Here is a 56360-nt window from a genome sequence, read left to right as displayed (position 1 = left end):
CTATTCGGGCGGGCACGACAAGTCGGCTTTGGGCGTCGGCACCGGCGACTACGACGCCGCCCCGGTGGCCTCGGACGTGTTCTACCGGATGGTCGCCCGCGGCACGATCAAGGGCGACGATTACCGGGTGATCTACACGAGCGAGAAGTTCCCGACCTCGGGCTTCGCCTATGCCCACGATCTCAAGCCGGACCTCGCCGAGAAGCTGAAGCAGTGCTTCTACGATTTCCGCTTCCCACCCGACATGGTGAAGGATTTCGAGGGCGACGACCGGTTCGCGCCGATCACCTACCTCAAGGACTGGGCGATCGTCCGCAAGGTCGCGGAGGAATCGGGCACGCCGTACAACAAGGTCGCCTACGAGCGTGAGGCCGCCCGCGAGGCCGAGGCCGCCCGCAAGAAGGCCGCGGACGCGCCCAAGCCGTGATGCAGGCTGTGACGGCGGGAAGCGCGATGCGCGCGGTCAAGGACGGACCCGACGGCGATCCCCGGGCGGAGGATCCCCGAGCCCTGGTGATCCGCGGGCTGACCAAGGAATACCGGCCCGGCCAGCCGGTCCTGAAGGGCATCGACCTCGTGGTGCCCGGCACCGGGCTCACGGCGATCATCGGGCCGTCCGGCACCGGCAAGAGCACCCTGATCCGCTGCATCAACCGGCTGGTCCAGCCGACCGCGGGGCAGATCCTGTTCCGCGGCGAGGACCTCGCCCGGCTCTCCGGCCCCGCCCTGCGCCGGGCGCGTCGCCGGATCGGGATGGTGTTCCAGGAGTACAACCTGGTCGAGCGCCTCTCGGTGATGGAGAACCTGCTCTGCGGCCGCCTCGGCTACGTGCCGGCGTGGCGCGCGTGGCTGCGCCGCTTCCCCGAGGCGGACATCGCCCGCGCCTTCGACCTCCTCGACGCGGTCGGCCTGTCGGGCTTCGCCACGCGCCGGGCCGACGCCCTGTCGGGCGGCCAGCGCCAGCGCGTCGGCATCGCCCGGGCGATCATGCAGGAGCCCGAGATCGTGCTCGCCGACGAGCCGACTTCGTCCCTCGATCCGAAGAGCTCCGTGGAGATCATGGAGATCCTGTCCCGGCTCGCGGCCGAGCGCGGCGTGCCGGTGGTGGTCAACATCCACAACGTGGCGCTCGCCCAGCGCTTCGCGGCGCGGATCGTCGGCATGTCGGGCGGGCATGTGGTCTATGACGGGCCGCCCGACCGGCTGAGCGAGGCCGACCTACGCGGCATCTACGGCGGCGAGAACTGGCTCGAATGATTGCGACCGCCCGACCGGCCTCCTCCGACGCCGCCGGCCGCGTCGCGTTCCGGCCCAACTGGACCGCCCGCGCCGGCTGGGCGCTCCTCGCCCTCTACGCGGTCTACGCGGCGACCCAGCTCGGCTTCTCCCCCGAGCGCTTCGCCGGCGGCCTCGCCCACGGGCAGCAGTTCCTGGCCCGGATGTTCCCGCCGAACTTCTCCCGCTGGGAGCTGATCCAGTCGGGCATCCTCGAGAGCCTGCAGATCGCCGTGATCGCGACGGTGATCGGCATCGCGGTCGCCCTGCCGATCGGCTTCCTGGCGGCCCGCAACCTGATGCCGCCCTGGGTGACGTGGCCGACCCGCATCCTGATCGCGCTCTGCCGGTCGTTCCACCCGATCATCGTGGCGATCCTGTTCGTGAAGGCGATCGGCTTCGGGGCGCTCGCCGGCGTCATGGCGCTGATCGTCGCCTCGGTGGGCTTCATCGCCAAGCTGTTCGCCGAGGCGATCGAGGAGATCTCCCTGAAGCAGGTCGAGGCGGTGCGGGCGACCGGTGCCGGCTTCCTGTCGACCCTGATCATGGGCGTGCAGCCGCAGGTTCTGCCGCGCTTCATCGGCTTCGCCACCTACCAGCTCGATTCCAACCTGCGGAACTCCACCATGGTGGGCATCGTCGGCGGCGGCGGCATCGGCGCGACGCTGTTCACCGCCTACCAGCGCTTCGACTTCGACGTCGTGCTGGCGATCCTGATCGTCATCGTCGCCCTGATCATGGTGGCCGAGATCGTCTCCGGCTGGGCCCGCAAGGTGTTCCAGTGAGCGTCGCCCTCGCCCCCGCTACCGCCGGCCCGCGCCACTGGCAGCGCTTCCCCCTGTGGAAGCGGCTGGCGCGGCTCGCCTTCACGCTCTGCGCGGTGGCGGCCTTCGTGGCGAGCCTGCGCACCATCGAGGTGATCCCGGAATTCCTCTACGACGCCCCCGAGCAACTGGCCGACCTGTTCGGCCGGATGTGGCCGATGGATGCCGGCTATGTCGGGCCGACCCTGCGGGCGCTGGTGGAGACGCTCCACATCGCGACGCTCGGCACCCTGATCGCCATCGCGATCGCGGTGCCGATCGGGCTGATGGCGGCCCGCAACGTCACGCCCAACCGCGCGCTGAACCTGTTCGCGAAGTTCGTGTTCGTGACCTCGCGCTCGGTGAATTCCCTGGTCTGGGCGCTGCTGTTCGTGGCGGTGTTCGGCCCCGGCCCCCTGGCCGGGACCCTGGCGATCGCGCTCCGCTCCGTCGGCTTCACCGGCAAGCTGTTCGCCGAGGCGCTGGAGGAGGCCAATCGCGGCTCGATCGAGGCCCTGCAGGCCGCGGGCGCCGGCCGGCTCTCGACGCTGCTGCTCGGCTACTGGCCGCAGGTGAAGCCGGCCTTCTGGTCGATCGCGCTGTTCCGGTGGGACATCAACATCCGCGAATCCGCCGTGCTCGGGCTGGTCGGCGCGGGCGGCATCGGCGTCGCGCTCGATACCGCCCTGAACCTGCTCTACTGGGATCAGGTCGCCGTGGTGCTCGCCGCGATCTTCGGCGTCGTCATCCTGGCCGAGATCGTCGTGACGGCGCTCCGCGCCCGGACGCTCTGAGGGGGCCTCACCGCCCCAGCGACATGCCGAGCGGCGGCGCGACCTCCGGCGGCAGCGGCGAGACGTAGCCGGCGGCGCCGACCCGGCGGGCGAGGTCCGCCTTGGCGGCGTCGCGCAGAGCCGCGTCGGTCACCGCCCGGGCGCCGGTGGCGGCCATCGCCTTGGCGACCTGCACCATCGCCTTGTGGGCCGCCGGGGTCTTGCCCTGCGCCACCACCTGCCAGGTGTGGAACGGCGTGCCGATCGCCACCGTGGGTGCGTGGGCCTGGACGGTGGGCACCACCCAGCTCACGTCGCCGACATCCGTGGAGCCGACCGCCGGGTTGCGCGGCGCGTCGAGGGGCACGAGGAAATCGGCGAGCGGTGCCTCGTTGCGCGGCATGCCGATGGCGCGGAACACGGCGTCGATGTCGCCGTCGGTCAGCGTCGACCGGATCTTGCCCGCGAAGTCCCGGTCGGCCTCGTCGAAATGCGGCGGCCCGAGCTCCTCCATCACGCCGTGGAGCGCTTGCTCCAGCGGCGTGTTGCCCAGGAGGTTCGACACCGCGCTGACGATTCGCACCTCGAGGGCGGTCTCGGTCATCAGGGCGGCGCCCTCGGCGATCTTCTTCACCCGCTCGACCAGCGCCAGCATGCCCGGCAGGTCGCGCGCCCGGATCGAGTAGCGCACCGTGGCGCCGGCCTGGACGACGTTGGGGGCGATGCCGCCGGCGTCGAGATAGGCGTAGTGGACCCGCGCGTCGGACGGCATGTGCTCCCGCATGTAGTTCACGCCGACGCTCATCAGCTCGACGGCGTCGAGCGCCGAGCGCCCGAGATGCGGGGAAGCCGCCGCGTGGGCGGTGCGCCCGGTGAAGACGAAATCCGCCCGGGTGTTGGCGAGCGCCACCGGCGGCGCCACCTCCCAGAAGCTGCCCGGATGCCAGGAGATCGCGATGTCGGCATCCGCGAAGGCGCCGGCGCGGACCATGAACGCCTTGGCGGCGCCGCCCTCCTCGGCGGGACAGCCGTAGTAGCGCACGCGGCCGGGGGTGCCGGTCTCGGCGAGCCAGTCCTTCAGGGCGGTGGCGGCGAGCAAAGCCGCCGAGCCGAGGAGGTTGTGGCCGCAGCCGTGGCCGTGGCCGCCCGCCTCCACCGGCCGGTGCTCGGCGACGCCCGCCTCCTGCGACAGGCCCGGCAGGGCATCGTACTCGCCGAGGAAGGCGATGACAGGCCCGCCTTCACCGGCCTCGCCCATCACGGCGGTGGGGATGCCGGCGACCTGCTCGGTTACGCGGAAGCCCTGGTGGCGCAGCTCGGCGACGTGCTCGGCGCAGGACCGCGCTTCCGTGTAGCAGACCTCCGGCATGCCCCAGACCCGGTCGGACAGGGCGATCAGCCGCTCCGTCTGCGCGTCGACGTGGCGCCACACGGTGTTGCGGTTGTCCATCGTGTCGTCTCCCGGAAGGTCGCGCGTCGCGTTCGCGCCATCATAGCGGGCTCCGCGCCGTCATCGCGAGCGCAGCGAAGCGACCCAGGGCTGCGCACGGTCAGGGGACGTGGCGCTGCTGGATTGCTTCGCTGCGCTCGCAGAGACGGCGGCGTCGCGCTGCTCGGCTCGGTGCGGCAGGAGAGGGACTGGCATGCAGGGCCGGGGCCATGCTGCGCACGAAGCGAACCTTCCTCAACACGTTTCGGTTGAACCGTCACTGGCCCGCCCCTTGCCAAGGCCGCCACCGGAATGTTGCTGTGCCGCGCGGCGGTCAACGGGAATGCGTACATGGACGAGCGGGATCTGCGCGGCCTCATCGGGCAGGTGAAGGGCGGCCGCCTGTCGCGGCGCGCCTTCGTGCAGCGGATGGTGGCTTTCGGCCTCACCGCGCCCATGGCCGGGCTGATGCTGGCCGGGAACGGGGTCGCGATGGCGGCCGATATCCGGGCCGGCTATAAGCCGACCAAGGCCGGCGGCGGCGGCGCCCTGAAGCTGCTCTGGTGGCAGGCGCCGACCCTGATCAACCCGCATTTCGCCATCGGGACCAAGGACCAGGACGCCTCGCGGATCTTCTACGAGCCGCTCGCCGCCTGGGACGCGGACGGCAACCTCGTGCCGGTGCTGGCCGCCTCGATCCCGTCGAAGGAGAACGGGGCGCTCGCCGCCGACGGCCGCTCGGTGGTGTGGACGCTGAAGCCCGGCGTGACGTGGCACGACGGCAAGCCGCTCACCGCCGACGACCTCGTCTTCACCTGGGACTACGCCCGCGACCCCGCCACCGCGGCGGTGACGGCCGGCTCCTACAAGGATTGCAAGGTCGAGAAGGTCGACGACCTCAGCGTCCGGGTGCTGTTCGACAAGCCGACGCCCTACTGGTGCGACGCCTTCGTGGGCATCGTCGGGATGGTGCTGCCGAAGCACCTGTTCGGGCCCTATAGCGGCGCCAAGTCCCGGGACGCGCCGCAGAACCTCGCCCCCGTGGGCACCGGCCCGTACCGGTTCGTGGAGTTCCGGCCCGGCGACATCGTCCGCGGCGAGCGCAATCCCGACTACCACCTGCCGAACCGGCCGTACTTCGACACGATCGAGATGAAGGGCGGCGGCGACGCGGTCTCGGCGGCCCGCGCGGTGCTCCAGACCGGCGAGTACGACTACGCCTGGAACATGCTGATCGAGGACGAGGTGCTCAAGCGCCTGGAGACCGGCGGCAAGGGCCGGGTCGACGTGGTCTACGGCGGCAAGCTCGAGTTCCTGCTCCTCAACGCCACCGACCCGAACGTCGAGGTCGACGGCGAGCGCGCCTCGGTCACCACCAAGCACCCCGCCTTCTCCGACCCCAAGGTGTGTCAGGCGATGAACCTGCTGGTCGACCGCAAGTCGATCCAGACCTACATCTACGGCCGCACCGGCAAGCCCACCGCCAACACGGTCAACGGGCCGGAGCGCTTCGTCTCCAAGAACACGAGCTTCGCCTTCGACCCGGCCAAGGCCAACGCGCTCCTCGACGAGGCCGGCTGGAAGAAGGGCTCCGACGGCATCCGCGCCAAGGACGGCAAGAAGCTCAAGCTACTCTTCCAGACCTCGATCAACGCGCCGCGTCAGAAGACCCAGGCGATCATCAAGCAGGCGGCCGCCAAGGCCGGGATCGAGATCGAGCTGAAATCGGTGACCGGCTCGGTGTTCTTCTCCTCCGACCCGGCCAACCCCGACACCTGCACGCATTTCTACGCCGACATGGAGATGTACGCCTACAGCATGACCCAGGCCGATCCGGCGATCTGGCTGCTCATGTACGCCTCCTGGGAGGTGGCCCAGAAGGCCAACAAGTGGCAGGGCCGCAACGTCGTGCGCTGGCGCAACGCCGCCTACGACAAGGCCTACAACGCCGCCCAGAGCGAGCTCGACCCGGTCAAGCGCGCGGCGCTGCTGATCACCTGCAACGACCTCGCGGTCTCCGAGAACGTGCTGCCGCTGATCCACCGCGCCGAGGTCTCGGCGGTGGGCGCCACGCTCACGGCGCCCCGCAGCGGCTGGGACAACGACCTGTCGTTCCTGCCCGACTGGTACAGGGAGGCCTGAGCGGGAGCACGGGCCATGGGCGCCTACATCCTGCGACGGCTCCTGATCGCGATCCCGAGCCTGCTCGGCATCAGCCTGATCCTGTTCACCGTCCTGGCGCTCGCGCCGGGCGACCCGTTCGGCGAACTCGCCAGCAACCCGAACGTGCCCCCGGAGGTGCGGGCGGCCCTGCGGGTGAAATTCGGCCTCGATGACCCGATCCTCACCCGCTACCTGCACTGGCTCACCGCCATGCTGCAGGGGGATTGGGGCTTCTCCTTCGCCAGCCGGGTGAATGTCGACACCCTGATCCTGCAGCGGCTGCCGACGACCCTGTTCATCGTCGGCTCCTCGCAGGTTCTGGCGCTGCTGATCGCGGTCCCGGTGGGCCTCTACGCGGCGCGCCGGCCCTACTCGCTCGCCGACCAGATCGCCAACACGCTGGCCTTCGTGGGCTTCTCGCTGCCGACCTTCTTCACCGGCCTGCTGTTCATCCTGCTGTTCTCGATCAAGCTCGGCTGGCTGCCCTTCGTCTACCAGGCCGACCTGCCGGGCTCCGGCCTGCCCTGGGTCTGGGCGAATGTCCGGCAGGCGATCATGCCGGTGGCGGTGCTGGGCTTCTTTCAGGCCGCCTCCTACACCCGCTACGTGCGCGCCTCGGCGCTGGACGTCGCCCGCCTCGACTACGTCACCACGGCCCGCGCCAAGGGCCTGTCGGAGGGCACGGTGACCCGCCGGCACATCGCCCGCAACGCCCTGATCCCGGTGGTGACGCTCGTCGCCCTCCAGATCCCGGCGGTGTTCGGCGGCGCCATCGTCACCGAGCAGATCTTCCGGATACCCGGCATCGGCTCGCTGCTGATCGACGCGATGCTGGCTAACGACACGCCGGTGGTGATGGCGGTGACCTTCGTGTTCGCCGGCCTCGTCATCCTGTTCAACCTCGTCGCGGACCTGCTCTATGGCTGGCTCGACCCTCGCATCGCCCTCCGATGAGGCGGTGCCCGTCGCCCGCGCGCCGGCCTCGCCGGCGCGGGAGACGTGGCGGCGCTTCCGGCGGCACCGGCTGGCGCTCGCCAGCGTCGGCGTGCTGTCGCTCCTCGTCGCCGGCGTGGTGTTCGGCGGCCTGCTCTGGCCGGTCGCCATCGACGATATCGACTTCGCGGCCCAGCTCCAGGGACCGTCCTGGGACCACCCGTTCGGCACCGACGATCTCGGCCAGGATCTCCTCGCCCGGATGATCTACGGCGGCCGGATCTCGCTCGCCGTGGGCTTCGCCGCCATGGCGGTGGCGAGCCTGATCGGCGTGCTGGTGGGCGCGCTCGCCGGCATGTCGCGCCGCCTCCTCGACCCGGTGCTGATGTGGCTGACCGACCTGTTCCTGTCGCTGCCGCAGCTGCCGCTGCTGCTCCTGGTGATCTACCTGTTCCGCGACAGCCTGAAGGCCGTGTTCGGCAGCCAGGGCGGCGTGTTCCTGATGATCGTCGCGGTGATCGGGGGCCTGCGCTGGATGCCGGTCGCCCGGCTGGTGCGGGCGCAGTTCCTGAGCTTGCGCGAGAAGGAGTTCGTGGAGGCGGCCCGCTCACAGGGGGCGACCACCGGGCACCTCGTGCGCCGCCACATCCTGCCGAACGCCCTGGGGCCGGTGATCGTGGCGGCCTCCATCGAGGTCTCGTCGGCGATCATCGCGGAATCGACGCTCTCCTTCCTGGGGCTCGGCTTCCCGCCCGACATCCCGACCTGGGGGCGGCTGCTGTTCGACGCCAAGGACCATCTCGACGTCGCCCCGCACTGGGCGCTGTTCCCGGGGGGCGCGATCTTCCTGACGGTGCTGTCGATCAACTTCATCGGCGACGGTTTGCGCGACGCCCTCGACCCGCGCCGGGTGCTCTAGGGCATGCGGCGGGGCTTCGAGGGCTGCCGGCTTGCCGTGACCGCGCCTGCCCCCGCAGAGGGGCGGACAGACCGGAAGGCCCTTTCCGGCACTGGGGCTTCAGGATCGGGCGCGGGTCCCCTCTCCCGGGCGGGAGAGGGACAGGGTGAGAGATCAGGTCTTTCAGGATGGGGCGCGCCCTGTCGGAGCGTCGACGGTGTGCTCGGTCCTGAACCTTCTCATCCCTCACCCCAACCCTCTCCCGCACGGGAGAGGGGGCCCGTCGCGCTCCGTCATCAGCGTCGGTGCGCATCGGAGAGGCGGGAACATCGTCGCGTCGGAGGACGCGGGGACGGTGTGGAGTCGCCCCGTCGAACCCCGCTGGATCAGGAGTGAAGCCCGTGACGGATCCGATCCTCTCGGTCTCCGACCTCACCGTGTCCTTCCGCTCGGAGGGCCGCTGGCACGCGGTGGTGCACGGCGTCTCCTTCGATGTCGGGCCCCGCGAGACCGTGGCGCTGGTGGGCGAGTCCGGCTCCGGCAAGAGCGTCAGCGCCCTGTCGATCCTGCGCCTCCTGCCGCGGGACGCGAGCCGCATCGGCGGCAGCGTGCGCTTCGCGGGGCGCGAGCTGCTCACGGCCCCCGAGGTCGAGATGCGGCGGGTGCGCGGCGATTCCATCGCCATGATCTTCCAGGAGCCGATGACCTCCCTGAACCCGGTGCTCACCATCGGCTTCCAGATCGCCGAGGCGCTGATCCGGCACCGGGGCCTGTCGCGCTCCGCCGCCGAGGCGGAGGCGCTCCGGCTCCTCGACAAGGTCCGGATCCCGGCCGCCCGGTCGCGCCTGCACGAGTACCCGCACCGCTTCTCCGGCGGCATGCGCCAGCGGGTGATGATCGCCATGGCGCTCGCATGCCGGCCGAAGCTCCTCATCGCCGACGAGCCGACCACGGCGCTGGACGTCACGATCCAGGCCCAGATCCTCGACCTCATCAAGAGCCTGCAGGACGAGGAGGGCATGTCGGTCCTGTTCATCACCCACGACATGGGCGTGGTCGCCGAGATCGCCGACCGCACCGTGGTGATGTACCGGGGCCGCGCCGTGGAGGCCGGTCCGACCGCACGGATCTTCGACGCCCCCGCCGAGCCCTACACGCGGGCGCTGCTGGCCGCGGTCCCGCGGCTGGGGACCATGGCGGGCCGCGCCCGCCCGATGCGCTTCCCGGTGGTCGACCGGGCGACCGGCCTGGCGGCGCCGACGCCCGAGACCCCCGACACCGTCAGGGCCGCCGAGCGCCCGGTGCTGGAGGTGCGCGACCTGACCGCCCGGTTCGACATCCGCTCCGGCCTCCTCGGCCGCGTGACCGGCCGCGTCCACGCGGTGGAGCGGGTCTCGTTCAGCCTCGCGGCCGGGGAGACCCTGGCGCTGGTCGGCGAATCCGGCTGCGGCAAGTCCACCACCGGCCGCGCGATCCTGCGCCTCGTCGAGCCGCTGTCGGGCTCGGTCCTGCTCGACGGCGAGGACATCACGGGCCTCGACCCGAAGACCCTGCGCACCCGCCGCCAGCGCATGCAGATGATCTTCCAGGACCCGTTCGCGAGCCTCGACCCGCGCCTGAGCGTCGGCGCGGCGGTGGCCGAGCCGCTGCTGATCAACCGCCTCGCCACGCCCCGCGAGGCAAGGCTTCGGGCCGAGGACCTGCTGGCCCGGGTCGGACTCGCCCCCGAGACCGCCGGACGCTTCCCGCACGAATTCTCCGGCGGCCAGCGCCAGCGCATCTGCATCGCCCGGGCCCTCGCCCTGAACCCCCGGCTGATCGTCGCCGACGAGGCGGTCTCGGCGCTCGACGTCTCGGTGAAGGCGCAGGTCGTGAACCTGATGCTCGATCTCCAGGCCGAGTTCGGCCTCGCCTACCTGTTCATCTCGCACGACATGGCGGTGGTGGAGCGGGTGAGCCACCGGGTCGCCGTGATGTATCTCGGCGAGATCGTGGAGATCGGACCGCGCGCCGCGATCTTCGGCGACCCGCAGCACCCCTACACGAAGAAGCTGCTCGCCGCCGTGCCGGTCCCGGATCCGGCCCGGCGGGGCGCGCGGCACGCCCTGCCGGACGACGAGATCCGCAGTCCGATCCGCGCGCCCGACTACGTGGCGCCGGAGCGGCTCTACCGGGAGGTCGCGCCTGGCCACAGCGTCCAGGATTGGGGGGGCGACTGGGACGCGGGCCCGCGTCAGGGCGCGGCGGCCTGACGCCGCTCAGCTCCGCCGCTCCGCCGATCGGACGCAGCGCCTCGCCCGCCTCGCCGCCGCGGCAATCGCGCGGCCGGACTGGGCGCGCAGCGTGGCGGCCCATGCCGGCCCGCTCTGGGCGCGGGCCCCGATGGCATCCGGTCGTCGCAGTCGACAGCGCTCCGGCCGATATCGCTCGGGTCGAGGGTCTCGACGGAGCCGAACCGGTCCAGCGCCGCATTGGCGGATCCGAAAATCGGGATCGCCCGGTTTCTACAGGAGATTTTTGAAGTATTACGACACCACCGCAGCGGGGTGGCGCCCGCAATCGATTGCCGCTAAGCTGTTCCTCTATCCAAGTAAGTCTTTCATTTGAAGATTTACAAACAACAGCTCTGGAGCGATCGGTCCATGTTGCGTGCCGAAGGAGAGGGGCAGCGCGGCTTTCCGGCTGGGACCCGCGCGGGACCCGGCGTGACGCAGCCTGTTCCGCTGCCGGAGCCGGCGGCCGAGATCGCCTCCGCGCGTCTCCTGCAGGGGCGCCGGGAGATCGTCATCCGCCACGGCGGCCACACCTATCGCCTGCGCGTGACCGCGAGCGACAAGCTGATCCTGACCAAATGAACGGCCCCGCCCCGATATCGCGCCGCACCCTCCTGGCCGCCGCCGCGGCCGGTGCGCTCGCACCGCGCGCCGCCGCCGCGCAGGCGGCCACCCGCATCGCCGCACTGGGCGGTGCCGTCACCGAGATCCTCTACCGCCTCGGCGCCGGCGGCCGGATCGTCGCGGTCGACACGACCAGCCTCTACCCGCCCGAGGCGCTGCGCGAGAAGCCGAATGTCGGCTACCTGCGGGCGCTCTCGGCCGAGGGCCTGCTGGCGCAGCAGCCCGACCTGATCATCGCCGCCGAGGGGGCGGGCCCGCCCGCGGTCCTGGCGCAGCTGCGCGAGGCCGGGCTGCGTGTGGAGACCGTGACGGAGCCGCCGAGCCCCGAGGGCGTGCTGGACAAGATCGAGACGGTCGGGCGCCTCGCCGGGCTAGAGCGCGCGGCCGAGGCCCTCGAGGCCGAGGTCCGCGCCCGTTTCGCCGACCTCGCGGCCCGGCGCGCCCGGATCGCCCGGCCGGCCCGGGCCCTCGTCGTCCTCTCGGTCCAGGGCGGCCGGACCGTCGTCGGCGGTGCCGGCTCCTCGGCGGACGGCATCCTGACCCTGGCGGGCATCGCCAACGCGGCCACGGGCCTGGAGGGCTTCAAGCCGATGACCGACGAGGCCATCGTGGCCGCCGCTCCCGACGCGGTGGTGATGATGCAGAACGGCCCGGAGCCGCCGAAGCCCGAGGGTATCTTCGCCCCCGGCACGGCCCTCGCCCAGACCCCCGCGGGCGCCCAAGGCCGGCTGGTGGCCATGGACGGGCTCTACCTCCTCGGCTTCGGTCCGCGCACGCCGCAGGCCGCCACGGACCTGATGCGGGCGCTCTACCCGGACCTGCCGCGTGACTGAGCCGCACGGCGGCGGGCGGCGCGCGTGAGCCGGCGGTCCACGGCGCCCTGGGTGCTGGGGATCCTGGCGGCCCTGGTGGTGTCCGCCGCCCTGCTCTCCGTGAGCCTCGGGGCGATCCGCATCCCGGTGGAGCGGGTCCTGGCGGTCCTGCTGGGGGACGGCAGCGATCCGGCCCGCGCCCGGGACGCCCTCGTGATCCTCTCCATCCGCCTGCCCCGCACTCTGCTGGGGCTGATGGTCGGGGCGGGGCTGGCGGTCTCCGGCGCGCTGATGCAGGGGCTGTTCCGCAATCCCCTGGCCGACCCGGCGCTGGTCGGGGTCTCGTCGGGGGCGGGGCTCGCCGCCGCGCTCATCATCGTCCTCGGCGACCGCATCCTCGCCCATCTCGGGCTGCCCGGGCCGCTGCCCTACGCGGTCCTGCCGGCCGGGGCCTTCCTCGGGGGCCTGGGCGCGACCCTCATCCTGTACGTCCTCGCCACGCGGTCCGGGCGCACCGCCGTGGCGACGATGCTGCTCGCCGGGATCGCCCTCGGCGCGCTGACCGGCGCGCTGACCGGCCTGCTGACCTTCGTCAGCGACGACCGGCAATTGCGCGATCTCGCCTTCTGGTCCCTCGGCAGCCTCGGGGGCGCCACCTGGGCCAAGGTCGTGGCCTCGGCGCCGCTGATCCTGCCGGTGCTGGCCGCGGTCCCGTTCCTCGGCCGCGGCCTGAACGCCCTGGTCCTCGGCGAGGCCGAGGCGTTCCATCTCGGCGTCCCGGTGGAGCGGCTGAAGCGCGCCTGCATCGTGCTGGTGGCGGTCGCGGTCGGCGCCAGCGTGGCGGCGGCCGGGGTGATCGGCTTCGTCGGCCTCGTGGTGCCGCACGCCCTGCGGCTGCTGATCGGCCCGGGGCACCGGCTGCTGCTCCCGGCCTCGGCGCTCCTCGGCGGCGCCTTCCTGATCCTCGCCGACGTGGTGGCGCGCCTCGTCGCCGCGCCCGCCGAACTGCCCATCGGGATCGTCACGGCGCTGGTCGGGGCGCCGGTCTTCCTGTGGCTGCTCCTCGACCGGGTGCAGCCGGACGATGTCTGATCCGGCCCTGCTCACGGCGCGCGACCTGACCGTCACGGTGGCGGGGCGCGACCTCGTGCGCGACGTCTCCCTGGAGGTGGAAGGCGGCACCCTCCAGGTGATCGTCGGCCCGAACGGGGCCGGCAAGTCCACCCTCCTCCGCCTGCTCAGCGGCGCCCTGCGCCCGACCCGGGGCACCGTCGCCTATGCCGGCGCGGCAATTGAGACGATCCCGCCCTGCCGGCTCGCAGCGATGCGGGCCGTGCTGCCGCAGGCGGCGCGCCTCGCCTTCCCGTTCGCGGCGGCCGAGGTGGTCCGGATCGGCCTCGACGGCATCGGCCGGGGCCTCGGCGCCCGCGACCGCGCCGCGATCCTGGCCCGGGCCCTCGAACAGGCCGACGCGGTCCATCTCGCCGGGCGCGCCTATCCGACCCTGTCGGGCGGGGAGCAGGCGCGGGTGCAATTCGCCCGCGTGCTCTGCCAGCTGGAGGCCGGCCGCACGGTCGCGGAGCGGCAGGTGCTGTTCCTCGACGAGCCGACCGCGAGTCTCGACCTCCGCCACCAGGGCGCGCTTCTCGACGCCGCGGCCGGGCTGGCAGCGGCCGGCATCGCCGTGGTGGCGATCCTGCACGACCTCAACCTCGCCGCGGCCTATGCCGACCGGCTTCTGGTTCTGGACGGGGGCCGGCTGGTCGCGCGCGGGCGACCGGCCGAGGTCCTGACGGACGAGCTGATCGCGCGGGTCTTCGGCGTCCGCTGGCCGGTCGGCCGGGTGCCCGAGGGCGACCAGCCCTTCCTCCTGCCGCATCGGGATGTGGCCGGCCGGACACCGACCTGACCGGATTTCGTGGATCCTCGACGTCGTCCGGCCGGCGCCAGGACGGCCTTCTCGGCATGCCGGCCCGACATCCCAGAAAAATCTGTTGCGCATCGCCATCGCGATCGGCAAGAAAAGCTTCAGCAAGCCAGCCATCCGCCAGCCAGCTCTTGGAAACGACTGTGCGGGGGCGATCGTCATCATGGCTTATGCTTTCCACCGGGCGCTCGTCGCCCTCGGCGTTGCGCTGGCGACTCTGCCGGGCGCCCGGGCGGAGGAGTCCGGCCCGGCCGCGCGCCTCGAGCCCGAGATCGGCCTCGATACGCTGTCGGTCACCGCGACGAAGACCGCCGTTCCGGCCGTCGACGCCCTGGCGGGCACGAGCGTCGTCCCGCGCGCGGCCCTCGACCGGCTCCAGCCCGGACGCCTGTCCGAGGTGCTGCGCGACGTGCCCGGCGTGACCACCCAGGAGAACCGGACCGATCCCGCGCAGGCGATCAACATCCGCGGCCTGCAGGATTTCGGCCGGGTCAACGTCCTGGTCGACGGCGCGCGGCAGGACTTCCAGGTCTCGGGCCACGGCGCCAACGGCGTGTTCTACCTGGATCCCGAACTCGTCGGCGGCGTCGACATCACCCGCGGGCCCACGGCGACGATCTACGGCTCGGGCGCCATCGGGGGCGTCGCGGCGTTCCGCACCCGGTCGATCGACGACATCCTGGCCCCCGACGAGACCGCCGGCTTCGTGCAGAAGCAGGGCTTCGGCACGAACGGCCAGCGCTTCGTGAACAGCTCGGCGCTCGGCGCCCGCATCGGCACCGCCGCGGACCTGTTCGGGCAGTTCGTCTTCCGCGACACCGCGCCCTATCGCGACGGCGCCGGCCTGCCGGTGCCCGATACCGGCAGCGACCTGAATGCGGGCCTCGCCAAGCTCACCCTGCGGCCCGCGGACGGACACGCGATCCACGCCACCGCGCTCCTCCAGCGCTTCGACTTCGTCAATGGCGGCGACACCGGCGGCGGGGCCCGCTTCGCCAACGCCGTGCAGGCCGACACCTACACCGTCGGCTACCGCTTCGCCCGGCCGGACGTGCCGCTCGTCGATCTCAGCCTCGACGGCTACGCGACCACGACGCACGACGCCCTGACTTTCCTGCAGGACTCGCCGCGGGGCGTTTACGGCCGGCTCGGCACCCGGGCCGGCGACCGTCTGACCTACGACATCGCGACGTTGGGCTTCGACGCCCACAACACCGCCCGGTTCGAGACCGGTCCGGTCGCGCACGCGCTCACGCTCGGCGGCGACGGCGTGGCGAATCGCGTCCGGACCACCGACCGGGCCGGCGGCTTCGGGGCGGCCTTCACACCGTCGGGGCGGCGGGACCTGGCCGGCGCCTTCCTGCAGGACGAGATCCAAGCCGCGCCGTGGCTGCGGATCGTCGGCGCGCTCCGGCGCGACAGCTACCGGCTCGACGGCGGGGCCTATCGCGCCGGCGGCGCGCGGGTCTCGCCGAAGATCACGATCGGCGTTGCGCCGCTGGGCGGCCTCGAACTCTACGGCACCTATGCCGAGGGCTATCGCGCCCCCACCGTCACCGAGACGCTTGTGCAGGGCCTCCACCCGTTCCCGGCCTTCACGATCCTGCCGAATCCGGCCCTGCGGCCGGAGGTGGCCCGCACCGTCGAGGGCGGCGTCAACCTGCGCGCCGACGCCGCGATGGGGCCGGAGGATTCCCTGCGCGCCAAGCTCGCCGTGTTCGACACCGCGGTCGACGCCTTCATCGACATGCAGGCGGTCGGGCCGACCTACTTCGTCCCGGCGATTCCCGGCATCCCGGCCTCGGCCTGCTCCGGCCGGCCCGGGCGCTTCCCCTGCGTGATCCCGGTGCGCTCCTACCAGTACCGCAACATCGCCCGGGCCGACCTGTCGGGCGTGGAACTGGAGGGCATCTACGATTGGGGCCGGGGCTTCGTGTCGCTCGCCGCCACCCATATCGACGGTCGCGACCGAGCCACCCGCGAGAGCCTGCTCACGGTGCCGCCGGACCGGATCGGCACGACGTTGGGCCTGCGCTTCCTCGCCGACCGGCTCACCGTCGGGACGCGCCTGACCCTGGTGGATGCGCGCACCGACCTCCCGGCGGGTTCCCGGAACCGGGCCACCAAGGCCTACGGGCTGGTGGACCTCTTCGCCACCTATGCGGTCACCGACCGGGTCACGGCGGATGTCGTCGTCCAGAACGCCCTCGACCGGCGCTACCGCCAGTACCGCGACGCCCTGGCAAGCCCGGGCCTCGTGGCCAAGGCGGCGCTCAGCATCGCGTTCGCGACCCGCTAGGAGACGCTAGAAGACGCTACCGGTAGCGCGACGGGTGATATTCCCGGTAGCTCAGGCCGATGACCGCCGCGAGCAGGCCGGCCCCCCGGCACAGCGTGTAGCCGCCGCCGATCAGGGTCTCCGGCCTGAGGGACAGGCCGGCGATCCCGAGCCGCAGCAGGCCACCGCCGAGGCGCGCGAGGCCGCGGCCCGCATTGGCGAGGCGGCCGGTCACCGTCTCCGGGCGGAGCCGGCCGAGATAGGCCTCGACGTTGCCGCTGCGGTACCAGCGGGCCAGCAGCCAGCGCACCCGCATCCGGTGCGTCGGGATGCTGTCGTAGACCAAAGCCGTCTCGGCCCAGGCGATCCGGTGCCCGGCCTGCAGCAGGGACCGGAAGAAGAAGGTGTCCTCGCCGCCCAGGGTGTTGAAGCGCATGTCGAAGGACAGGCCCAGCGCCCGGATCACCCGCAGGTCCAGGAGCGCGTTGGCGGTGTAGCCGTCCTGCACGAAGCCGTCGCGGACCGGCAGGCGCTTGGCGAAGAAGCCCCCCGCCGCCGCCCAGGTGGGCGGCACCCGGTCGAAGAACGGCACGACCGGCCCGATGCAGGCCGCGGCCCCCGTTCCGAGGGCGGTCTCGAGCAGGTTGTGGAGCCAGTCCCGGTCGGGGAACTCGTCGTCGTCGATCAGCGCGACCCAATCCGCGCCGGCCGCGGAGGCCTCCGCGAGGCTCCGGTTGCGGACCGCGGCGAGGCCGCGGGTCTCCTCCCGGGCATAGGTGACCGGGAAACGGCCGGTCGCCCGGTAGGCCTCCACGACCGGCACGGCGGCGCGGCTGCGCCCGTTGTCGATGATCAGGATGCGCAGGGCGGTCTCGGCGAGGTTGCCGAGCCGCTGCTGGTCCAGCGCCTTGAGAAGGCGCGCGAGCCCGACGGGCCGCTCGCAGGTGCAGATACAGATGCACAGGCGCATCGTCTCACCTCTGTCCGATCGGGAGGGCGTGTAGCCTCGGCCGCAGGCGCTTGCCCGCCGCTTCCAGCAGCGTCGCGGCCAGGGATTGCCACATCCGGGGATGCCGGAGCGCCAGGGCGGCGCCCTGGATCCACCGGCCGGCCTGGGCGGCCTCGATGACCTGGGCCATCATGCGCATCATCGCGAGGCCGTCGCGGTAGGCGCGGCTGCCGTGGCGGATCTCAGCGGACCGCGCCCGGGCCTCCGCGAGGCGGCCGTGCTCCGCCCGGGCCGCGAAGGCCGCCTCCAAGCGCGCAATGTCGGCTTGGCGCAGCCGGTGGGACAGGGAGGTCGGGCCGCGCCGATAGCCGTAGCCCGCGTCGCTGGTGACCACGAACCGCGCGCCCGCCGCGAGGGCCTCGAGGCACAGCAGGAAGTCCTCGCCGATCCGGACGCCTTCGTCGTACCGGATCTTGTGCCGGTTGAGGGTCTCGGCCCGGATCATGGGCTTGAGGTAGCCGAGCTTGGTCCCTGGCCTGAGAAGTTGATTGCAGGCGATGTACTTGGCGAGATCGATCTCGAACAGGTACGGCTCCCGGCCGCCCTCCATCATGCCCGGTCCCCGGGGATCGAACACGTCCGTGAACGGGATCGGGTTGTCGGCGACGATGTCGGCATCCGCCGCCAGGGCAAGGTCGAGCAGCGACCGGGAGCGATTTGGCAGGATCAGGTCGTCGGCGTCGAGGATCGCGATCCAGCGGCCCCGGGCGGCGTCCAGGGCCGCGTTCCGGGCGCTCGACGGGCCCCGGGGCGATCCCGGCCCGGCCCCGGCGAGGGAGATCACGCGGACGCGCCGATCGGCCTCCGCCAAGCGCGCCAGCACGGTCCCGGTCCCGTCCCGCGAGCCGTCATCGACCGCCACGACCTCCACGGCGGCGCCGGTCTGGGCGAGGGCGGAGCGAACGGCCATCTCGATCCAGGGCGCCGCATCGTGCGCGGCCATGATGAACGAGACGTCCACGGACGTGCCCCGGGCATCGGACAAGAATTGATCCGCCATCGCGTTTCCTGGCCCGACGGGCGCGGCCTCCCAGGCCGCCCTCGACATGAGCCCGAAGTGATCGGCGCGCACGACGCTCAAAGGGCGTAGGGCCGCCGGCAGCCCTTCCTCTTGCGGCGGATGGCCCCGGTGGCGGGGGGCGCTCAGCGTGACCCGGGCTTCGATTCGCCGCCGGGACGCGGCTCCTGCGGGGTGAGGCCCTGTGTCAGGATCGACCGGACATGGGCACGCAATTTCTGCTTCCGCTCCGCCGAGGCGGGAGAATCCTTCTTGAGGCTCGAATCGCCGGAGGCTGTCATGTCGAACGCCGCTGAGGCCCGTCACCGCGCGTCGCCATGGCCGACGCGGCCGGAAGGGTGATCGGCGATACCTATAATGGATTATTTGGATGGAATCTCGACATTATTGCAACGCGACTGGCGAAAACAGTTTTGGTGTTTGTTAAGGTTTATGTCTCCTACTGAGCATTGTCGGGCACGGGCGAACTACGTAGGTAGTATCCGAGGGGGCCCTCCCGAGGGCAGCATTCAGGGAGGAGATGGGTGCCCAGTCGCTTCTATTTCGATATCGAGAACGGCAAGGAAACGATCCGCGACGCGCAGGGCGTGGAAGCCGAAGACCTGGCCGAGGCGCTGGCGGAGGCCCGCAGCGTGATCGACGAAGTGGCAGGCGATCTGGGTGCCGCAGGCTCGGACGGCAGGTGGACGCTCGTCGTGCGCGACGCCACCGGTGCCGAGGTCGGCCGGTTGCCGATCAAGAGCTAGACAGGGCCCGCCCGCGGGCATCCGCAAACCGGCCCGGCCGCTGCCGCCGCGGGACGCGGCTACGGGCCGATCAGCGCAGACGAGCCGACCCGCCGGGGTGGCGCCCGCAGGAGCCGGCGGGCCGGCGCCTCGAGGAGCCGCCACGACAATTCCGCCAGCAACAGCGTGAGGATCAGGTCCAGCGCCATCGAGACCGGGCGCGGGCCGGCGACGTCGAGGCCGATTGGCGCGAGCACCCGTTCCGCGTGGAGCGGAACGTGGAACAGGTAGGCGGCGTAGCTGATCACGCCGATCCGGCGCAGCCACGGGATCTCCAGCAGGGCGACCGCGCGGCCGTCCCGCACCTGAACCACCTGCAGCAGGAGCAGCGCCGCCAGGACGCCGCTGAGGCGGCCGAGGATCAGCCACCAGCCGGTCGGCGCGACCACGAGCGGCAGGGTCAGGAACAGGATCGCCACGCCGGCCAGGGCGGCGTCGTGGGCGAGCCAGGCCGGAAGCGGCTTGGTGCGCAGACCGGCGAGGCCGCCCAGCGCGATCAGCCCGAGATTGGCCAGCGTATCGACATCGAAGCGCGTCGGCCCGGCGCCCGACAGCCACAGGGCGCCGTGCGTCACGACGCTGACCCCGATCAGGATCCCGCACAGCGTGCCGAGGTGCCGCCGCGGCAGGAACAGCGCCGCCGGCGCGAACAGCAGGTAGAATTGCTGCTCGACGGCGAGGCTCCAGAGGTGGCCGAGTTCGGTCCCCCAGCCGTTCTGCGCGATGTAGACGTTCGTGACGTAGAACCACGTCGCGCCCTTGAACGCGGCGGTGCCGAGACTGGACGGGTCGCCGGGCCGGACCGTGTAGAGCACGAACAGGAAGACGTAGTAGACCGGCACGATGCGGGCGATCCGGTTCCGGTAGAACAGTCCGAGGCTGCCGAGCGGCGTCGCCGTGCCGGCCTCCACCGCCGCGCGGGCGGCGTCGAGGATGCGGACGATCAGGAAGCCGCTCAGGACGAAGAACAGCCACACCCCGGCTGTGCCGACGGCTTCGGTCCTCGGGCTCGACGCCTTGTGGCTGATGAAGACCATCAGGAACGCCACGGCCCGGAGGCCGTCGAACCCGATGATGCGGCGCTCTGGAGGGGCCACGGCGCGCCTCGTCCGGTGATCGTCCGCGCCGCGCCGGGGCAGACCTGAGTGCCGATCTCGCCCGTGCGGCTTCGTTCGCGTCCGGGAGGGCCGGACACGCCGCCATAGACCGGGCTGAGAGCCGGAGGTCCCTACCTCGATCGGGGGAGCGGGGCTCCCCGAAAGCGGTCTTGCCGCTCAGCGGCGCCGGGCGAGGAGGGCGACGAGGCCGACGGAAACGGCCGCCGCAGCCTGGGCGGCCAGCAGCGCGACCAGGATCCCCTTCGGCAGGACCAGTGTGAAGCCGATCGCTCCTCCTATCAGCGCAGCGAAGACCAGCACGACCAGCAACGATTTACCTCCATTGATGGATCGGCGGCCGTCTTGTTGCCGAACCTCTCGCCGGCCCAGAGTCGGCGCAAGGGTTCCGCCTGCGATCGACGCCCCTTCGGACCGGCTGACAGCCGTCGAAGCCGGCTGCGGCGACGCGGGCCGGACCGGACGGGCGCGCACGCCGCTCCGCAGGTTCGGACCCCGTCTCGCTTCGAGTCAAGGAGCCGACATGTTGCGCCCGGCCGGGACCCCGACGCCGATCGAGTCGTCGACGCCGCAGGATGTGGTCGAGACGATCAACGAGGCCTTGGTCAAGACGTTGCCGGCGACGGTGCAGGCCGGCCCGGGCCTCAGGGCGAGCTGGGTGACGAAGCGCATCCTCGACGCCACCATCGCCCTGACGGCCCTGCTCCTGCTGCTGCCGCTCCTGCTGTTCATCGCCCTGCTGATCTGGGGGAGCGACGGCCGGTCGCCGATCTTCCGCCACAAGCGCCTCGGCCGGTACGGGCGCCCCTTCGGCTGCCTGAAGTTCCGGTCCATGGTGCCGGACAGCGACACGGTTCTGACGCGGCACTTCGCCGAGCATCCCGAGGCCCGGGCCGAGTGGGAGGCGTCCTACAAGCTCACGCACGACCCCCGCGTGACGGCGCTGGGCCAGGTCCTGCGCAAGACCTCCCTCGACGAGCTGCCGCAGCTCTGGAACGTGCTGTGCGGAGAGATGAGCCTCGTCGGTCCGCGGCCGATCGTGCAGGCGGAGGTCGTCCGCTACGGCGCCGACTTCATCACCTGCTTCTCGGTTCCGCCGGGGCTGACCGGCCTGTGGCAGGTCTCCGGGCGCAGCGACACGGGCTACGCCGAGCGCGTCGCCCTGGATTGCGCCTATGCCAGCCAGTGGAGCCTCGCCCGCGACCTCGGCATCCTGCTCAAGACGGTGCCGGCCGTGTTGAGCCAGCGCGGCAGCCGCTAGGGCCATGGCCTGGCGGCCGCGTCCCAATCGCCGCGCACACCGTGGAATGCGCCGATGAAGGGCATGATGCTCAACGCCCTGCTGGGCGTGATGCTCGGACGCTTCGGTTCGGTCTGGCGGCTGCTGGTCTTCGTTCCGATCGTGGCGGCGGAGGTCGGCTACGGCCTCTGCGTCTACAACCTGAGCGCAGGTGCGTGTCTGCGCCGCGGTACGGCACTGCTGATCTGCGGCCAGCTGGCCTTTCTGCTCGGCGCGCTGCTGCGGCCCATCGCCAATCAGCGGTGACGCCCCCGGGGCCGGCCCGGGCCGCCGCGGCGACGCGGGCACGTCAGGCCGCATCGTCCTCGGCGGTGGGTGCCTCGATGCAGAGTCGCCAGAACTCCACGAATCCGGCGGCGTAGGCGGCGATGACGAGGCTCGACCAATGCATCGCGCAGCTCCGGGCACATTCGCGGGCTGAGCCTGATGCGGAGACGTTAAGATTCCGCCCCGTCCGGTGTCCGGGGCGCGGCCGACCGACGGGGGCCGCTACCGGCAGACGATCGATTCCTTGAAGCCGCACGGATCGCCCATCCGGGTGAACGCCACCCGCTCGAACAGCGCGGTGACCGGCCGTCCCGGATAGACCGTCGGCCCAAGCCAGGACGCGAAATCCTGGCCCTGTCCCGACCAGACGCTGAGCATGATCTTGCCCGGATGCGACGGGAGCGGCCGGTCGGGCGCGGCGCGCACCTCGCGCAGCAGGCGTCCGTTGACGTACCAGCGCAGGCGGTCGGGCAGCCACTCGAGGGCGTAGTCGGCGGTGGCGGTCGCGGCGTCGAATCCGAGCGGGTCGAAGCTGTCGTGGCCGCCGACGCCGCCGACGAAGTAGTTGAGCTGGACCTTGCCGGTGTCCTTGCCGAGGAACTCGAAGTCGATCTCGTCGTTCGTGCGCCGGTCGCCGTTCTCGGGGCCGTTGTAGGTGAAGAACGCCGAGACCATGCCGGACCCGGCGCCGGGCCGCATCCGGACCTCGTAGGTGCCGTAGCCGTAGCGCTCGTGGGTCTGGATCTCGGCGCAGCTGAACGGGCGCTCCTTGTAGGCGATGTTCGCCAGGGCCAGCGTCAGCTCGCCGGGCTTGGCGATCCGGACGCGCTGCTTCGACCACATGCAGCCCTGCCAGTCGCCGTTGGCCCAGCCGTCCGAGATGTACCAGCGGCGGTCGCTCAAGGTGTTGAAGGTCTCGACGAAGGATCCGCCGCCCTGTTCGGCCGGGGCACCGGCCGCTGGAGCGGCGGTCTCGCCGGCGCTGCCGGGATGGGCCTGCAGGAGGAGCGTCGCCGCCACGCAGAGGCGGCGGACCGGGCCGGACCAGATCGTCATGCGCGCGTCCTTATCTTCGCCGCCCGATCGCGGCGGTGCGGATCGTAGCGACGGGGGCGCCGCGGACCGGTGATCATTCGGACGATCCGGGCCGGGGCGCTCCCTCTCCTTTCGGACGATCTCGCGCCCCGCGGCGGAGCCGTCCTACCGTGCGGCGGACCGGCCGCGGCGCGGACCGGCCCGTGAGTCGCGGAGTCGTCCGGTGCGCAGATTACAGGCCCCGTCCCCCGTCCCGGAGGTCTGCGTCATCATCGCGGCCCGGGACGCCGCGGACACGATCGCGACCGCCATCGCCTCGGCGCTCCGGCAGCCGGAGGTCGCGGAGGTCATCGTGGTGGACGATGCCTCCGCGGACCGGACCGGCGCGGCCGCCGCGGCGGCCGACGACGGTTCGGGCCGCCTGAAGCTGATCCGGCTGTCCGTCAATGTCGGACCCGCGGCCGCCCGCAACCGGGCCATCGCGGCCGCGACCGCCCCGCTGCTCTGCATCCTCGACGCCGACGACCACTTCGTCGACGGCCGGCTCGGCCGGCTCCTGTCCGCGCCCCGGACCTGGGACCTGATCGCCGACGACATCATCATGGTCCGCGGCCGCGAGGCGGGCTCCGCCGCCGGCCTCGTGACCGGGCCCGGGCGGCCGCAGCGGCTCACCCTCGCGACCTTCGTGGCCGGCAACATCCCCCGTCCCGGCGCGTACCGGCGCGAACTCGGCTTCCTGAAGCCGGTCATGCGGCGGGGATTCCTGGAGCGGCAGGGGCTGCGCTACGACGTGCGCCTGCGCCTCGGGGAGGATTACGCCCTCTACGTGGAGGCGCTGGCGGCCGGGGCGGTGTTCGCCGTGACGGCGCCCTGCGGCTATGTGGCGGTCGAACGGGCGAACTCGCTGAGCGCCCAGCACCGGACGGACGATCTCGCGGCGATCCTGGCCTTCGACGACGCCATGCTGGACCGGCCGGGTCTCACCCCGGATGCCCGGGCGGCGCTCCGGGCTCACCGGACCGCGACGGCCAAGCGCTGGCAACACCGGCGCGTTCTCGACCGGCGACGCGCCCAGGGCTACGCGGCGGCCGTGAGGGAACTGCTCGGCACGCCCATGGCGTGGCGGCACATCCTGTCGGTGACTCTGGCGGCCAAGCTCGCGCGCCTGGTGCCCGCGGCTGCGCCGGACCGGGAGATCCGGCCGCGCCTGCTCCTCGGGCCCGAGCGCCGCCTCGAGCCCGTGCGCTGATCCCAGGCTCCGGCCGAGCCTGCCTGGCGGATCAGCGGTCGCGCTCCGCCTTGCGGGTGCGGACGGCCGCCACGTCGGAGCAGACGTCGTCCAGCGCGCAGCGGACCCGTTCGAGGGCGGTCGAGAACGCCGCGTCCAGATTCGGATCGACGGCGTCCCGCTTCGTGCCCTGGTGGAAGCTGTCCAGCAGGTAGGGCATCATCTTGCCATGGAGCGCCACGTAGGCACCGGGGCTGGACAGCTCGTAGACCACCGCAAGAGCGTGATAGGCCCGGATCAGGACCTCGAGCGCGACATCCGCACTGCGCGCGCCTCGATCACAATCATCGCTGCATATCATCGTGATTGATATTCTATTGCTGCCCTTTCCTCCGGGTAACATGCTCAATTATATCTGTCGATATTGAGGCCAATTGCACTTTTCGACAAGGCGTGCCGCACGGCGATTTAGCGGAGGCCCATGGCTCGACTGCAACAGTCTCGGAACGGACAAGCTCAGCGCAAGCCTATCTCAAGACGATACCTAGCTGCGCATAGGTCGCGTCGGCCGGATCATCGTGGCAATCTTGTTTTCAACCTCAACGAGGACGCTGTTCACAAGTTGAACGGCGTCGTCGACTGTCCCGGTCGTCAGGCTTCCGTTGCGGCTTGTTTCTTGAATGATGCGGAAATTATCTTCGACGAACGTGCGGATCTTCTGCTGAACATCGCCGAACTCGCCAGGATGAGCCGTCTCATAGAGCAGGGCGAGGGCCAAATAGGCGCGCCCGACCATGTCCAGCGCCAGGGTTGTGCTGATATCCGAATTTTCCGCTTCTGGCGCCGGCACGACGACTGAATTTCCTGTCGCAAGCTGAGCTGCTACTCTATCACACTCTCAATTCGACGCCAGCCATGTCGAATTTTTTCAATGGGATGGCGCCTTTCACGCATCCCGTTCGGACCGCGACCGTCCCGAACCCGCTTTCCGGCAGAGCTGGCCCGCGGGGAACTGCCCAGGACACGGCGTGCCGCTTCGGCCGGATCGGGCGCGAGGCGGGCGACCGCACGTGGAGAGCCCGCATCTGCTGGCGCCGACAGGCAAGGCCGCCGCATGGCTCGATCGGCGGATCGGCCGCCCCGGGGGCATCGGTCAGGGTCGGGCCCGTCGCAAGACGGGGCAGGCGCCGGCCGTTAAGGCGCGGCGAGCAATCGGCGCCGGTGCGGGCGTGGGGGCCTGTGCCCGGGACGCCCTGTCTCGAGGGGAGCGGAACCGGGCGTGCCGCGTCGCTCCGGGCGGAACCGTCAGCGGGTCGCGCTGTCCTGACGCCGGGCGCGGTCGCGGCTCGGGAGCGGCGCGAGACCGTGCTCGACCCGCAGCTTGAGTCCGAGGATCCGGTTGTGCCGCGCCATGGCGCGAAGCGATTCGGCCGTCTCGATATCGCCGCGCAACTGCAGGGCGTCGGCGGCCAGCGCCATCTGGGCGGCCATGGCATCAGCCTGCAGGGCGGCGCGCGGGTCGGTCGAGGAGTGGGGCATTCCGGCCATGGCTGCCACGGTGCGAGGGCTGGCCCGATCCTCAAGACAATCCGTTAACGATATCTTAACAGGCGCGCCTCGGAGGCGGCGGGTGCGGCCAGTGCCGTCACTTCCGGATGGGCAACCGGCCGACCAGCCAGCCGGCCTCGTTGCGCACGAGCAGGGTCCAGAGCGGTTCTCGGCCGCCTCCGGTGATCTCCTCGGCCATCTCGGCGATCACGCTGCGGGCCTCGATCAGGGCTTCCTCGAGGCCCGCGGCCTCGACGCCGACCAGGTCGCGGATCGTCTCCTCGGCATTTGCGATCTCGAAGTAGAAACGCGCCGCCAACAGGATTCTCCTCGGTCGGAACTCTTTCGGGAGTTCTCTGCTATAGCCCGATGCACGCATCTTAGCCGCGTGCGCCCTGAGATGAAGCGGTCAGAAAAGAGCAGCCGTCTTTGGCAATTCGGGTGATGCCTGTGCGCAATCTTCGCCGGATCGCCGAAGGATGGCTCGATCTAGGCCGAAGGGCGTAGCCGTCTGACACCCGCGATGTCCGGACGGTGATGTCGGGGCAGCACGGCGCGGACCGAAGGACGGGGGATGTCGAGCCCTGCGCGGACGTGCCGGCGCCTCCCAGGCTCCCAGGCTGGGGCGGGGTGACGCGACCGGCGCCGCGCTTGCGGGGGCGCCGCCAAGCGCGAGGCGGGCATGGCCCTGAATGCGGGTGGCGGCGGTCGGCGGCCGGGTGCGCGATGCCTGGACGGGCGGCGGCCCGCCAGCGGCCGAAGCGGCCAGTTCCGGTGCGGTCCTGCGCCCGCATGCCCGACGGGGCGGGCGACACGCTGCGCGAACTGCCCGCGACGGAGCGGGGCGGCCGGCAGGGAAGCGATCTCGACTTCGCCCGCGATGGGGCCCGTCGCCGCGCGAGCCGGGATCTGCGCCGATGATCGCGCCCGCCGGGGCGGCGCGGGCGATCCGTCCGCTTCAGGAGCCCGATGCCTCGAGCGGCGGCGAGGCTGACGAGGCCCCTCCCGGGCCGATCAAGCCGTCGACCGGAGAGGAGTCCGTGAAGCCCCGCTTGGCGCCGCCGGATCGCGGTCTCGCCGGGGTCACCCTGCGACCGCGGGAGGGGCCGCCGGGGGCGATCAGGCCGCGGGGGCCTTCACGCTCGCCAGGCTCGAATCCTCACGGAGGAAGTACTTGTTCGTCAGATAGGCGACTTCCGTCCGGTTCTTGGCCTTAAGCTTCTTCATGATATTCCGGACATGAACCTTCACGGTGCTCTCGCACATGTTCAGTTCATACGCAATGATCTTGTTCGGCGTGCCCTTCCGCAGCGCCCGCGCCACGCAGAGCTGCCGCGGCGAGAAGATCTCATCGTCGCCGGCCTCGACCGGCTCGTCCACCTTGATGTTGGCCAGCAGGGGCAGGAGGCACTCGGCCGGGATGTAGACGCCGCCGGCCTGCACGAGCTGGAGGGCCTGCAGGGCGATGTCGACGGAGGTCGTCGTCGGAATGTAGCCTTTGACCCCGAGCTTGATGATCCGCACGATCTGCTCGAGGTGCTCGCCGTCCGAGATGACCGCCACCGGCGGCGTGCCGGCCTCGCCCTGCAGGAAGGTCAGCTCCCGGGTGATCTCGGCCCACTCGGTCTCGGACAGATTGCCGTCCGGCCGGCAGAGGACGACCACGCTCGCCGGAACGAAGGGCGTCTGACGCTTCCACGATTCGATGTCCGCGAAGACTTCAAACGAAGTCTCCCGGTCGGCCTCGCTGAGCGAGGCGGCGAGGCATCGGCCGACGAGTTGGCGTCGATCGATGATCACGATGCGGCTGGAGCGGCCCCGGGACTGGTCCCGTTGCTCGACGACGGCCGGGTTGTCACCGGCATGTGCACCCGAAAAGCCGCCGCGGCTCTCGGCCGTGTCCCGCTCAACGATGATGAGCGCGTCTCGAGTACCAAGACTGGCCATGAGAAATTACCTCCTTTCGAAGGAAGTCCATTGTCAGCGATGACGTGAGTACCCAATGAGCCCGCCGACGGCGTGACACTGAGATACGCGGTCGCTCCGGTCGTCTGGGGCGATGGCCGATGACCACGGATACAATGCTAACTTTCGTAAAATCGCCTGTAAATACCCTGTATGAAATTAACTGCCTAAATTTCTTCTCTAAATACAATCATCGCTCACTACGTACGTACAGGGTGATTTGTTTGATAGCCGGTTCTTGAACTGATCGAGATGTGCATTCGCAAGGTCGTTTGTCGTCGGGCGGCGATCGGTCTCAAGATCTTTGCGAATGTAGTCCATCGTTCATCGATTTTCTGAATGATCAAACTTTGATTTGCTTGCCTCCGCTTATTGCTAAGGCGTTTGGCTTGGCTTTCGAACCGATTTCGATGATCCGAATGCGCTTCAGGTATTCGATTGCAAGTATTCGCCCCAATGCGATCCGGTGTCAAATGATGAGGCTAAAATGCAACATATGTGGGTGTTTGTTGGGGCTGTTTTGAGTCGAGTACTGATTTCATGGGTACGCTGCGGTACCGAATGGCAGGGCATCCGGATCCGCGGCGCGGCTGGGCGTGCCGCCCGGCGCGGCGGGCGAATCAGCCCGCGCCTGCGCGCCGGAATTGCGATGCCCGGACTGCTCTGAAGAGGCCTGTTCAGTCCACCCGGACCAGGAGATCGCGCATGCCGCCGACATCGACGAACGTGGCGAGGTCGCAGGCGAGCAGGCGGGCGTGTCGCTGCGCGTAGACGGCGGGCGTCAGCGTCCGCAGGAACGCCGTCACGGAATCCGCGAGCGGCTCGGGGAAGGCCCAGCCGAGCCCTTCGGCGACCGCGTAGCGCCCGGTGGCGGTCGAGGCGCGCGCGAGCGTCAGCGCCCCGCACAGGCCGCCCTCGTAGAGCCGGTTCGGCAGCAGCCAGTCCGAATTCAGTCCATCGTCGAGGTAATCGACGGCCCAGCTGAAGTGGACGCCGCTGTAGATCTCGGGGAGATCGCGGGGATTGGCGTAAGGACCGCGGAACGCCATGTTCGCACGGCCGTCCAGGGTTTCGGCCAGCACGCGCGGGGCTATGTCCTCCTCGGAGAGACGCCCGGCCAGGACGATCCGCACCGAGTCGCCGAGGGCGTCGGCAATGGCGGCGAGAAGCGTCAGGCTCCTGCGGCAGCGCAGCGTCCCGAACCAGCCGATCACCCAGGGCGGCTCAGCCGCGCGGGTGCGATCGAGCCGGTCCGCCACCTCGCCGAGGCGATGGCCCATGACCTTGTTCTCCAGCAGATGCCACGCGCCGGTGAAGCCTTGGACGGGCCGGAAGTACCGGTCGATGAAGTCCGGTGCGCTCACGACGAGGAGGGCGCTGCGGCGGAGGAGCCAGCGCTCGACCGTGCGGGCGATCCGCCCCGGGGCGTCCGGCCGGACCATCAGCCGCTGGATATCGAGCACCTCATAGACGAGGCGCGCGCGGCTTCCGGCGAGGCGTGAAGAGGTCCAGGCCACGAGGGCCATGTCGAGGTTGCGCACGTAGATCACGTCCGCCGCGCGCAGGTCGGGCCCGCGGCGCAGGGCGCGGAGGATGCCGAGGGCGAGGCGCGGCAGCCGGCTTGCGTAGTTCCGGTCGACGGTCCGGCCGAGCGGGACGGCGTCGTCCGCCTCCCGGGGCGTGGCTGCGCCGCCGGGTCGGGCCCGCTCGAAGGCGTAGACGATTACGGACCAGCCGGCTTCCCGGATGGCATCGACCCGCTTTCGGACCGTCGGCTCGGCCAGATCGTGGCCGAAGAAGGCGACCCGACGGCCGGGCACGGTCTTCGGGTTCGCGACCGCCGGGGGCGCGGTGGCCGCGCCCGGCCCGAAGGCCGAGGTCCGGCCGATGCCCCGGCTGAGCGGGCCGATCACAGAGCCGCCTGGGTTGCGTCGTGGGGCCGCCGCGGGGCCGTGGCCCAGCGCCGGAGCGCGCTCCTGAGGCCGCCGCGCCGGACCGCCGTCCCGTCGCTCGTCTTGTTGAGCACGATGCCCAGGACGGTGCTGCCGCTCGACTCGAGATCGTGGACGGCGGCGGCGACCTCGTCGATGCTCGTCCGCCCCGCCTCCACCACGATGATCAGACCGTCGAGGCTGTCGAGGAGCGGCTGGAGAGTGGGCAATTCGTCCACCGGCGGCAGATCGACGACGACGCGGTCGAGGGTGGTGCGTTCGTCCCCGACGACCGACGCGACGCCCTCCGGGGTCATCAGGTCGCTGAAATGGGGGTCGTTCGGGTGGCGGTTCCCGCAGGCGAGCAGGCGGACTTCCCCGGGCTGGGGCCGGACCGCCTCCGTGGCGCAGCAGCGGCCGGCGAGCACATCGAGCAGGCCGCGCTGGTCCGTGGCCCGGTTGATCTGCGAGAGCGTCGCACGCCTGACGTCCGCGTCGATCACCAGCACCCGCCCGGCGCTCGACCGGACGCGGGCGAGGAGCTGGCCGAAATTGCTCGCGAACAGGGTCTTGCCCGCGCCGGACCCCACCGAGGTGACGCCGATCGCGAAGACCGCACCGCGGCGATCGCTGCCCAGCACATGGGCCTTCAGGCTGTGCAGGCGCTCGACGAAGACCGATTGGGGCATGAACCGCACCGCGCTCGCCTTGAACGCTTCGACATTGGCCGGGCGCTGCGCCTCGCTGGCATGGGCCTGAGCCAGCGCCAGGGCGGCCCGGAAGCCCGGCTCGCGCCGCAGCTCGGGGAGAGCGGCGAGGCAGGTCAGGCCGTGGCCGGTGAGCTGCCGGGGCGAGCGGATCGTCCGGTCGAACCAGTGCCGCGCGAAGGCGCCGCTCACCCCGAACCCGGTGCCGACGAAGAGGCCGAGGAGCAGGATCAGGCTGCCGCGGGGCGCGCTCGGAGCCTCCGGCACGGTCGCCGGCGTGATCACGTGGGCAGAGGGCTGCGGATAGGATTGCTGGTTGACGGCGTCGATGTAGCGCTGGAGCAGGTTCGTGTAGATCTGGTCGTAGGTCTCGGCGGTGCGGTCGAGTTCTTTCGCCTTGACCCGGGCATTGCTCATGATCAGCGTCTTCGAGATCAGGGCGTCGAAGGCCGCCGTCATGCTGTCCTCACGTGCCTTGGCGACCTCGTAATCGTGGTCCAGGGACATGGCGAGGCGCTCGAGTTCGGTGCGCAGCGACTGCTTGGCCGCCTGAATGTCCCGCTGGATCGCCTGGACCGCCTCGTGGTCGGGGCCGAGCCGGCGCTTCAGGTCGTCGGCGCGCTGCACGAGGTCGACATATTGCCGGCGCAGCTGGATGATCACGCTATCCTTGAAGGCCTCGGTGATCCCGGGATCGGCGATGTCCGAATCGAGGAGCCCGCGGATCTGGTCGCGCACCGCCCGGGCATCCATGGTCTTGGCGCGGGCCGCGGCCACGGCGGTGTTGAGCTCTTCCACCTGCTGCTCGCCCACGAGGCCGCGCTTGCCCAGGTCGATGATGGTGTGCTCGGCCTTGTAGGTCTGGGCCTCGCGCGAGGCCTGGCTGGCGCGCTGCTGGAGTTCCTTCAGCCGCGGCAGCATCCACTCGCCGGCGACCTTCCAGATCTGGGCCCGGTTTTCCAGCTCGGTGCTGACATAGGCCTCGGCCACCGCGTTCGCGACGGCGGCGGCGGTGGTCGGGTTGTCGGCGCTGTACCCGACCTCGATGACGTAGGCCGCGCCGATGCGGTTGGCCTCCACGTTCTCCCGGAGGGTCCGTGCCTGGCTCAGTTCCGGGCTCACGGGGGCAGTCTCCCGGACCGGCGGTTCGGTGCCGATCAATCGATGGGGGAGCGCCTTGAGGGCCTTCACGACCTCACGGATCTTCGCCACCAGCGGGTGCGAGGGCACCGCGAGGTCCTGCAGGGGGGGGAGGCCGAGCCGGCGCACGGCGGCCAGCGCGATCTTCTCCGAGCGTATGTACTCGACCTGGCTCTCCACCTCGGCGATCTCGAGCGGGGCCCCGGCATTGGGCGTGTCGCGGGCCGTCACCGGGCTGGTGCGGCTCTCGATGTAGATGCGCGTCCGGGCCGTGAAGATCGCGGGCGCGGTCGCGACGTAGAATCCGGCGCAGACCAGGCCGATGGTGGCGAAGACCAGGATCGACCGCCAGTTCTGCCGGGCAATCGTCAGGATGGAGACCTGCGCCTCCGTCTCGGACGAGAACGGCAGGCTGCGCCAGGGGCCCGTCCCACCGGCGCGGGCCGCACCGATCGGCAGGAAGGACGCGCTGGTCGAGTGTCGGTTCATGGCTCTCTCCTCACCGCGGCGGACACCGCCTCGGAGCGCTCTCTGTCAAAGGGGGTGTCGGCTCGGCCCATGGGGTGCCGAACCGGGGGGCGTCAGTTCTGGCCGGCTCCGTCACCGATGCCCCGCAGGGTGGGATCCGGCTTGAGCGCGACCTCCAGGACGTCGCCCGGCTGAAGCTCCATGTCCTCGGCGGCGTCGAGCTGGGTCCGGGACGTGCTGCCCTGGCGGAAGACCGAGATCGCGGCCTGCGCCCGGCTTCCGGATAGGAGCTGGGCCCGCAGGGCGCCGGTGTAGACGAGCTTGTCGTTGATGCTGTTCAGCTTCGAGCGAAGTGCCGACAGGTTGCTCTCCGCGGCCTGGAGCTTCTCCAGGGCGTCCATGGCCTGCAGGTCCTCGACCCGCTCGAGCTTGCGGGCGACGTCGCTCTTGTCACGGTCGAGCTGGGTGAGCTGGACCGTCGTCTGCAGGGCGCGGGTCGAGGAGAGCAGCACCGCCCGCCGGGCGTCGGTCAGCCGCGTGGTGACCACCGCGCCGCGCTGGAACAGGGCACGCACCGTGTCGTACTCCTCGGCATCGGCGTTGACGCCCTCCTTCTCCTTGACCTGCTGCTCGCTGAGATTGGCGTACTGCGTCTGGGCCCGGGCGAGGGAGCGCTGCAGATGCTCCTTCTCCTTCGCGATGTCGGTCAGCTGGATCCGGAGCTGCTGCTCGGCGAGCTTCTGCGCCGGTGTCGGGCGGCCGCCCGAGGCGGCCTGCGGGTCCGCGGCCGGGGCGCTCCTGTCCCGCGGCGCGGCGATGATCGCCTTCAGGCGCCAGATCGTCGCATTCTCCCGCGCGATGCTCGCCCAGGTCGCGTCGTAGTCGGCGCGCAGGTTCGCGGATTCGATGATCGGGTTCTCCATCCGGAACCGCAGGAGATTGTAGCCGCCCGCGAGGGCGACCGCCTGCCGGACGGTCATGCCCGGATGGAACGGGTGCTCGCCCTGCTTGGTCACGTCGCCGCTCAGGTAGATCGGCTGGTACTTCGCGACCCGCACGCCGATCTCGTCCGGCTCGATCACGGCGATCGTTTCCCTGCCGTCCGGCCCGCGCTGCCGCACCGCCTTGGCGGCCAGGGTCTTCTGCAGGTTCCGGCGCAGCTCCGCGAGGGTCAGGCCGGCGGCCGGCACGTCCCCGAGCAGCGGGACCATGAGGGCGCCATCGGTCGAGACCGTGGATTCCTGCTTGAAGTTCGGGAGGCTCAGGGCCGACACCTCGATCGTGTCCCCGGGGGCGATCCGGTACTCCGCCGCCGCGGGGACCGTGAACAGGGCGAGCAGGCAGGCCATGATGCCGGCTCGGGAGGCGCGCCGGGTGACGGCGGACCGATATCCGGCAGGCATAGGCTCAGTCTTCGCCAGAATCCTCGACACGCGTCGTCCCCTCGAATGCGCTGCCATGTCCGGGCGTGGCCATCGAGCGGCGAACCGCGCGTCGGCCTCACGGGCTTATGGGTGGCTGAGGCGGCATGATGCGTAACGGCAAAGTCCGCCGGGACTCCTCCAAAAGGTGGGCCGGCGCCGTCCCGTCGGGGCAGGATCCCCGCCTTTCGGCGTAGGCGCGGCGACCGGAGCGCCGCCGGATCGCGACGGCCGGCAGCATCGGGCAGACGCTATTCGCCTTTCGACGGACGAACGCCATCGAAAGCCTGGGTTCCCGGCCACCTGCAGCTCTGTGCAGCTTTACCGCACGGAAATTCGGCGGGTGGAGCGACCGGTATGCCGATTAATGATGTCAATATTGGTTCTGATGTGGGCATATTGTACCCAGATCTGGTCAATATTTATGGATGTCGAATCGAAGACGGCTCGCGCATCGGCCCGTTCGTGGAGATCCAGCGCGGCAGCCATATCGGCCCGCGCTGCAAGATCTCCTCGCACAGCTTCATCTGCGCGGGCGTCTCGATCGGGGCCGAAGTGTTCATCGGCCACGGCGTGGTCTTCACCAACGAGCTCTATCCGGAAGCCACCAACGCGGACGGGAGCCTGAAGCGGGACGGCGAGTGGGAGCTCGTCGAGACCGTGGTCGAGGCCCGCGCCTCCATCGGCTCCAACGCCACCATCGTGGCGGGGATCACCATTGGCGAGGGCGCCCTGGTCGGCGCCGGTGCCGTCGTCACCCGGGACGTCCCGGCCTTCGCCATCGTCGCCGGATGCCCCGCGCGGGTCGTCGGGGACACGCGCACCAAGCGCGCCGAAAGCGCCGCGCGCGCCCGTTCCGTCCAGTCGCCGCGGCCCGAGCCGGCCGAGCCTCTGCAGATTGCTTGAGGGGAATGCACTCATGATCTCGATCGGTATCGTCGGATACGGCTACTGGGGGCCGAACCTCGCCCGGTGCACGTCGGAGAGCGAGCGCTGCCAGCTGGTGGCCATCGCCGACCAGTCGCCCGCCGCGCTCGCCCGGGCCGGCAAGCGCTACCCCGCCGTCCAGCTCCATCAGGACTGGCGCGACCTCGTGGCCGATCCCGCGATCGACGCCGTCATGGTGGCGACGCCGGTGAGCTCGCATTTCGAGATCGCCATCAACGCGCTGCGGGCCGGCAAGCACGTCTTCATCGAGAAGCCGATCACGCCCTCGGCCTTCGAGGCCCGGCTGCTGATCGAGGAGGCGGCCAAGCGCAACCTGAGGCTGATGGTCGATCACACCTTCGTCTACACGGGCGCGGTCGAGAAGATCCACGAGCTCGTCACGACCGACGCCATCGGTGACGTGTTCTACTACGACTCGACCCGGGTGAACCTCGGCCTGTTCCAGCGCGACGTGAACGTGATCTGGGACCTGGCGGTCCACGACCTCGCGATCCTCGACCACATCCTGGACCTCGCCCCGGTGGCGATCTCGGCGAGCGGCACCGGCCATTTCAGCGGCCGTCCCGAGAACATGGCCCACCTGACCGTCTTCTACCCGCGCGGGGTGGTCGCGCAGATCAACGTCAACTGGCTCGCGCCCGTGAAGGTGCGGCAGACGCTGATCGGCGGCAGCAAGAAGATGATCGTCTACAATGACCTCGACCCGATCGAGAAGGTCAAGGTCTACGACCGCGGCGTCACGGTCGGCGGCGGCTCGGACGACATCACCGAGCTGATGGTTTCCTACCGGACCGGCGACATGTGGTCGCCGCACCTGTCCTTCCGCGAGGCGCTGATCGTCGAGATCGAGCACTTCGCCGATTCCATCGAGAACGGCACCGCGCCCATGACCGACGGCCACAGCGGCCTGCGCGTCGTCGAGATGCTCGAAGCCGCCATGCGCTCCCTGCGCCAGAACGGCGCCCCCATCGACCTCATGCCACTTGCGAGGGCCTCGTGATCCCCTTCCTCGACCTCAAGGCGCAGTACGCGGCGATCGGCGGCGACGTCGAGACCGCAATCCTCAACGTCCTGCGCAGCGGCGACTTCGTCCTCGGCCCGGCGGTCAGCGCCTTCGAGACGGCCTTCGCCGAGGCCTGCGGCGCCCGCCACGCGGTCGCCGTCAGCAGCGGCACCGCGGCCCTGCACCTCGCCCTCCTCGCCCTCGACATCGGCCCGGGCGACGAGGTGATCACGGTCTCGTCGACCTTCGTGGCGACGGTCGCGGCGGTCCTGTATGCCGGGGCCACCCCGGTCCTCGTCGACATCGACCCGGTCACCTGGACCATGGACCCAGCCCTGGTCGAGGCGGCGATCACGCCCCGCACCAAGGCGATCCTGCCGGTGCACCTCCACGGCCGGATGGCCGATCTCGACGCGCTCGGCGCCATCGCCCGGCGCCACGGGCTCGCCCTCGTCGAGGACGCCGCCCAGGCGCATCTCGCCGAGCGCGGCGGCCGCAAGGCCGGCACGATCGGGGATATCGGCTGCTTCAGCTTCTATCCCGGCAAGAATCTCGGGGCCTACGGCGAGGGCGGCGCCATCGTCACGGACCGCGACGACCTCGCCGCGGCGGCCCGCTGCCTGCGCGACTGGGGCCAGCAGGGCAAGTACAACCACGTCCGCCACGGCTTCAACCTGCGCATGGACGGCGTCCAGGGCGCGGTGCTGGGGGTCAAGCTCCCGCACCTGGAGGGCTGGACCCGCGCCCGCCAGGCGGTGGCGGCGGAGTACGGCGCCCGGCTCGCGGGCCTCGGCCTGGAGCTGCCGGCGCCCGCCGGGCTCGACCACGTGTTCCACGTCTACGCCGTGTCGACGGCGGACCGCGAGGGGCTGCGCCAGTACCTCAACGCGGCCGGCATCGCCACCGGCATCCACTATCCCGTCCCGGTCCACCGGCAGCCCGCCTACAGCCACCTCGACGACGGCGCCGGCCGCCTGCCGGTCACCGAGCGGCTGGCCGCCCGGACCCTGTCCCTCCCGATGTTCCCCGAGATGACGTCCGCGCAGATCGACACCGTCTGCCGGGCCGTCGCGAGCTACTGCGAGGTCGCCGATGCCCAAGCTGCGTGAGGTCACCAAGGGAAGCCGCTTCAGCGGCGACCTGCGCGGGACCCGGATCCTGGTCACCGGCGGATCGGGCTTCATCGGCTCGCACATCATCGACCTGCTGGTCGAGGCCGGCTGCGAGGAGATCGTGGCCATCGACAACATGATCCGCGGCCGCCCCGAGAATCTCGGGGACGCCCTCGGCTCCGGCCGCGTCCGCCTCGTCCAGGGCGACATCCGCGACCGCGCCCTGATGGATACGCTGGTCAAGGGCACCGACGTGGTGTTCCACCAGGCGGCCCTGCGGATCACGCAATGCGCCGCGGAGCCGCGCCACGCCTTCGAGGTGATGGCCGCCGCGACCTTCAACCTGCTTGAGAGCTGCGTCGAGGCCGGCGTCGCCAAGGTGGTGATGGCCTCCTCGGCCTCGGTCTACGGGATGGCGGAGGTCTTCCCGACGACCGAGAAGCACCACCCCTACGACAACCGGACCCTGTACGGCGCCGCCAAGTCCTTCGGCGAAGGTCTGCTGCGCTCGTTCAACGACATGTACGGGCTGGACTACGTCGCGCTCCGGTACTTCAACGCCTACGGCCCGCGGATGGACCTGACCGGCCGCTACACCGAGGTCATGGTCCGCTGGATGCAGCGCCTGGCCGAGGGCCAGTCGCCGATCGTCTTCGGCGACGGCCTGCAGACCATGGACCTCGTCCATGTCCGCGACATCGCCCGGGCCAACATCCTGTCGGCGATCTCGCCGGCCACCGACGTGGTGCTCAACGTCGGCACCGGCGTCGAGACCTCGCTGGTCGACCTCGCCGGCCACCTCACCCGGATCATGGGCCGGGACGGCACGCCGCTGATCCACGAGGCCGAGCGGGCCGTGAACCCGGTGCCCCGGCGCCTCTGCGACACGAGCCTCGCCAAGGCGCTGATCGGCTTCGAGGCGAAGATCGGGGCGGCCGAGGGCCTCGCCGACCTCGTCGCCTGGTGGCAGGACGAGTCCCGCTCGGAACACCTGCGGCGGGCGCTGGCATGATCCCGATCGCCAAGCCCGAAGTCGGCGACCCCGAGGCCGAGGCCGCCGCCGCCGTCGTCCGCTCCGGATGGCTGACCCAGGGGCCGCAGGTCGCGGCCTTCGAGACGGAGTTCGCCGCGATCGTCGGCGCGCCCCACGCCTGCGCGGTCTCGAACTGCACGACCGCGCTGCATCTCGCCCTGCTCGCCGTCGGGGTCGGCCCCGGCGACGAGGTGGTGACGGTGAGCCACAGCTTCATCGCCACCGCCAACGCCATCGCCCAGTGCGGGGCGACGCCGATCTTCGTCGACATCGACCCGGCGACCTACAACATGGCCCCGGACGCCGCCGCGGCGGCGATCACCGGGAAGACGAAGGCCATCGTCTGCGTCCACCAGATGGGCATGCCCTGCGACCTGGAGGCGATCGTGGCGATCGGGCGCCGGTCCGGCATCCCGGTGATCGAGGACGCGGCCTGCGCCATCGGCTCCGAGCGGCTCCAGGGCGACGTCTGGCGGCCGATCGGCAGCCCGGCGGGGGACATCGCCTGCTTCTCGTTCCACCCGCGCAAGGTGCTGACCACCGGCGACGGCGGCATGATCACCACCGCCAACGCCGCGTGGGACCGGACCTTCCGGCTGCTGCGCCAGCACGGGATGAGCGTCTCCGACATCGCCCGCCACGGCAGCGCCCGGGTGGTGGTCGAGGAATACGCCATCGCGGGCTTCAACTACCGGATGACCGACGTGCAGGCGGCCATCGGCCGGGAGCAGCTGAAGCGGCTGCCCGACCTGATCGCCCGGCGCCGCGACCTCGCCGACGGCTACCGCGTGCGGCTGGCCGACCTCCCCGGGGTGACGCCGCCGCCCGAGCCGATGGGGCTGCGCAGCAACTGGCAGAGCTACTGCGTCCGCCTCCCGGACGATGCGGACCAGCAGGCGGTCATGCAGGCGATGCTCGACCGGGGCATCGCCACCCGCCGGGGCATCATGTGCGCGCATCTGGAGCCGCCCTACGCCGAGGCGCCGCGGCGATTCGCGCTGCCGGAATCCGAGCGGGCCCGCGACCACGCGATCCTGCTGCCGCTCTACGCGGCGATGACGGAGGCGGCGCAGGATCAGGTCGTCGACGGCCTGCGCGCCGCCCTGCGATGATCCCCGCACCGGTCAAGAGCCTCGCCCGGACGGTCGGCCTGACCCGCCCGCGCGTCGCCGCCGCCCGGATGGCCTGCGAGCGCACGACGCTCGCCCTCGCCCGACGGCGTCGGGCCCTGCCGGGCGGGCGCATCCTCTGCTACCACTCGGTGGGCCAGCCGGAATGCGGCGTCAACGACGTCGCCCCCGGGCGCTTCCGGCATCAGATCGAGCGGGCGCTCCGTCTGGGCTACCGCTTCGTGCCGGCGGCCGCCATCGCCGAGGGACGCGGCGGCGCCCGCGACCTCGCCATCACCTTCGACGATGGCTGGCACAGCGTGCTGAGCGCGGCGGCCCCGATCCTGCGTGATTACGGGATCCCGTGGACCCTGTTCATCGTGGCGGGTTGGCTGGACCGGCCCGAGACCGGGCCGCGCGGCATCCTGGACTGGCGCGCCATCGAGGCGCTCGCCGCGGCCGGGGTCGAGATCGGCAGCCACTCGGTGACGCACCCGGATTTCGGGCGCCTCGACACGGATCGGACCGTCGAGGAACTCGTCGTCTCCCGGGCCATCATCGCGCGGCGCCTGGGCGTCGCTCCGGCGAGCTTCGCGATCCCGCTCGGTCAATCGATGAACTGGACGCCCTTCGCCCAACAGGCGGCCCGCGAGGCCGGCTACCGGACCCTCTATGCGCAGGCGGAGGAGACCAAACCTGAGGGCACCGTGGGGCGGACCTTCGTCACCTGCTTCGACCATGATCTGATCTTCCAGGCCCTGCTGCGCGGCGCCTTCGATGCGTGGGAAGAATGGGTCTGATCTCCGGCGTCTCGGGGTGTTCCGACAGTCCGAGGCCGTACTGCCCTGTCATGTCGCAGCAGATCCATCGGCCTGGGAGGCGCCCCGATGCAAGACGGTCCGAGGCTGGTTTCGGTCATCGTGCCGACATTCCGGCGGCCCCATCTTCTGCGCGGTGCGCTCGCAAGCATCCGGCGCCTCGAAGATCGCGATCTCGCGTTTGAAATCCTCGTCGCGGACAATGGGGGCGCGTGCGAGAACCGGGCGATCGCCGAGGCGTTCGGGGCCACCTACGTGGCGGTGGAGCGCCGCGGGCCGAGCGCGGCACGGAATGCGGGCCTGCGTTTGGCGACCGGCGACTTCATCGCTTTCCTCGACGATGACGACGCGTGGCTTCCGGGGAATGTGCGTGCGCAGATTGCGGTCCTCGATGCGGATCCCGCCTTGGACGGCGTTCTCGGGCAGGCCGTCGGAACGGACCCGGACCTGAAGAATCCCTCCGCCCCTTGGCCGGAACGGCATCCGGGCGTCGGCGACGCGCTTCTTCGGACCATGCTGAGCGGCTACTTTCCTCAACTGGGCACGCTCGTGGTCCGCAGACGCGTCCGCGATTTGGTGGGTCTGTTCGACGAGACGCTCATCGGTGGAGAAGACCTGGATTGGCAGCTCCGTATCGCCCGCCGGCGGACCCTGGGCTATGTCGAGACACCCTGCATGCTCTTCCGCGGCCGCGCCCACGGCACCTACGACGCGATTCAGTACGACCGTCTTGCCTACGACCGGCTGGTCTTCTTCAGGCATAGTGTGCCGGAATGGCGTATCTGGCCCTCGCCCCTCGCGTTCCTCAGGGCGTATCAAGGCACGCTGCAGCATTTTTACTGGTATTTCGTCACGATCATGATCGCCGCGGCCTCGCGCGGCCAGAAGCGCCGGGCCTTCAGGGCCATCGTCGGAGCGCTGAGGGTCTTCCCGGTCCGCGCGACCTATCATCTGGTCGCGCGCCGGGATTGCCGAAGGGCGCTGGTTCAGATGGCCTCGATGCATCGGCCGATCTGATCGGACGCCAGCCGGGCCGTCACGGGGATCGGCGGGATCGCCCCCGCGGCCGCCCTCACGCCGTCAAGCGCATCGACCGCATCGACGCGGAACGGGCCGAAGCCGATGCCCGCCCGGTCGCGCGCAGGCCCGAACCGCCGCGGGACCGAACGAACCGATCTATGGCAGAGGCGACTCCGTCGACGGCCGCATCCAGCCGGGTGTCGCGGCTCATCTGCGGCTCCGCATGCGACAGCTGCTGCAGACGCTTCGCGGCGATCCAGGTCAGCATCTGATTGACGGGCTTGAGAGTCGGCATCGTGCTCGAACGCGCCGCGCGCCAGACTTCGGCGTTGGGCCAAACGGCGTGATACATCTCGCGGATGTTGCTCGGCAGCAAGGCATGCGGGCGCAGGTCGATCTCGAGGGACTCGGACCAGTCCCGCCACTTCATGCGATGCGAGTGATGGAGCGGCTTGGCGGCGATCCAGGGCGTGCGGAGGGCATCGGCGACGATGGCGCCGTGCATCGCCTCGGTGATGAGGAGCCTGGCGCCCCTGATCTGGGACAGGATCCGCCCGACATCGTCCCGGGGATCGATCAGCGTGACGCCCGCCATCCGGCAGGCCACCTGCCAGAAGCCACGCTCCAGGCTTTCGTAATGCGGCATGAAGGCGACCGTGATGCCCGACGCGGCCTCCGGCAGCGGCAGCAGGCGCAGCAGGACGGCTGGATCGCAGATCGCCCGCTCCGCCGGGAGGCCGAGGCGCCGCGCGGTCCCGGGGCCACGGACGAACAGGACGTCCCAGGATCCGTCATGCACGTCCGGCATCGCCGAATAGCCGCCGTAGCCGGACCCGATAACGTATTTTCTTGCCGATCTCGGGTAGATGTCTTGGATGATCGAGCCGATCCCGAGGAACAGCGCCTCCTCGCGATCATCCAGAAAGCCGTCCGGAAGCATCGCGCTCCAGACCAGCGGGTTGAGTTCATCCCCGAAATTCGGCGGATCGCCGGCAAAGTAGGTCAGCTTCATGTCGGGCGCCGTGGCGTGTCGGGGTTCGACCGGGGCCGCGTCGGCGCGTTCGGCGCCGGCACGCTTCCGAGAAACTCAGGAGAAGGCCGGCTTCGCTATTGGAGGCCGAGGTTCCATCTGCAGAAGCATCTGAAATTCCACAGCAGCCAGCGCAGACGCCATTTGAGCCGGGTCTTGAAGCCGATGCCCGCATTCCGCAGGAGGCTCAGGCCGAACTCGGCACCGCGCAGCTCCTTCAGGTAAAGCCACGCCAGAGGATGCCATTCGTCGCGGCGCCAGGGTTTGGTCGCGTCGGTGAAGTGGATGATCTTCGGCCGCGGGGCGCTCCGGGTCAGAGCGGTCCACGTTGCGAACTTCTCGTAGAGAAAATTGCGCTGGAAGTTCCAGTCCGGTGGAATGCTGGTCCAGCGGTTCCAGAAGCTGATGTTCAACGCATCCTGATCGTCGTAATCGTAGACGTTGCTTGCAAGGAGCGCGATCGTGTGATCGAAGCTCTGGTCCGCTCTGAGTTTCTGGACATCCAGCAGGAGCACGCCCGCGTTGAAGTATCGGCCCTGGGCCGGCAGGCCGTACCGCGCGGCGAAGTCGCGCGGGTTGAGGCCGGCATCGACCACGGCTCCGAGCGCATGGGCGCCGAGGTCGAAGTCCCAGAGTTCGGCGATGTCGCTTTGAAGGATGAGATCGGAATCGAGATAGATCGCACGACTGACGTCAGGCGGCATAAATCGCGGGATCATCAACCGGAAATACGTCGCCCGACTCATGCTCGGGCGATGGGCGTCGAACCCGAGCAGGACCGGATCGCAGATCTGAATCCACTCGATCGTGGCGCGCCGGGTCGAAACCTGGGCTCGGCTGGCCGCGTCGATGCCGTCATGGAAGACGAAAAACCGCAGCGGGTTGCGTTCGTTTCGTGTCTCGATCGAGCGCATGACCACACGAAGTTGTGGGATGTACGACTGATCGATGCCGAATGCGACGTTTATGACGGGCCTCTGCACGTCGTCCTCCGCTCGATTGCACCTGTGCTGACATGCGGCGCCGAGAAGGCACCGTCCGCGACAGGATGTTCAGGCGGGCCACCAGCCGGTGACCTCGCCATGGTTCGTCCAGTCGAGACGACACTCCCGGATCGACCTTCCGTTCGATCGGTGCAGCTGCCTGCGGAAGGTATGGAGCGCCGGACGACCGATCACCCGCTTCAGGGCGAGCTTCCACCAGTCGCGCCGCAGGAGCAGGTGCGGATCGAACTCCGCTGCAGCTGCGAGGATCTCCTTCCAGTCGTCGTCGTGATGCAGGGTGAAGGAGTTGCTCGCCGTGATCAGGAGTTCGCGTCCGATCCGCCGCTGCATCGCGGCCACCCATCCCTGAAGCTCGGGGATCCTGTCTCCCTGCTCCTGCAGGATGACGCGGCAGGTTTCCATCTGCTCACGGCGATCGCTGATCGCCTGTGCATAGTAATGAGAACTCATGTTCTGATTATGCCAGCGGTAATAGGCCTGCTTTGCATTCAGGATGACCACGGGCCCATGGCACGCGAAGCGCATCCACATCTCCATGTCGGAGGTGTGCCGCATCTTCGGATTGTAGCCGCCGAGACGGTGCTGGACGGATGTGCGGACGATCACGACCGGGGATGCGAACTGGTTTCCGAAGTCGCAGAAGCGCTTGATGAACGTGCGCCCCGGGACGAGCCGGCATTCCGGGTCCGACGCGTCGGCGACGGCCACCGGCTCCACGTCGCCGGCCTGGGACACCGCCATCCCGCAGACGAGCCCCGCTTCGGGATGCCGGTTCAGCGCCTGCGCCGCGCGGGCGAGCGCCCCGGGCGTCAGCATGTCGTCGGCCGAAAGCAGCAGCGTGTAGTCGGCCGTGGCCCAGTCGATGATTCCTTCGTTGAAGGTCTTGATGTGTCCCTGGTTGACCGTGTGGCGCCGATAGGTGACGCGGGCATCCTCCCGGGCCAGGGCCCGTCCCACCTCTTCGGATGAGTCGTTCGACATGTCGTCGATGATGAGAATCCGGACGTCCACATCGCGCTGCGTCAGGATACTGTCGACGCATGCGCGGAGGTAGCGGCCGTAATTGTAGCAGGGGACGACGACATCGACCGTGCTCATGGTTCTTTGCCTTCCCGATAAGTCTACCTGCCGAAGGTCCAGTGACCTTCTTCGTGGAAGATGCCGAAGATGTACGGATCGAGATCCGGGTGCTGAACGTGGAACCGGGCGCCGATCTTGGCGTCGGCGATCGTGTCGAAGCCCTTGCGGCGCACGGAGATCGACACCCGGTAATCGTCCGCGGTGAGCCGGAGCGGCGGTGTCAGCAGCTCGATCGTCCCCGTACCGGCGATCACCGGCACCGGTGCCGCGTCGAGCAGCGTGCTGAACGTGCAGCAATGGGTCTCGTCGGCGCGGGTGAAGGAGCAGGAGACGTTCGCGTCGTGGATCGGCAGATCGGCCGCATACCGCATGCGGATCCGCATCCGCTCGCCGTGGGAGAAGACCGTCTTGCCCTCTCCGGCCGCGTCGAAGATCTCGACGCCGGTGATCCGGAAGTCCTGGCTCGACTGTTCGGGTCTGTACCACGAGGGATGGGACAGGTAGCTGTCCTGCTCGTAGATTTTGAGGCCCGCATCCACGGGCCCGTCATAGGCCACCGTCCCGTTCTTGATGTAGATCACGCGCTTGCACATCGTCTTCACGCTGAACATGTTGTGCGACACGATCAGGATGGTGGCGCCGCTCGCTTGCAGGCGATGGGCGAAGTCCATGCATTTTCTCTGGAAGGCGTAGTCTCCGACGGCCAGGACTTCATCCAAGAGCAGGATGTCGGGCTCGAGATGGGCCGCGACCGAGAAGGCCAGCCGGACATACATGCCGCTCGAGTAGCGTTTGACCGGCGTGTCGATGAAGTCTCCGATCTCCGAGAACGCGACGATCGCGTCGAACTTGTCGGCGATCTCCTGCCGGCCCATGCCCAGGATCGAGCCGTACAGGAAGATGTTCTCCCGGCCGGTCAGCTCTCTGTGGAAGCCGGTGCCGACCTCGAGCAGGGCACCGACCCGACCCTCGAGGCGGATGCGGCCGGTGGTGGGGGCGGCGATCCGTGAGAGCAGCTTGAGGAGCGTGCTCTTGCCGGCGCCGTTCAGGCCGATGATGCCGACATTCTCACCGTGCTTGATGCCGAAGCTGACGTCCCTGAGCGCCCAGAAGGATTCCCGTGCCGGGCGCGCCTCGGAGCGGCGGGACAAGAGGCCCCGGACGCCCTCGCTGAGGGCGTCGCGCAGGGAGTTCTGGTGCGCGGCCCGCGGCGCGCGCCAGTACTGCTTGCCGATATCTTGTACGCTGATTGCCATCGACATCAGATTACATCCGCGAAGGAGCGCTCCATGCGCTGGAAGAAGATCAGTCCGCTGACGAGCAGGACGAACGCTGCCGTGACCGAGACCGTGATCGCGAAGGCGTCGGGCGGCGTCCCGCCGAGGACGGCGAACCGGAACGCCTCGATCAGGCCGACCATGGGATTGAGTGCGTAGAGCCAGCGCACCGAGGCGGGCACGATGCTCGACGCGTAGACGATCGGCGAGGCGTACATCCAGATCTGGATCAGGAACGGCAGCGTGTGCTTGACGTCCCGGAAGCGGACATTGATCGGGCCGAGCCAGAGACTCACCCCGAGGGCGAGCATCGCCGTGACGATCAGGGTCGGGACGGCCAGCACGAGGTGCCAGTCCGGCACCACGCCGTACCAGACCATCAGGGCCAGCATGACGGCCAGCGCGATGGCGAAGTCGACCATCGGCGAGATCACCGTGGCGAGCGGGATGACCAGCCGCGGGAAGTAGATCTTGCGGATGAGTTCGGCCTCCGCCACGAGGCCGTTGGCGCTGCGCCGGACTGCTTCGGCGAAGTAGGTCCACAGGACGACCGCGCTGCCCGCGAACAGCGCGTAGGGCGCGCCGTCGGTGGGGATCTTGGCGAAGTGGCCGAAGATCACGGTGAAGATCAGGACGGTGAAGAGCGGCTGTGCGATCGCCCAGCAGGCGCCGAGCGCGGTCTGACGATAGAGGACCTTCAGGTCCCGCAGGATCAGGACGCGCAAGAGACCGCGATACCGCCAGAGCCCCACGGCGTCGAAGGCGATGATCCGGTCGTCGGGCGCAATCTCGGTGACCCGCAGCGTCGACGGATCGCCTCGCTGTTCGGTCAGCCCGCATTCCGACGGGCCGAGGGCAAGCGCATCCAGAGATTTCATCATTCGAGGGGGTCCCGCATGACGCTTCGAGCCCGTGATCGAGCTCGCGGGATCCGGTTCGAATCGACTGTCGAGCCGTCCGGTTGTCCCGCCGGAACGGGCTATCATTGCGGTGGGGCGGTCAGAATTACACCTTTCGTCGTATCGGTGCGGCCAACCGAAGTGGTGGTTGTGATCAATGACCGTAATCGCGGCCAATCACGGCAGATGAGCCCTCGGATGCGGGACCGTCGGCGTCCGCTTCCCTCCGGAACGGCCGGCCCGGATCCGCCGACCACCGGGGCCCGGTGTCGGGAGAGCCCCCATGAGATCACCAACGAGAACCCCCGCGCGCGCCGCCGGTGCTCCGCTCGTGACGATCGCCATGCCGGCCCTCGACGAGGCCGGCCACATCGCCGAGGCCATCGCGTCCGTTCTGCCCGACCGGGATGCGGTCGCCTGCGAATTGCTGGTGTTGGACGGCGGCAGCCGCGATGGCACCTGCGCGATCGTCTCCGCCCTGAGCGCCGGGGATCCGCGGATCCGGCTCGTCCACAACGAGCGCCGGATCCAGGCGGCGGCCCTCAACCTCGCGGCACGGCTGGCGCATCCCGCCTCCGCCTACCTGGTCCGCGCCGATTGCCACGCCGTCTATCCGGAGGGGTTCGTGCAGAACCTCGTCCGCACGATGCAGCTGCGGGAAGCCGTCTCGGTGGTCGTGCCGCTCCGGACCGTCGGGGTGACGCCGCTGCAGCGGGCCATCGCGGCGGCGCAGAACAGCCGCCTCGGCAACGGCGGCTCGGCCCACCGTCAGGGCGGCATCTCGGGCTACGTCGCCCACGGCCACCACGCGGCCTTCGACCGGCGGGCGTTCCTGCGGGTGGGCGGCTACGACGAGACCTTCACCCACAACGAGGATGCCGAGCTCGACCGGCGGCTCTGCGCGGCGGGCGGGCGGATCTACCTCGCCGCCGACCTCGCGATCACGTATTTTCCCCGCGCGCGCTTCGGCAGCCTCGCGCGGCAATACCGTCAGTACGGTCGCGGCTGCGCGCGGACCCTCGAGAAGCACGCCAGCCTGCCGCGCGCCCGCCAGATGCTGCCGGCCCTGGTTCTGCTCTACGCCGTCGCGGCCCTGCCCCTGGCGGCCCTGATGCCCGCCCTGCTGATCCCGCTGCTGCTCTACGCCGGAGCCTGCGGCCTGTGCGGCCTCGCCCTGGCCCTCAAGGCGCGGGACCCCGTCCTGCTCCTGAGCGGACCGGCGGCGGTGGCCATGCATCTGTCCTGGGCGGCGGGGTTCCTGTCCCATCCGGGCTACTGGCGGACCGTCCTCCGGGCCGCCCTGCGCCGCAAGCGGCCCGGGCTCGGCGTCCCGCCGGGATCCGACGCGGCGCGCGTCAACTGACCGGTTGACGCCGGGCCGGCGCCGCGCCTGGCGATGGGCTGGGCGCGGCCCTGCCATGTCAGAAGCCCGACGCTCTCTCGCATCCGTCGCCCATTCGCCCATTGGGGCGGTGGCCTCACGGGGCCAAGGCGATTATCGACACGCGCAACGATCCGGCCGCGCAGGGCCCGGAGACCGGCCGCGCCCCGCGTGCGGCAGCGCAGGAGAGTTGTGACCGTGCCCGACAGTACGCCGCGTCCCGTGATGCTCGTGATCCTCGACGGCTGGGGTCTGCGGGACGCGGTGGCCGACAACGCCGTCCACCAAGCCAAGACCCCGGTCTTCGACGCGCTGATGCAGGCGCATCCCCGGGCGCAGCTGAAAACCTTCGGCGCCGATGTCGGCCTCCCCGCGGGGCAGATGGGCAATTCCGAGGTTGGGCATCTCAATATCGGGGCGGGCCGCGTGGTCCTGCAGGACCTGCCGCGGATCGACTCCGCCGTCGCCGACGGTTCGCTCGCCCGGAATCCGGCGCTGATCCGGTTCATCGAGACCCTCCGCGCATCGGGGGGCACCTGCCACCTCGTCGGCCTGCTCTCGCCCGGCGGCGTCCACGCCCATCAGGACCACGCCGTGGCGCTGGCGCGGTTGCTGGTCGCGGCGGGGATCCCGGTCCGTCTCCATGGCTTCACCGACGGGCGCGACATGCCGCCCCGCTCCGCGGCCACCTGCATCGCCGATGTGGCGGCCACCCTGCCCAAGGGCGCGCGCATCGCCACCCTCTGCGGCCGCTATTTCGGGATGGACCGCGACCGGCGCTGGGAGCGGGTCCAGACGGCCTACGACGCCCTCACGGAGGCGCGCGGGACCCGGTTCGAGCGGGCCGGGCAGGCGGTCGCCGCGTCCTACGCGCAGGACGTGTCGGACGAGTTCATGCGGCCCGCGATCATCGGCGACTATGCCGGCATGCAGGACGGCGACGGCCTGCTGTGCTTCAACTTCCGCGCCGACCGGACCCGGCAGATCCTGGAGGCGCTCCTCGACCCGGCCTTCGCGGGATTCGAACGCACGCGGACGGTCCGGTTCGCCGCCGCCCTGGGGATCGTCCAGTACAGCGTCGAGATCGACGCCTTCGCCGAGACCCTGTTCGGCCCCCTCGACCTGCCCAACGGCCTCGGCGAGACCGTGGCCCGGGCCGGCCGCACGCAGTTGCGCATGGCCGAGACCGAGAAGTACCCGCACGTCACCTACTTCATGAACGGCGGCCGCGAGGACCCGTTCGCGGGGCAGGACGCGGTCCTCGTGCCCTCGCCCAAGGTCGCAACCTACGACCTGCAGCCGGAGATGTCGGCGCCGGAACTCACCGATCGCGCCGTGGAGGCGATCGGCTCCGGGCGCTACGACCTCATCATCCTGAACTTCGCCAATCCCGACATGGTCGGCCATACCGGCAGTCTCGCGGCCGCCGTGAAGGCGGTAGAGACCGTCGACACCTGCCTCGGCCGCGTGGTCGAGGCGGTGACGGCGCAGGGCGGGGCGCTGCTGGTGACCGCCGACCACGGCAATTGCGAGATGATGCGCGATCCCGAGACCGGGGAGCCCCACACCGCCCACACCCTCAACCCGGTGCCGGCCCTGCTCATCGGCGTCGACGGCGTGTCCCTGGCCGACGGCCGCCTGGCGGATGTGGCGCCCACCCTCCTCGACCTGATGGGGCTCGACCAGCCGGCCGAGATGACCGGCGCGTCGCTGATCCGGAAGCGGGGCGCGGGCTGAGGGCCGGGGCCGGCGGCACGCCGCCTGCACGGCCCGGGCTGTCATGCCCGCCGTCCCTGCGTTACGTCCCGCCACGAAGCCGGTCTGTCCCAGCGTGGTGCGAGGTCGTGGTGCGTGTGACCGGTTCTAGGACATGATCGCCCGACACAGCCTGATCTATGTCGGCTCCCGGGGCTTCGCGGCAGCCCTGAACATGGCCTCCGTGGCGGTGTTCACGCGGCTCGCGCCGGTGGAGAGCTACGGCACCTACCTCTACGTCCTGTCCTGGTCGCTGGTGCTCTACGGGGCGACCTGCCAGTGGCCGAAATTCGCGTTCTTCGCCCTCTACGACGAGGCGCGCGAGCCCGCGCAGGTCGGCACCGTGGTGCGGATCCTGGGCGGCACGCTGCTGCTCGCGGGGCTCGGGAGCGCGCTGGCCGCCGGCCTCGGGCTGATGTCGGCGCGGATGGCGGCCGCGATCCTGGCGCTCGCCTTCGGGAGCACCCTGTTCGAGGGCTCCACCGAGATCGCCCGGACGCGCCTCCGGGCCGGGGCGGTGGCAGCCTCGGTGATGAGCCGGGCCGTCCTGATCCTCGCCCTCGGCAGCCTCGCGCTGCATCTCTCGCAGGATCCGCTGCATCTCGCCTTCGCGGTGGCGGCCGCCAACGTCCTGGCCTCGCTCCCCGCCGCCGCCACGATCGCGCCGATGATGCCCGGCCGCGGCAGCCGGGCCGAGGCCCTGCGGCTCTTCGCCTATGGCTGGCCGCTGGTCCTGTCCTTCGGGACGGCGGCGCTCGCCCAGAGCCTCGACCGGCTGATCATCGCCAAGACGGTGGGGCCAGCGGGGCTCGGCGCCTACGGGGCGCTGGCCGACTTCCTGAAGCAGAGCTTCATCGTGTTCGGCGAGGCGATCGCCCTGTCGCTGATCTCCATCGCCAAGCGCGAGGCGCGGGCGGGCGGGATGGCGGCGGCCTCCGGGGTGCTGCGCGACGCCGCCCGGGCCATGACGCTGATCGCCGCCTTCGGGGCGGTGTTCTTCCTGTGCTTCGACGATCTGGTCGTGGCGGTGCTGCTCGGGCCCGCCTACCGGGCGGAGGCGCGGGAGCTCGCGCCGGTCCTGATCCTGGCCTCCATCCTGATGATGTTCCGCGCCTATTATTTCGGGCAGGTGATCTACTTCACCCGCTCCAGCGGCCTGGAGGCCGCCGCCGCCTTCGCGACCCTCGCCGCGGTCGCCGCCCTGTCGCTCCTGCTGATCCCGCGGTTCGGTGCCGCCGGGGCGGCCCTCGCCTTCGCGGGCGGCCAGAGCGCGGCCTGCCTCGTGCTGGTGCTGGGCGCCCGCCGGGCCGGAACGACGATGCCGCTGCCCCTCGCCGACATGGCGGGGATCGCCGGGATCGCGCTCGCCTGCGGCGCGGTGAATGCCGGCATCGCCCTGGTCCCGGGCGGGCTGATGCCGCCGGGGCAGGCCCTGCGCCTGGTCCTGCTCGCCGTCGCCGCCGGCATGACGGCATGGCGCTACGACGTGCTCGGCTTCGCCGGCGCGATCCGCCACCGGCTCGCGGCCTGACGGTCCCGCCATGGCAGACATCGCCGCGCTACCGGGGGGGTTCGTGGCGGCGGTCCGGCCCCTCGATCCCCGAGCCCCCTGGATCCCGGCCTGGCGGGCGCTGGGCGCGGCGTCCCTCATCCGAAACCCGTTCTACGAGGCCGGCTACGCCCTGGCTGCCCGCGACGCCTTCGGGGCGGGCGTCCGGCTCCTCCTCGTCGCCGACCGGCCGCCGGAGGCGCCGGGGGCCCGGCTCGTCGCCGTCTGGCCGTTCCGGCTGTCGCGGCGGCGCTGGGGCCTGCCGCTGCCGCTGCTCATGGGCTGGACCCACGGCTACGCCCCGTTCGGCGCGCCGCTCCTCGACGGTGCCGATCCACAGGCCGGACTCGCGGGGCTGCTCGCCGCGCCGGGCGTGCTCGGCCTGCCGCCGCGGCTCCTCCTGCCGAACGCCCCCGCCGACGGCCCCCTGCCGGACCTCCTCACCGCGCAGGGCGGACGCCGGGCCGCCTACTGGCCGCATGACCGCGGCCTGCTGGATCTGAGCGGGTTCGGGCCGGAGGCGCGGAGCGGCTATCTCGGGCACCTCTCCGGTCAGCGCCGCCGCAAGCTGCGCCGCGCCCGCGCGCGCCTGGAGGCGGCGGGGCCCGTGACCTTCGAGATCCTCGCCGCGCCCGAAGCCCTCGGCCCGGCCCTGGACGCCCACGTCGCCCTCGAGACCGCCGGCTGGAAGGGGCAGGCCGGGACGAGCCTGGCGCAGCGGCCGGCGGAGATCGCCTTCCTGCGCGCCGCCCTGGCCGATCTCGGCGCGGCGGATGGCGTGCGCATCGCCCGCCTGCGCCGGGGGGAGCAACTTCTGGCCTCCCTGATCCTGCCGGTCACCGGCCGGGAGGCCTGGGTGCTGAAGATTGCCAACGACGAGACCCGACCGGAGACCGCGCCGGGCGTCCAGCTCGTCCACCGGCTGACCGAGGCCCTGGCCGCGGGCGACTGGCCGATCGACCGGATCGATTCCTGCGCGCCGCCGGGCTTCGCCCTCGGCACCACCTTCTGGACGGAGCGCCGGCCGATCGCCCATCTCCTGGTCGAGGCGGGGCGCGATCCCCTGTTCCCGGTCGCCCGGACCCTGGAGCGCGCCCGGGAGCGCGTCGCCCGGGCGCGTGTCACCATCCGAAGCGGGCGATCTGCTCCAGCCGTGCCCGCGTCGCCGCCGCGTCGCCGCCCATGACGGCGATCCGCCCGGACAGGTCGTAGCAGGCCGCGCAGAACGGCAGCTGCAGCAGCGTGTACCCATCGTCGCGCGCCCGGGCGACGGAGGCGATCAGGCAGGGCAGGACCGGCCCGTCCGCGGGCCCGGCGAGGCAATCGGCCCGGGGGCTGCCGAAGGCCGGGCGGTTCGGCCAGGTCAGCAGGAGCGTGGTGCCGCCCCGGCGGTCGGGGGCTGGCGGCAGGGTGTAGCTGCGCAGGAACAGCGCGCAGGCGGCGAGGAGCAGGAGCGGCAGGATCAGGGCTGTGCGCATCGACGGACTCCTCGCGCCTCAATCCCCCGCGTCGAAGCGCGTGCGATAGAACACCTCGCGGCCGGCACCGTCGATCACCCGGACGGCCTCGGCCGGCTCCCCCGACCGCTGCGGCACCCGGGCGCGGGCGAACAGGCGCAGAGCCCGCTCCTGCGCGCTCTCCAGGCTGCCGACCCGCACGGAGATCCGCGTCTGGATCTCGTCCGGTTCCGGTCCGAGGACTTCGATGTGGAAGGTCTCGCGCAAGGGCATCCGCCTGATCGAGGGGCATCCGGTTGCCGGATCGCGTAGTCCGGTCGCGGGCGGCCATAGCACGATCCGGCTTCCGGCGCCGGGGTCGCCGACCGCCCTCGGTCAACACGGTCTGCCGACGTTTCGGAACGCGACCCAGGGACGCGCCGGCGCCCTCGCGGTCAATCCAGCCCCGGAATGCGCGCCGGCCGCCCCCTGGGCCGCGCATCGGGCGTGTTCTGCCGGGATGCCAGCCGGAACTCCGTCGGCGTCAGGCCATGCCGCTCCTTGAAGCGTCGGGCGAAGTGGGCCTGGCTGGCGAAGCCGCTTCCGTAAGCCAGCATGCCGATCGGCAGGTGGGCGCAGGCGGGATCGGTCAGGCGCTTGGCCGCGAGCTCCAGGCGGCGCTCCCAGATGTAGTCTGAGATGTGCCGGCCACGCTCGTGGAACAATTCCTGAAGGCGGCGCAGCGACACGCCGACCGCGGCGGCGAGCTGTGGCGGGTCGAGGGTCTGATCGCTCAGGTTCGCCTCGATATAGGCCATGGCGCGCTGGACCGTGACGGTGCCGTGGGTGGAGCGCGGCACATTCTGCGCGAGACGCTCCGCGAGGCTCGCCACGATCAGGTCGATCCCGATCGACGCCATGCGCGCGGCCGCGTCGGGGGCGAGCCGGTCACCCAGCCGGACAAGATCTCGGAAATAGGTGCTCGCCAGGGTCGCGGAGGCGAGATCCGCGCCGACTGTGAGGGCACTGAACAGCCGGGACGGCCCCAGAACGGTTTCCAGGCGCTCGCGCGGCAGATCGAGCACCAGCGAACTGCTCGGCTCCGTCATGCAGACGGCCGGACGCGCATTGAGGACGACGAGATCGCCGGGCCGGGTCTTCGCCTCCTGGTCGCCTTGTTGGTAGCTGGCGTTCCCGGAAAGCCTCAGAATGGCATAGACGCGACTGTGCCGACCGTTCCGCCGGACCATGTCGGCTGTCGCTTCCGTCCGCAGGCTCGTGTGGGCGAAGTGCGAGATCGGCACCCCGCCGATATCGGTGACCTCGAGCTTGCCACGGAAGTGGCCGGCGTCATCGGTCTGCAACGCGACGGGTACCAAGCGTTCACAAACCATCTCCCGCCAACGCCGGAACGCGGCCTTGGGATGAACTTCATCGGTCGAGAAGAACGGTTGCATTCGTGTTTCAGGGCGAAGGCCGAACGGCCAATACAGTTCCTACACGGTCAATTTCCATTAGCCATAAGTTGCGCGCGGTCAATGACGATAGATACCGCTTAAATAAAGCGAACGCATTGCGACAATAAAACAAAAGCATCGCGATAATATTATTAAAGCGAGATGTATTGCATATATTATTATAAATTGCCGTTCGATTAATTCCATCCGTATCTCAGATCGCCCCTCGTGTTGGACATAAGGAAGCGATTTTGTCCCTGTCTCGGCCTGACCCGCTGGTCGGCCTGAGAGATCGAGAAGGGTCACACGGTCCAGATCCGCGAAGGCCGCCGGACGGAGCGCCGCGCTGGCGGATTTCCAGTACAGGTACGGGAAGATCCCCACACGCCGGTCCCACTCCGGGATGGTGCGCGTTCGGAGAGAGCCGGCGAACCTGCAGCTTCGAGGAAGGACCGGACGCCTGTCTCGGCGCCAAGTCCAATTGCGCCCGGGCCGCCTACGGCTCTATCAGTCCTCACGCGTCAGGAGGCATAACCGGAGGAGGCCCTTGGATCCGCTCAAAGCCGCCGCAGCGACCCTGCTCTGCCTCGCTCTGTTCTGGCTGGCCTTCCGGCTGACCCGGCGCCTGGTCGATCTCGCCATCGCGGGGGGCTACGCCGAGGAGCGCCGGCGGCTCGCCGAGGAAGAGGCCGCTCAGGCCGAGGCGGGCGCCGTTCCGCAGGCCTCGGCCATCCGGGCCACCCCGGCGAGCTTCGCCGCGAACAGGGACCAGTCATCCGCCGCGGCGATCGGCGCCCACAACGCCTCCACCTCGTCGATCAGGAGCGTGCAGGGCGCCTCCGCGAAGTAAGGATGGTCGAGCCGCGCGCCCGGTGCGGGCGCCAGCGGTTCCAGCGCGGCCCGCACGGCCGTGAAGGCCTCGGACCGGTACTGCGCGGCGGCCGGTCCCGCCTCCGCCCGCCCGGCGCTCGCGAGCCCCCCGTACCAGTCGAAGAAGAACCGCTCGAAGGGCGCCCGCGTCTCGGCGAGGAACCGCCAGACCGCCGAGACCAGCCGGTCGGTCTCCGGCTGCGGCGCCGCGGCGAGGCCGAGGCGGCGGAACAGGGCTTCGGCGAAGGCCGCCTGCAGGGCCGGGCCGAAGCCGGAGAGGGCGGCTTCGAGGCGCGCCTGGGGGGCCAGCGTCAGCAGGCAGTCGGCGAGCCGGGCGAGATTCCAGAACAGGGCCTCGGGCTGACGGCCGAAGCTGTAGAGCCCGGTCTCGTCGAAATAGGCCGCGGTGAAGTCCCGGTCGAAATGCGGCAGGAAGCGCCAGGGCCCGTAATCGAAACTTTCGCCGGTGACGTTGATGTTGTCGCTGTTGAGCACGCCATGGACGAAGCCGGCCGCCGCCCATTGCGCGCCCATCCGGGCGACTTTGACCACCACATCCTCCAGGAAGGCGACGCCGCGATCCTCCAGGCCGGCCCGCCAGAGATCCGGCCTGTGGGTCTCGATCGTGTGGTCGAGGAGCCGGGCGACGTTGTCCGGTTCGCCGAGCGCCAGGACGCGCTGGAAGCTGCCGATCCGGATATGCCCGTGCGAGAGGCGCACCAGCACGGAGGAGCGGGCCGGCGAGGGCTCGTCGCCGCGCATGAGGTCCTCGCCGGTCTCGATCAGGCTGAAGCTCTTCGAGGTGTAGACGCCCTGTGCCTCCAGGAGCGCGGTGGCCAGCACCTCGCGCACGCCGCCCTTGAGGGTGAGCCGTCCATCGGCGCCGCGGGACCAGGGCGTGGTGCCGCTGCCCTTGGTGCCGAGGTCGAGCAGCCGCCCGTCCTCGAGGTCGTGCAGCTGCGCGAACAGGAAGCCGCGGCCGTCGCCGAGCTCCGGATTGTAGGAGCGGAACTGATGGCCGTGGTAGCGCAGGGCCAGGGGCGTCTCGAAGCTGCCGGGCAGCGGCTCGAACCGGCCGAAATGGGCGATCCACGCCGCCTCCGAAAGGCCGCCGAGGCCCACCCGCTCCGCCCAGGCCTGATTGCGGTAGCGCAGGATCGTCTGCGGGAAACGGGCCGGGGTGACCGGATCGAAGAAGGCGGGCCCGAGCTCGGCGTGGCGCCGGGAGGGCTTGAAGGCGGTGTCGTCCATGCGGCGCGTCTCTCGGGTCGGGCCGGGCGTGCCCCTCCCCTCACCAAGCCGGCGGAACGGGATCCGTTGCAGCATTCCGGTTCTTGCGCGCGGAACGAAGCAGGCCGGCGTCGCAGGCGGCCTCGGGCGTGGTGCTGTGGGCGTGCTTCGCTCTGCGCGCAGGGGCGGCCGGCACCAGGGCTGCCGTCGGCGCCCGTGCGTGTGAGCGCGATCCGCCTGGCCGTGCGACTGTCTAAAAGGAGTGGTCTCGTGGCGGTCTGCTACCGCGCGGACGGTCGAGGACGCAGACATTCGAGCTGTGGCAGCAGGGGTCGACAGTCGTGCGCTCGGCACCAGGAGCGCATCGCGCTGGATTGGACATGCCCCTGCCCGATCGATCGTAAGCGAGACCGCTTTTCCGAGGTCTGACGAGCCGACACGATCCCCCGACAGCATGGGGGCCGGATTGGGGTGATCCAGCCTGCCTGTCTGGCACGCGTCGGAGGAGCCCTCGTTTTATGGACACGGTCCGGCGCCGATATGAGACGACGCGGTGGGTCGGTCTACAGAATGTCCGGGTCCTTCAAGCGCGAAACGGCCCGCGCATGCGCCCCGCAGCGCCAGCGCTCCTTCAAGGCAGGTCAATCCCGGAATGACCGCGATTGTTCGATGCGGCCTTGCGACGGGACGAACGATTTAAGGCTTATCGGGGATCTCAAACTATTTTATCATCCTCGCGATGTAGGATGTGATCAGATATATCTATAAATATCATGCTCGGCGCGCCAATGAAGAGCAGGTCTATTGCATAGATGCGCATCTAAGACTGAAATTACGAGACACCCCATCTCGCCGTCGAATCTCTAAAAGAGCTATTGTTTATCGAATGAAGAAGATAAAAATTAATCATAGCCCGAGCGTGTGATCTGTCACTTTAAGTCGGTCAAAATCAATTTATGAGTTGATGCCATAACCGCTAGTGGATGGCGGGCATGCGGTGGGATGTAAGTTTTTGGAATCCATACGAGCCCTCCGCCCTACGCCCGTTCGACCAGATATTTTTGTGACCCTCTATCTTCAGCAGGACAATCGAAAATCCTGCGCGCGCCAAGGAGTCTGTTCAATGCGTATGATCAAAGGTTTTATAAGAATTTGGCTCGTCGTGTCCGCTGCTGCCGCTTCAGTACTGCTGGTGTATGTCGTGAACCAGTCCGCCCCGGCCTG

52 protein-coding genes (2 of these 52 cut by a window edge) are annotated in these 56360 nt (G+C 70.3%); 29 read left to right on the top strand and 23 right to left on the bottom strand.

Annotation, left to right across the window (positions count from 1 at the left end; genetic code table 11):
• The 4 genes in view from phnD to phnE (P9K36_RS26570) are tightly spaced (at most 26 nt apart) and all read left to right on the top strand, a layout consistent with a single transcriptional unit that may run on beyond the window.
• Positions 1-427 carry the final stretch of a phosphate/phosphite/phosphonate ABC transporter substrate-binding protein gene (gene phnD, locus P9K36_RS26585; protein ID WP_043353999.1) on the top strand. It extends 596 nt beyond the left edge of the window, so only the last 427 of its 1023 coding nucleotides appear in the window; its start codon lies off the left edge, out of view; the stop codon is at positions 425-427.
• A gap of 26 nt (positions 428-453) precedes the next feature.
• Entirely contained in the window at positions 454-1257 is an 804-nt protein-coding gene (gene phnC / locus P9K36_RS26580) for a phosphonate ABC transporter ATP-binding protein (RefSeq protein WP_052083927.1), read from the top strand.
• Complete coding sequence (gene phnE, locus P9K36_RS26575; protein ID WP_111473506.1) at positions 1254-2060, top strand: phosphonate ABC transporter, permease protein PhnE; 807 nt, start codon at positions 1254-1256, stop codon at positions 2058-2060. Before phnC ends, phnE (P9K36_RS26575) begins: the two co-directional genes overlap by 4 nt.
• Positions 2057-2872, top strand: coding sequence for a phosphonate ABC transporter, permease protein PhnE (phnE, locus tag P9K36_RS26570; protein ID WP_043356476.1), 816 nt, complete (start codon positions 2057-2059; stop codon positions 2870-2872). Before phnE (P9K36_RS26575) ends, phnE (P9K36_RS26570) begins: the two co-directional genes overlap by 4 nt.
• Positions 2873-2879: 7 nt before the next feature.
• On the opposite strand, the gene P9K36_RS26565 is transcribed toward phnE (P9K36_RS26570), so the two are convergent.
• Positions 2880-4301: a M20 family metallopeptidase gene (locus tag P9K36_RS26565; RefSeq protein ID WP_043759849.1), complete on the bottom strand. Its 1422-nt coding sequence runs from the start codon at positions 4299-4301 to the stop codon at positions 2880-2882.
• Positions 4302-4631: 330 nt separating this feature from the next.
• Between P9K36_RS26565 and P9K36_RS26560 the strand changes: the two genes are divergently transcribed.
• The 9 genes from P9K36_RS26560 (at position 4632) to P9K36_RS26520 (ending at position 16209) form a co-directional block, all read left to right on the top strand.
• Entirely contained in the window at positions 4632-6422 is a 1791-nt protein-coding gene (locus P9K36_RS26560; RefSeq protein ID WP_043759847.1) for a peptide ABC transporter substrate-binding protein, read from the top strand.
• Positions 6423-6437: 15 nt separating this feature from the next.
• Positions 6438-7397: an ABC transporter permease gene (locus P9K36_RS26555; protein WP_043379060.1), complete on the top strand. Its 960-nt coding sequence runs from the start codon at positions 6438-6440 to the stop codon at positions 7395-7397.
• Positions 7363-8295 carry an ABC transporter permease gene (locus P9K36_RS26550; protein ID WP_043759845.1) on the top strand — a complete coding sequence of 311 codons (933 nt, stop codon included), beginning with the start codon at positions 7363-7365 and terminating at the stop codon, positions 8293-8295. The genes P9K36_RS26555 and P9K36_RS26550 overlap by 35 nt, the downstream gene beginning before the upstream one ends.
• A 380-nt stretch (positions 8296-8675) precedes the next feature.
• A complete protein-coding gene (locus P9K36_RS26545) occupies positions 8676-10526 on the top strand; it encodes an ABC transporter ATP-binding protein (protein ID WP_043379426.1) in 1851 nt (616 codons plus the stop codon).
• A gap of 390 nt (positions 10527-10916) precedes the next feature.
• Positions 10917-11129, top strand: a complete 213-nt coding sequence (locus P9K36_RS26540) for a hemin uptake protein HemP (RefSeq protein ID WP_043759844.1) — start codon at positions 10917-10919, stop codon at positions 11127-11129.
• Positions 11126-12004, top strand: coding sequence for an ABC transporter substrate-binding protein (locus P9K36_RS26535; protein WP_043379146.1), 879 nt, complete (start codon positions 11126-11128; stop codon positions 12002-12004). Before P9K36_RS26540 ends, P9K36_RS26535 begins: the two co-directional genes overlap by 4 nt.
• A 24-nt stretch (positions 12005-12028) precedes the next feature.
• Entirely contained in the window at positions 12029-13075 is a 1047-nt protein-coding gene (locus P9K36_RS26530; RefSeq protein WP_278306232.1) for an iron ABC transporter permease, read from the top strand.
• Positions 13068-13892 (top strand): heme ABC transporter ATP-binding protein, encoded by an 825-nt coding sequence (locus P9K36_RS26525; RefSeq protein ID WP_278306231.1) that lies wholly within the window; start codon positions 13068-13070, stop codon positions 13890-13892. The genes P9K36_RS26530 and P9K36_RS26525 overlap by 8 nt, the downstream gene beginning before the upstream one ends.
• Before the next feature lie 181 nt (positions 13893-14073).
• Positions 14074-16209, top strand: a complete 2136-nt coding sequence (locus P9K36_RS26520; protein ID WP_278306230.1) for a TonB-dependent hemoglobin/transferrin/lactoferrin family receptor — start codon at positions 14074-14076, stop codon at positions 16207-16209.
• A gap of 16 nt (positions 16210-16225) precedes the next feature.
• Here P9K36_RS26520 and P9K36_RS26515 read toward each other — a convergent pair whose 3' ends face one another.
• Together P9K36_RS26515 and P9K36_RS26510 are read right to left on the bottom strand one after the other, a co-directional pair.
• Positions 16226-17158 carry a glycosyltransferase family 2 protein gene (locus P9K36_RS26515; RefSeq protein WP_043355178.1) on the bottom strand — a complete coding sequence of 311 codons (933 nt, stop codon included), beginning with the start codon at positions 17156-17158 and terminating at the stop codon, positions 16226-16228.
• A gap of 4 nt (positions 17159-17162) precedes the next feature.
• A complete protein-coding gene (locus tag P9K36_RS26510; protein ID WP_111473514.1) occupies positions 17163-18197 on the bottom strand; it encodes a glycosyltransferase family 2 protein in 1035 nt (344 codons plus the stop codon).
• 542 nt (positions 18198-18739) lie between these two features.
• Here P9K36_RS26510 and P9K36_RS26505 point away from each other — a divergent pair.
• Positions 18740-18961 carry a hypothetical protein gene (locus tag P9K36_RS26505; protein ID WP_043355176.1) on the top strand — a complete coding sequence of 74 codons (222 nt, stop codon included), beginning with the start codon at positions 18740-18742 and terminating at the stop codon, positions 18959-18961.
• 59 nt (positions 18962-19020) lie between these two features.
• On the opposite strand, the gene P9K36_RS26500 is transcribed toward P9K36_RS26505, so the two are convergent.
• Both P9K36_RS26500 and P9K36_RS26495 read right to left on the bottom strand, forming a co-directional pair.
• Complete coding sequence (locus P9K36_RS26500; protein ID WP_043355174.1) at positions 19021-20097, bottom strand: acyltransferase; 1077 nt, start codon at positions 20095-20097, stop codon at positions 19021-19023.
• A gap of 177 nt (positions 20098-20274) precedes the next feature.
• Positions 20275-20427 carry a hypothetical protein gene (locus P9K36_RS26495; protein WP_164706357.1) on the bottom strand — a complete coding sequence of 51 codons (153 nt, stop codon included), beginning with the start codon at positions 20425-20427 and terminating at the stop codon, positions 20275-20277.
• A gap of 211 nt (positions 20428-20638) precedes the next feature.
• Between P9K36_RS26495 and P9K36_RS26490 the strand changes: the two genes are divergently transcribed.
• Positions 20639-21376: a sugar transferase gene (locus P9K36_RS26490; RefSeq protein ID WP_051045014.1), complete on the top strand. Its 738-nt coding sequence runs from the start codon at positions 20639-20641 to the stop codon at positions 21374-21376.
• Positions 21377-21439: 63 nt separating this feature from the next.
• Positions 21440-21661, top strand: a complete 222-nt coding sequence (locus tag P9K36_RS26485; protein WP_278306228.1) for a hypothetical protein — start codon at positions 21440-21442, stop codon at positions 21659-21661.
• A 243-nt stretch (positions 21662-21904) separates the two neighbouring features.
• On the opposite strand, the gene P9K36_RS26480 is transcribed toward P9K36_RS26485, so the two are convergent.
• On the bottom strand, positions 21905-22738 hold the full coding sequence (locus P9K36_RS26480; protein WP_043759837.1) for a family 16 glycosylhydrolase: 834 nt from the start codon (positions 22736-22738) through the stop codon (positions 21905-21907).
• Positions 22739-22940: 202 nt separating this feature from the next.
• Here P9K36_RS26480 and P9K36_RS26475 point away from each other — a divergent pair, with 202 nt between their 5' ends.
• On the top strand, positions 22941-23966 hold the full coding sequence (locus P9K36_RS26475; RefSeq protein WP_043759836.1) for a glycosyltransferase: 1026 nt from the start codon (positions 22941-22943) through the stop codon (positions 23964-23966).
• Positions 23967-23997: 31 nt separating this feature from the next.
• On the opposite strand, the gene P9K36_RS26470 is transcribed toward P9K36_RS26475, so the two are convergent.
• The 8 genes from P9K36_RS26470 to P9K36_RS26435 all read right to left on the bottom strand — a co-directional run bounded on the left by P9K36_RS26470 (position 23998) and on the right by P9K36_RS26435 (position 33107).
• A complete protein-coding gene (locus P9K36_RS26470; RefSeq protein ID WP_043355166.1) occupies positions 23998-24306 on the bottom strand; it encodes a hypothetical protein in 309 nt (102 codons plus the stop codon).
• Positions 24307-24489: 183 nt separating this feature from the next.
• Positions 24490-24795, bottom strand: coding sequence for a hypothetical protein (locus P9K36_RS26465; protein WP_085987698.1), 306 nt, complete (start codon positions 24793-24795; stop codon positions 24490-24492).
• 455 nt (positions 24796-25250) lie between these two features.
• The gene (locus P9K36_RS26460; protein WP_043759834.1) at positions 25251-25493 is read right to left on the bottom strand and encodes a hypothetical protein; all 243 of its coding nucleotides are present in this window, start codon (positions 25491-25493) and stop codon (positions 25251-25253) included.
• Positions 25494-25590: 97 nt separating this feature from the next.
• A complete protein-coding gene (locus tag P9K36_RS26455; RefSeq protein ID WP_043355162.1) occupies positions 25591-25812 on the bottom strand; it encodes a hypothetical protein in 222 nt (73 codons plus the stop codon).
• Positions 25813-26612: 800 nt separating this feature from the next.
• A complete protein-coding gene (locus tag P9K36_RS26450; RefSeq protein WP_043355160.1) occupies positions 26613-27440 on the bottom strand; it encodes a response regulator transcription factor in 828 nt (275 codons plus the stop codon).
• 695 nt (positions 27441-28135) lie between these two features.
• Positions 28136-29371, bottom strand: coding sequence for a glucosyl transferase (locus P9K36_RS26445; protein ID WP_043759831.1), 1236 nt, complete (start codon positions 29369-29371; stop codon positions 28136-28138).
• On the bottom strand, positions 29368-31725 hold the full coding sequence (locus tag P9K36_RS26440) for a polysaccharide biosynthesis tyrosine autokinase (protein WP_043759829.1): 2358 nt from the start codon (positions 31723-31725) through the stop codon (positions 29368-29370). Before P9K36_RS26440 ends, P9K36_RS26445 begins: the two co-directional genes overlap by 4 nt.
• Before the next feature lie 92 nt (positions 31726-31817).
• Positions 31818-33107 carry a polysaccharide biosynthesis/export family protein gene (locus tag P9K36_RS26435; RefSeq protein WP_043379172.1) on the bottom strand — a complete coding sequence of 430 codons (1290 nt, stop codon included), beginning with the start codon at positions 33105-33107 and terminating at the stop codon, positions 31818-31820.
• Positions 33108-33482: 375 nt separating this feature from the next.
• On the opposite strand from P9K36_RS26435, the gene P9K36_RS26430 reads away from it, so the two are divergent.
• From P9K36_RS26430 to P9K36_RS26400, 7 genes are all read left to right on the top strand, one after another.
• Entirely contained in the window at positions 33483-34031 is a 549-nt protein-coding gene (locus P9K36_RS26430; protein ID WP_043355152.1) for an acyltransferase, read from the top strand.
• Between the two features lie 13 nt (positions 34032-34044).
• Positions 34045-35073, top strand: coding sequence for a Gfo/Idh/MocA family oxidoreductase (locus P9K36_RS26425; protein ID WP_043379174.1), 1029 nt, complete (start codon positions 34045-34047; stop codon positions 35071-35073).
• Positions 35070-36185 carry a DegT/DnrJ/EryC1/StrS family aminotransferase gene (locus P9K36_RS26420; RefSeq protein WP_043379175.1) on the top strand — a complete coding sequence of 372 codons (1116 nt, stop codon included), beginning with the start codon at positions 35070-35072 and terminating at the stop codon, positions 36183-36185. The genes P9K36_RS26425 and P9K36_RS26420 overlap by 4 nt, the downstream gene beginning before the upstream one ends.
• Positions 36169-37200, top strand: coding sequence for an NAD-dependent epimerase/dehydratase family protein (locus tag P9K36_RS26415; protein ID WP_043759825.1), 1032 nt, complete (start codon positions 36169-36171; stop codon positions 37198-37200). The genes P9K36_RS26420 and P9K36_RS26415 overlap by 17 nt, the downstream gene beginning before the upstream one ends.
• Complete coding sequence (locus tag P9K36_RS26410) at positions 37197-38333, top strand: DegT/DnrJ/EryC1/StrS family aminotransferase (RefSeq protein ID WP_182591421.1); 1137 nt, start codon at positions 37197-37199, stop codon at positions 38331-38333. Before P9K36_RS26415 ends, P9K36_RS26410 begins: the two co-directional genes overlap by 4 nt.
• Positions 38330-39130, top strand: coding sequence for a polysaccharide deacetylase family protein (locus P9K36_RS26405; protein ID WP_043759821.1), 801 nt, complete (start codon positions 38330-38332; stop codon positions 39128-39130). The genes P9K36_RS26410 and P9K36_RS26405 overlap by 4 nt, the downstream gene beginning before the upstream one ends.
• A gap of 87 nt (positions 39131-39217) precedes the next feature.
• Positions 39218-40165, top strand: coding sequence for a glycosyltransferase family 2 protein (locus P9K36_RS26400; RefSeq protein ID WP_043379183.1), 948 nt, complete (start codon positions 39218-39220; stop codon positions 40163-40165).
• 55 nt (positions 40166-40220) lie between these two features.
• Here the strand turns inward: P9K36_RS26400 and P9K36_RS26395 are convergent, their stop codons facing one another.
• The 5 genes from P9K36_RS26395 to P9K36_RS26375 all read right to left on the bottom strand — a co-directional run bounded on the left by P9K36_RS26395 (position 40221) and on the right by P9K36_RS26375 (position 45440).
• On the bottom strand, positions 40221-41180 hold the full coding sequence (locus P9K36_RS26395; RefSeq protein ID WP_210165931.1) for a polysaccharide pyruvyl transferase family protein: 960 nt from the start codon (positions 41178-41180) through the stop codon (positions 40221-40223).
• Between the two features lie 95 nt (positions 41181-41275).
• Complete coding sequence (locus P9K36_RS26390; RefSeq protein WP_100794033.1) at positions 41276-42181, bottom strand: glycosyltransferase family 8 protein; 906 nt, start codon at positions 42179-42181, stop codon at positions 41276-41278.
• Between the two features lie 69 nt (positions 42182-42250).
• The gene (locus P9K36_RS26385) at positions 42251-43300 is read right to left on the bottom strand and encodes a glycosyltransferase family A protein (protein ID WP_053609331.1); all 1050 of its coding nucleotides are present in this window, start codon (positions 43298-43300) and stop codon (positions 42251-42253) included.
• A 23-nt stretch (positions 43301-43323) separates the two neighbouring features.
• Positions 43324-44544, bottom strand: a complete 1221-nt coding sequence (locus tag P9K36_RS26380) for an ABC transporter ATP-binding protein (RefSeq protein WP_043355139.1) — start codon at positions 44542-44544, stop codon at positions 43324-43326.
• A complete protein-coding gene (locus P9K36_RS26375) occupies positions 44544-45440 on the bottom strand; it encodes an ABC transporter permease (protein WP_043759815.1) in 897 nt (298 codons plus the stop codon). Before P9K36_RS26375 ends, P9K36_RS26380 begins: the two co-directional genes overlap by 1 nt.
• A gap of 301 nt (positions 45441-45741) precedes the next feature.
• On the opposite strand from P9K36_RS26375, the gene P9K36_RS26370 reads away from it, so the two are divergent.
• The 4 genes from P9K36_RS26370 (at position 45742) to P9K36_RS26355 (ending at position 51329) form a co-directional block, all read left to right on the top strand.
• Positions 45742-46821, top strand: coding sequence for a glycosyltransferase family 2 protein (locus P9K36_RS26370; protein ID WP_043759813.1), 1080 nt, complete (start codon positions 45742-45744; stop codon positions 46819-46821).
• A 243-nt stretch (positions 46822-47064) separates the two neighbouring features.
• Entirely contained in the window at positions 47065-48576 is a 1512-nt protein-coding gene (gene gpmI, locus P9K36_RS26365) for a 2,3-bisphosphoglycerate-independent phosphoglycerate mutase (RefSeq protein WP_043761570.1), read from the top strand.
• A gap of 133 nt (positions 48577-48709) precedes the next feature.
• Entirely contained in the window at positions 48710-50125 is a 1416-nt protein-coding gene (locus tag P9K36_RS26360) for an oligosaccharide flippase family protein (RefSeq protein WP_043379193.1), read from the top strand.
• Positions 50126-50135: 10 nt separating this feature from the next.
• Positions 50136-51329 (top strand): GNAT family N-acetyltransferase, encoded by a 1194-nt coding sequence (locus P9K36_RS26355; RefSeq protein ID WP_043759811.1) that lies wholly within the window; start codon positions 50136-50138, stop codon positions 51327-51329.
• Here the strand turns inward: P9K36_RS26355 and P9K36_RS26350 are convergent.
• The 4 genes from P9K36_RS26350 to P9K36_RS26335 form a co-directional block, all read right to left on the bottom strand.
• Positions 51265-51621: a hypothetical protein gene (locus tag P9K36_RS26350; RefSeq protein WP_043759809.1), complete on the bottom strand. Its 357-nt coding sequence runs from the start codon at positions 51619-51621 to the stop codon at positions 51265-51267. The two genes, P9K36_RS26355 and P9K36_RS26350, sit on opposite strands and share 65 nt — an antisense overlap.
• Positions 51622-51639: 18 nt before the next feature.
• Positions 51640-51867, bottom strand: a complete 228-nt coding sequence (locus P9K36_RS26345) for a hypothetical protein (RefSeq protein WP_020091174.1) — start codon at positions 51865-51867, stop codon at positions 51640-51642.
• 167 nt (positions 51868-52034) lie between these two features.
• Positions 52035-53036 (bottom strand): helix-turn-helix domain-containing protein, encoded by a 1002-nt coding sequence (locus P9K36_RS26340; protein WP_052083704.1) that lies wholly within the window; start codon positions 53034-53036, stop codon positions 52035-52037.
• A gap of 693 nt (positions 53037-53729) precedes the next feature.
• Positions 53730-55157, bottom strand: coding sequence for a protein adenylyltransferase SelO (locus P9K36_RS26335; protein ID WP_043759807.1), 1428 nt, complete (start codon positions 55155-55157; stop codon positions 53730-53732).
• 1042 nt (positions 55158-56199) lie between these two features.
• On the opposite strand from P9K36_RS26335, the gene P9K36_RS26330 reads away from it, so the two are divergent.
• On the top strand, positions 56200-56360 hold the 5' portion of the coding sequence (locus P9K36_RS26330) for a hypothetical protein (RefSeq protein WP_148311267.1). The gene runs 127 nt beyond the window's last position; only the first 161 of its 288 coding nucleotides appear in the window; it begins with the start codon at positions 56200-56202; its stop codon lies off the right edge, out of view.

This window comes from Methylobacterium sp. 391_Methyba4, from assembly GCF_029691625.1.
GTDB classification, from domain to species: domain Bacteria; phylum Pseudomonadota; class Alphaproteobacteria; order Rhizobiales; family Beijerinckiaceae; genus Methylobacterium; species Methylobacterium fujisawaense.
The sequence above is the reverse complement of the archived record's forward strand: the minus strand, read 5'-3'. Positions and strand labels throughout refer to the sequence as shown.

Bases quoted from the DNA above. Each gene is read 5' to 3' on its own strand.
- phnC (WP_052083927.1), top strand. From the start codon at position 454: ATGCGCGCGGTCAAGGACGGACCCGACGGCGATCCCCGGGCGGAGGAT.
- phnE (WP_111473506.1), top strand. From the start codon at position 1,254: ATGATTGCGACCGCCCGACCGGCCTCCTCCGACGCCGCCGGCCGCGTC.
- P9K36_RS26565 (WP_043759849.1), bottom strand. From the start codon at position 4,301: ATGGACAACCGCAACACCGTGTGGCGCCACGTCGACGCGCAGACGGAG.
- P9K36_RS26560 (WP_043759847.1), top strand. From the start codon at position 4,632: ATGGACGAGCGGGATCTGCGCGGCCTCATCGGGCAGGTGAAGGGCGGC.
- P9K36_RS26555 (WP_043379060.1), top strand. From the start codon at position 6,438: ATGGGCGCCTACATCCTGCGACGGCTCCTGATCGCGATCCCGAGCCTG.
- P9K36_RS26550 (WP_043759845.1), top strand. From the start codon at position 7,363: ATGGCTGGCTCGACCCTCGCATCGCCCTCCGATGAGGCGGTGCCCGTC.
- P9K36_RS26540 (WP_043759844.1), top strand. From the start codon at position 10,917: ATGTTGCGTGCCGAAGGAGAGGGGCAGCGCGGCTTTCCGGCTGGGACC.
- P9K36_RS26535 (WP_043379146.1), top strand. From the start codon at position 11,126: ATGAACGGCCCCGCCCCGATATCGCGCCGCACCCTCCTGGCCGCCGCC.
- P9K36_RS26525 (WP_278306231.1), top strand. From the start codon at position 13,068: ATGTCTGATCCGGCCCTGCTCACGGCGCGCGACCTGACCGTCACGGTG.
- P9K36_RS26520 (WP_278306230.1), top strand. From the start codon at position 14,074: ATGGCTTATGCTTTCCACCGGGCGCTCGTCGCCCTCGGCGTTGCGCTG.
- P9K36_RS26515 (WP_043355178.1), bottom strand. From the start codon at position 17,158: ATGCGCCTGTGCATCTGTATCTGCACCTGCGAGCGGCCCGTCGGGCTC.
- P9K36_RS26510 (WP_111473514.1), bottom strand. From the start codon at position 18,197: ATGGCGGATCAATTCTTGTCCGATGCCCGGGGCACGTCCGTGGACGTC.
- P9K36_RS26490 (WP_051045014.1), top strand. From the start codon at position 20,639: ATGTTGCGCCCGGCCGGGACCCCGACGCCGATCGAGTCGTCGACGCCG.
- P9K36_RS26485 (WP_278306228.1), top strand. From the start codon at position 21,440: ATGATGCTCAACGCCCTGCTGGGCGTGATGCTCGGACGCTTCGGTTCG.
- P9K36_RS26480 (WP_043759837.1), bottom strand. From the start codon at position 22,738: ATGACGATCTGGTCCGGCCCGGTCCGCCGCCTCTGCGTGGCGGCGACG.
- P9K36_RS26470 (WP_043355166.1), bottom strand. From the start codon at position 24,306: ATGATATGCAGCGATGATTGTGATCGAGGCGCGCGCAGTGCGGATGTC.
- P9K36_RS26460 (WP_043759834.1), bottom strand. From the start codon at position 25,493: ATGGCCGGAATGCCCCACTCCTCGACCGACCCGCGCGCCGCCCTGCAG.
- P9K36_RS26450 (WP_043355160.1), bottom strand. From the start codon at position 27,440: ATGGCCAGTCTTGGTACTCGAGACGCGCTCATCATCGTTGAGCGGGAC.
- P9K36_RS26440 (WP_043759829.1), bottom strand. From the start codon at position 31,725: ATGAACCGACACTCGACCAGCGCGTCCTTCCTGCCGATCGGTGCGGCC.
- P9K36_RS26435 (WP_043379172.1), bottom strand. From the start codon at position 33,107: ATGCCTGCCGGATATCGGTCCGCCGTCACCCGGCGCGCCTCCCGAGCC.
- P9K36_RS26430 (WP_043355152.1), top strand. From the start codon at position 33,483: ATGCCGATTAATGATGTCAATATTGGTTCTGATGTGGGCATATTGTAC.
- P9K36_RS26425 (WP_043379174.1), top strand. From the start codon at position 34,045: ATGATCTCGATCGGTATCGTCGGATACGGCTACTGGGGGCCGAACCTC.
- P9K36_RS26415 (WP_043759825.1), top strand. From the start codon at position 36,169: ATGCCCAAGCTGCGTGAGGTCACCAAGGGAAGCCGCTTCAGCGGCGAC.
- P9K36_RS26410 (WP_182591421.1), top strand. From the start codon at position 37,197: ATGATCCCGATCGCCAAGCCCGAAGTCGGCGACCCCGAGGCCGAGGCC.
- P9K36_RS26405 (WP_043759821.1), top strand. From the start codon at position 38,330: ATGATCCCCGCACCGGTCAAGAGCCTCGCCCGGACGGTCGGCCTGACC.
- P9K36_RS26400 (WP_043379183.1), top strand. From the start codon at position 39,218: ATGCAAGACGGTCCGAGGCTGGTTTCGGTCATCGTGCCGACATTCCGG.
- P9K36_RS26395 (WP_210165931.1), bottom strand. From the start codon at position 41,180: ATGAAGCTGACCTACTTTGCCGGCGATCCGCCGAATTTCGGGGATGAA.
- P9K36_RS26385 (WP_053609331.1), bottom strand. From the start codon at position 43,300: ATGAGCACGGTCGATGTCGTCGTCCCCTGCTACAATTACGGCCGCTAC.
- P9K36_RS26380 (WP_043355139.1), bottom strand. From the start codon at position 44,544: ATGTCGATGGCAATCAGCGTACAAGATATCGGCAAGCAGTACTGGCGC.
- P9K36_RS26375 (WP_043759815.1), bottom strand. From the start codon at position 45,440: ATGATGAAATCTCTGGATGCGCTTGCCCTCGGCCCGTCGGAATGCGGG.
- P9K36_RS26370 (WP_043759813.1), top strand. From the start codon at position 45,742: ATGAGATCACCAACGAGAACCCCCGCGCGCGCCGCCGGTGCTCCGCTC.
- gpmI (WP_043761570.1), top strand. From the start codon at position 47,065: ATGCTCGTGATCCTCGACGGCTGGGGTCTGCGGGACGCGGTGGCCGAC.
- P9K36_RS26360 (WP_043379193.1), top strand. From the start codon at position 48,710: ATGATCGCCCGACACAGCCTGATCTATGTCGGCTCCCGGGGCTTCGCG.
- P9K36_RS26355 (WP_043759811.1), top strand. From the start codon at position 50,136: ATGGCAGACATCGCCGCGCTACCGGGGGGGTTCGTGGCGGCGGTCCGG.
- P9K36_RS26350 (WP_043759809.1), bottom strand. From the start codon at position 51,621: ATGCGCACAGCCCTGATCCTGCCGCTCCTGCTCCTCGCCGCCTGCGCG.
- P9K36_RS26340 (WP_052083704.1), bottom strand. From the start codon at position 53,036: ATGCAACCGTTCTTCTCGACCGATGAAGTTCATCCCAAGGCCGCGTTC.
- P9K36_RS26335 (WP_043759807.1), bottom strand. From the start codon at position 55,157: ATGGACGACACCGCCTTCAAGCCCTCCCGGCGCCACGCCGAGCTCGGG.